Here is a 57671-nt window from a genome sequence, read left to right on the forward strand (position 1 = left end):
TTCTCGCGCGGCTTGACCGGCACGACGTGCGCCTTGGCAGCGGGGGAGCCTTTGGAAACGGACCCATCCGGCCGAGGCGGTGCGATCTTGACGTCCGCCAGCGCAGCCGGAGGCGAGAACAGCGCGAACCCGGGCGCATCGGTCTCATCAGCGGGCTTTGCCTCGACCGAGGAAAGTTCGGGCGCCGGCTTCGACGGTGCGGTTGCGCCAAGCTGCGCAGCCGGTGCTTGTGCTGGCTTCGTCGCCCGCTTGGCGTCCGCCTTCGCCGCCACCGCAGGCGGGACCTGGCTCTTCGCCTTCTCGGCCTCGGCTTTCTTTGCGGGAGGCGCTTTCTGATCGCGGCTCCAGATCGTGCGCACGGTCGGGCTCACGTCGGCGACGGCGATCGCTTTCCCTTGCGGCTCTTCTGCGCGCGCGCCATCGGGATTTGTCCACGGCAGGGACTCCTGCGCTTGCGGCGCGCTCCGCCCTTTGCAGGATTCCGTGCGGAAACGGTCCGCAACCCATTCGATGGAGCGGCCATACTTGGGATCAGCCGCCCAGCGCCGCGCCAGGTCTGAGAAGCGCACCGGCCGGTTGAGCTCGCGCGACTTCTCGAGGATGTGCTCTTGCTTGAGCTGCGTCCGTGGCGCCACCGGATTGGCGATCATCTCGCCCGAGTAGACGACGAGGTGCTGGATCTGACCCAGCACGCCGGTCGAGACATCGGGAAAGCTGTCGCCGGGCACACCGCCGCCGGTGGTGCCGATGCCGGCGAAATTGTTCTGCTTGGGATCCACATCCCCCATCCGCCCGTTCGGCGCGCGATAGGTGAGAAAATTCGTCTCGATAGCCATCTGGAAGAAGGCGTAGTCCCAGCGCACGCCCCAGGCTTCGCCGTGCCTCTTGTAGTAGCTCGCGATGTCGCGGAAGCGCGGATCGAGATTGCCGTTACGCCGCTTGAGGAACGCCATCAGGCGGTCGGGCGTCACGCAGGAAGGCACCGCGTTGCTCCCGGAAAGACGGATCTCGGGTAAGGACGGCGCAGCCTGCGCGGAAAACGAGGCGCCGGTTAAAACAGCCAGCGCCATCGCAATTACACGCCTCCGCGCGAGGAAGCGCCGGCCAAGATCATGCGTCATGCTGGGAAGAGCCACCGGCACCGGTCCCGATCAGCCTTCAGGGCAAAGCTCGAAGGCTTTCTCGAGCGCCTGCGTCTGGCTTGCGAACTCGCCGACCGACTCGCCGCCCTTGGCATAGGCGTTGATGTAGGCATCGGCTTCGCGCTTTTCGGTCCCCTCGTTGACGTCGAGCACCGTGTAGTTGACCGTCTTGTCGGAGACCGCCTTGATGATGATGGCCTTCGAGCCGCCATAGCTCGCCGTCCAAACGCGGCACTTGCCGCTGGCGGAGGCCGCATCCTTCTTGTCCGGCTTCTTTGCTTCCGGCTTTTGCTTCTCTGGCTTCGGCTCGGCTTTCTTGTCCGCGCTGCTGCCCGCACCGGCACCCGCAACCGCGCCGGGCAATGCCGCGACCTCGACCGATTTCCCGGTCGACTTGGCTGCTGCGGCCGCCTCGGCCTCGCTGGCGACCGCAGGCTGCGCCGGAGCATCCGACGCCGTCGTCTCGGGATTGAGCAGCTTGATGGGCGGCGCGGTGGAAGCTTTCTTCGGCGGCGCATCTGGCTTGGCGACAGACGCCGCGACGGCGGCCGCCCCCTTGGACGGCAGCACATCCGCGCTCGCAGCGGTGTCGTCTTGAGCTTTTGCTTTCGCCTTTGAAGGAACGTCGGCCTCGGGGGCAGGCGCGGCTTTGCTCACCGTATCGGCCTTCGCGATCACATCTGATTTTCGCGGCGCCTTGGGGATTTGGTCGACGGCCGCCACGACGGCGCCGTCCGGGTCGGGCTCCTTGCAGATCCCATCGAAGAACCGGTCAGCAATGGCCCCGATGTCGGTTGCGTACTTGCGGCTTCCGGGCGCCCACTTGGCTGCGAGCTGGGTGAACGTGATCGGACCCGTTACGGACTTCTGCCAGTCCGTGAGCACGCCCCACTCCTGGATATTGCGCGTGCGTTCGGCAACCGGGCTCTCCACCCGCTCACCCGAGTACATCACCAGATGCTCGATGTGGGCACGCGCACCCGTCGAGATATCCTTGAAACGCTCGCCCCGCGCCCCTTTACCTGTGGCGCCGAGACCCGCGAAGTTGTTCTGATCGGCCTTCACGTCGCCGCCGTACGTCAGGTAGCCTGTCTCGAGCAGCATCTGGAAGAACGCGTAGTCCCAGCGCACATGCAGCGCCTCGCCGTGGCGCATATATTCGCCGGCGAGCCCCTCGTAGCGAACATCGAATTTCGGATTGCGCTGCTTGACGTATTGGGTGAGCCGTCCCGGCGTCGCGCAGTCCGCCACGCGGTTGCTTTCGCTCGTCCTGATCGGAGGCAGCTCCGCGGCGCTCGCCGCCATGGGAGCAAGAGCGAGAAACGCGAAAGCAGAAACGCCGAAACGAGCAGACCTAGATCGGCAGGTCATGGGACACCCCAGTTTTCTACGCGGCGCCAAGAGCGTGAGCCATCACGTTCAACAGTCGAAAAACGTGGCCCAACGCCCCAGATCCCGGATGTGCTTGTCGCGGGTCGGCGCCCAACGGTCCGAACAAACGTTCCTAGACCCTTAAGCTTAAGAGCCCGTTTACACGCGAACCGTCTAACTCTCCCGCGACCTACCCGTGACCCAAGTTTGGGGCACGAGTTGGGGGACGAAAGGGAGGAATTGTGGCGCAGACCGCGGGTTTGGTTAGCGCCGGACGGCCCGGATTATCGGCATGGAGATCAGCCTTCGCCCCTGCCGAGCGCGATCAACTGTCCTGTGAGAGATGGCGCCTCGAGGATGAACCGCACCGCCTCCGCGATTGCTCCCGGCATTGGCACGGCGTCATCGGCCGGAGCCCCCGTTGCAGCCCCTGTCCCGTCTGGCGATAGCGCGATGGCATTGACGCGCACGCGCGGCGCCAGCGCCACCGCAAGCGCTTGCGTGGCGGCCCACAGACCATCCTGCGCCAGCGTGTAGGAGAGAAATTCAGACCTCTGTCCCCGCACACGCCGGTCGATGATGTTGATGACATTGCCGATCTCGCCCTCGGGCAGATCGAGAAACATGGCTCGGGCCAGAAAAACCGGCACCTTGAGATGGATATCGAAATTCGCGGCCCAGCTTTCGCCGGTCAGGGTCGCAACGCTGTCGGCGTGCGCCTCGCAGGTGGCATTGACGAGGCAGACTGGCGCACCGAGCGTCTCGCGGCATTGCGCGACGATCCGGGCCGCATCCACGGGCGAACCGGGATCGTCCGCCACTGCCACCGCAGGAGCGCCGAAACTCCGGATGTCCGCCGCAAGCTGCAACGCTTCTTCCACCGATCGGCTCCCATGCACGCAGACCTGCCACCCGGCGCGGCCGAGATCGAGCGCCACGGCCCGCGCGACGCATCGCGCGGCGCCCGTGATGCCCGTAATGAGAACGGTTGGTCGGGAGGAAGAGCCCGATGACGGCATGAGTTTTCAATCTGCGTTTTGCTGTCGGAGGCAGGACGGGGAACGCGCGAAACCATCCTCGCGCAGCGCCGGAATATACGGGTTCGTGTTGGTCTTGTCCGTCGGGCGCGAACCGCCCCTCCGGAATGGTCCGGATCGGCTGACACGCAGCTTCGCCTCAGCACTGTGCACCTGCGAGCTGATTATCTTGCACCGTCAGACGCCTGATGCCCATCTCGCAGGCGATTCATGAGCAACATCACGCCACTTAGCGTCATTCGTTGCCGTACCACGACACAACCAGGACGAGGACGCGGCTTTCCCGACTTAACGCTTGTTGTGTGCGCAGGTTTTTGAGTTTTATGACAGCCAAGTTGCACTGCACCAAACAAGTGGTGGTTTCGGACAGTCGCTCTGGGAGACGAGCACCATCGAAACTGTCGGGCGCAGGAAACTTTCTACCGTGTGGGTTCCATTGGGGGTTAGAGGTACGATGACAATGTCTTTCACAAAATCGGTCGGCGCGGCGGGCATCGCGCTACTGGCTCTGGCGGCGCCTGCGTCCGCCGGTAGCCTCAAGGACGACGGCGGCCGTGAGTTCTCCTGGTCCGTCAACGCCGCCGTGACGAGCGACTACATCTTCCGCGGCGTCTCGCAGACCGACAACGACCCGGCGATCTCGGCCGGCTTCGACGCCTCTTACGGCATTCTGTATGCGGGCTTCTGGGCCTCGAACGTCGATGAAGCGATTTCCCCGGACAACTTCGAAATCGACTACTACGCCGGCATCAAGCCGGTGGTCGGCCCGGCAACCTTCGATTTCGGCATCCTGTACTACACCTACCCCGGCAAGGACGTCCCCGCTGGCGAGCCCGAAACGGTCGAGCTCAAGGCCGGCGTGAGCGGCGAGATCATTCCGAAACTCAGCGCGGCCGCCGTCGCATACTGGAGCCCCGAGGCTGCAGGCAACGGCAGCGAATACTGGGTCTACGAAGGCACCCTCGCCTATGCCCTGCCCAAGTTCTTGGTTTTCGATCCGACGCTTAGCGGCCTCGTCGGCTTCTTTGACGACCAGGACGACAACTCGTTCGACTACACCTACTGGAACGCAGGCATCACGTTCGGTTGGGATAAATTCGCCTTCGACTTCCGCTATTGGGACACCGACGGCGAAGATGGCTTCGAGATCTTGAACGACGGTCTCGCCGACGAGCGCTTCGTCTTCACGGTCAAGCTGACCTATCCCTAAATCGAGCTGGCCTATCGCCAAATCGGGCATGGCGCGGACGCCTGCTCACCTCGGCAGACACACGGACGGGGTCCCTTGTGGGCCCCGTCTCACTTCAGAGTGGCGACCCCCGCCGCCCGGCCGCGGATATGCTCCGCCCAACATTTGCACAATCCCGAATTTACATTGTTCACAGACGTGTCGCGCACGGCAGAAAACTGCGCTAAATTTGAGCAATTACTGACGAAAACGCACGCAACGTTGCCCCAATGAGACACCGCCTGTGGGACGTGAGGATTTCCGGCTCTTAGAGCTTGTACTTACCCACGGGTCTGCGCCTTTATTGTCCCCAGCGCGCCACGGCATCTCGGACGGCGCACGCAGAATTCGTAAGTGTGGGATCTTTGGGGGTTGCAGGTACGATGTCGAAAGTAGCATCCATCATGAAAACGGCCGGCGCAGTGGGCCTGGCCTTCGCAGCCCTCTCGGGCGCAGCGGCAGCCGAAGACCGGGAGTTCACCTGGTCGGTCAACGCCGCTGGTACAAGCGACTACATTTTCCGCGGCATCTCGCAGTCGGATGAGAAGCCGGCAGCCTCGGCCGGCTTGGACGTCGGCTACGGCATCCTGTACGGCGGCATCTGGGCGTCGACCGTTGACTCGGATTTCGTCGGCGGCTCGCCCGCAGAGGTCGACTTCTACGCCGGCATCAAGCCGGTTCTCGGGCCCGCAACCTTCGACTTCGGCGTCCTCTACTACTGGTATCCGGGCGATGAGGTTGCCGGTGGCAATGAGCAGGACTACGTCGAGCTGAAGGCTGGCGTCAGCGGCACGCTCATCCCGAACCTGAGCACCGGCTTCAACATGTACTGGTCGGATGACGGCGCGCTCGAGTCGGGCGAGTACTTTGTCTACGAAGGCAACGCAGCCTACACGCTGCCCGCGATCGGCATCTTCACGCCCACCATCGGCGGCGTCCTCGGCTATCAAGACCATCAGGACGACAACACGCTCGATTACACCTACTGGAACGCAGGCCTCACCCTTGCGGTCGAGAAGTTCGCCTTCGACTTCCGCTACTGGGATACGGACATCGACAACAGCGGTATCGCTGACGAGCGCTTCGTCTTCACTGCAAAGGTCACGCTGCCTTAATCGGGCTGCCAAGGCTGGAATTGAAAAACGGGGCCCCAAAGGCCCCGTTTTTTTGTTTGCCGGCTGAGTGCTTTGGTAACCAATGAGAAAGAAATGGTGCTTCGATGCACAAGATTGCATCAGGCATGTTGCGAACAAGCTACACAATAGGGGAAACCCAAGGGGATATTGCGCTTCTGACTTGTTCGCGACTCTCCAACGGAGTTTCCTCTAATCAATAGATTCTCTGAGATTCTATAAGCCTCGCCTAGAGTTGTGCATCGTCCTGGGCCGTTCCTTGGGAGACTTCCTATGCACGACACTCTACGCAAGGCTCGCAGCCTAATCGCTGGCGGCGCCGCGTTGGCCTGCCTCGCGGCCCCCGCCCTCGCCGAGGATCGCGAGTTTTCCTGGTCGACGACCATGACCGGAACGAGCGACTACATGTTCCGCGGCCTCTCGCTGAACGACGAGGATCCCGCCTATCAGCAGTCGATCGACATGTCGTACGGCATCTTCTACGCCGGCGTCTGGGGTTCGATGGTTGCGGGCGACTATGAGCCGGTCGAACTCGACTGGTACGCTGGTTTCAAGCCGGTCCTGGGCCCGGTCACTTTCGACCTGGGCGTCGTCTATTACACCTATTTCTGGGCCGAAGATCCGGACGAGCTCGACTACGTCGAGTTCAAGGTCGGCGCCGAGTTCTCCCCGATCACCAACCTGACGCTGAAGCCCGTCTTCTGGTACGTGCCGGAACAGGCGAACTCCGACGCCGTCTACACCATCGAGGGCACGGCCGCCTACAAGTTCCACGACATCGGCATCTTTACGCCGACCCTGAGCGGCCTCATCGGTTATTCGGAAGCTGATAGCGACGGCACCTTCTTCGGCGACCGCGAGCCGACCGACGACTACACCTACTGGAACGTCGGTCTGGCACTCGCCGTCGAGAAGTTCACCTTCGATTTCCGCTACTGGGACACGAACATCGAGGGCGACGGCCTGGCCGACGAGCGCTTCGTGTTCACCACCAGCATCACGCTGCCCTGATTTCAGGCCGCAGCGACCGAAAGGCGAAACGGGACCCGCAAGGGTCCCGTTTTTGTTTGGTGCCGATTGCGAAACATCCGCCCGCTGAACCAGGAGCAACCGCACCGGATTGCAGTACATACGGTTGCAGCAACGCCACAAGTCAACGGAAACACCCGGCTCGAATCGAACTTAACTCTTGTCCGGATTGTGGCAGAGGGCTTTCCTAGAAGTTAGCAAGCCCGGCCATCGGTCAGGGCGAGTATTGGGGGATAGTCCTATGCGTCACTTCGGAAGCACCGCACGCAACCTCCTCGGCGCCGCGGCGTTCGCGTGCATCGCCGCCACACCGGTCCTCGCCGACGAGTTCGAGTGGTCCGTCACCGGCACCGGCACCAGCGACTACATCTTCCGCGGCTTGTCGCTCAGCGAGGAAAATCCGGTCTTCCAGGCCTCCGTGGACGGCTCCTACGGCATCTTCTACGCGGGCATCTGGGGCTCGATGGTCGAGGGCGATGGCTACGAGCCCGTCGAGCTCGACCTCTATGCCGGCATCAAGCCGGAGCTCGGCCCCGTGACGTTCGACTTCGGCGTGGTCTACTACGTCTATCCCTGGGCCGGCGCACCGGATTCCGAGTACGTCGAGTTCAAGGCTGGCGCCGAGTGGTCGCCCTTCACCAACTTCACGTTGAAGCCGGTCTTCTGGTACCAACCCGACCAGGAAAATGTGGGCGAGGTCTACACCATCGAGGGCACGGCGTCCTACGAGCTGCCCGCGGTCGGCATCTTCACGCCGACGGTGAGCGGCTTGATCGGATACGCGGAAGGCGATGAGCCGGACACGTTCGGCGAAATCATCCCGACCGACAACTACACCTATTGGAATGCAGGCCTGGCACTCTCGGTCGAAAAGTTCACCTTCGATTTCCGCTACTGGGATACGGACCTTGCCGATGCCAAGGAAGCGCTGGCTGACGAGCGCTTTGTCTTCACGGCCAGCGTCACGCTGCCCTGATCGCCGGATAGACTAGACTTGATCATTTGAAACGGGGCCTTTGCAGGCCCCGTTTGCGTTGCGTCGGAGACACAAGGCACACGTCACGTTGAGGACATCGGGCCTTTGCTCTTGTTTGCTTAACCCCTCTACGCTTTTCTTGTTTCGATTGGGGCACCGCCTCTCGCCAAGGGGTGAGCGCGTGAGTTTGGGGGAAGTCGTTCGATGCAAGGTTTGAAGCAGGCGGCGTATGCGATGCTCGTTGGTGGCTCCATGATCGCCCTGACCGGCGGAGCAGCCTTGGCCGACGAGCCGCGCTCGCTCGGCTATTCGGTGACGCTCGGCGGCACCAGCGACTATATCTTCCGCGGCATCTCGCAGACCTCCGAGAACCCGGCCGCCCAAGGCTCCGTCGATTTCACCTACGGGATTTTCTACGCCGGCGTGTGGGGCTCCAACGTCGACTTCGACGACGCCCCGCCGGCCACCGCCGAGGTGGACTTCTACGCAGGCATTAAACCCACCTTGGGCCCCGGCCCGTTGTGGGGTCCGGTCACGTTCGATTTCGGCGTCATCTACTACGCCTATCCCGGCGCCGATGACGATGGCGCGGAGCTGGACTACGTCGAGCTGAAGGCCGGCTACAGCATGGTCTCGCCCTGGATCAAGGGCCTGACCAGCGGCACGACCTTCTACTGGAGCGACGACTACGGCCTCGAGACCGGCGAGGTCTTTACGATCGAGAGCGCAGCGTCCTACGCGCTGCCGCAGGTCGGTATTTTCTCGCCGTCTATCAGCGGCGCCTGGGGCACTGTTTACGGCGATCGCGACGAAGGCTTCACCGCCGGCGGCGGCAGCAAGGACAAGTACGATTATTGGAACGCCGGCTTGACGCTCGGCGTCGAGAAATTCGCATTCGATTTCCGCTACTGGGATTCCAACATCGACGTTGTCAACGAAGGCGTAGGCGCCTGCGTGACGCAGGGCCTCTGCGACGAGCGCTTCGTCTTCACCGCCAAGGTGACGCTGCCCTAGTGGGGCTTATCCGAGGGCGCAACCGGAGCCCTCGACATTCTGATTGTAGTCCAAGACCTCGTGCACGAGGTCTTCGCGACCGGGACCGAAATGTCCCGGTCTTTTCGTTTGCGCGCGCCGGCCGTCGACATGCTGATACTTGCCCGTCGCAGAGTCTTCATTGGGTTGTCACTCAGCACCGCTAACTATCTCAGCGATTGATCTCGGGACTGATCCTCTCGCCCCACCACCCGCATCGGGGCGCGCGCTGCCACGCTCTGGCAGCCGCTGGAGAGGGCCAGGAGAGGGACGCGCATCGCCCTCGTCATCGCGTGTCCGTCTTGCGGCCGCCACGGCTGACCCTAAAGGGTCTATTGCGGCGGAAAGAGAGGCCAGCCTGCCCCGGTTGTCAGCCCCCCCGCGGCTGGCGATAGAGGCGGCTGGCCTCGTTTGCTCCACCGCTCCTCGATTGATTTTCCCCAGATCTTACGGCGCGGTTCTTGATCAGCCACCGGCCCGCCCCCTAGAAAACGCGTGCGCGGAGAGCATGCCGTGATTCTGACCGTTGCCATCATGGTTGCCCTGACAATTGCGATCGCGGCCTATGTGCTCGCGCCGCGCATGGCCGACGCGCGTATTGTCTACGAGCAGATCCCCGATCGGCCCACGGACTTCGGGTACCGCATGGCTTGGCTGGCGGTGAGAAGCCGCGACACACATGCCGTGCTCGAAGCGCTTGGCCTGATAGCCGCCGAACCGTGCAACTGGAAATCGGGGATCGGCACCGTCTACGACAACCACCTTGGTGCCGATCACGTTTTCATCTCGCCACCGGTCAACGGATGGACGTTCGTGGTCGGCCTGCCGCTCCCCCATCCGGTGGGTCGCGGCTTCGCCGACAAATGCATGCCGCTCCTCCACCACCTCGGCCGCCAGTTTATCGAGGTGCAGTACTTCTTCGCCTATCCCCCTATCGATATCTTTGCCTGGGCACGCCTCCTCGAGGGGCGCGTGGTCCGTGCGTTCGCCATTACGGAGTCCGGCGTCGTCTGGAACAAGGGCCGCACGACCAAGGAGGAGCGTGCACTCGGAATGAAGCTGTTCGATTTTCGCGGCGTCCGCGGCCGCAAAGGCGATGCCGGCGGCGAAATCATCCTCTATCCGACGGAAGAGCACGTGTTGCGCCTTGCCGGCCGTTGGAGCCTCGATCCGACAGAGCTCGACGGCACCGACGTTGTCGCGCCCGCTCTCGGCTACATCGCACTCACGCCAGCAGAATGGCGCACCACGCGTCTGCGCAAAGCGGGATAGCAGGTGCGATATCGGTGGTGAGGATCGAATCCGCGCTTCGACGGCTAAGCTGCGAGACGCTCGAGAACCAGGCCACGCCCGATCATGCGATGCGAACGGTCCACAAGCGCGACCACATTGGCCGCGCGGGAAGAGCTGCGGACATCGGCCTGTCTCCAGGGCGCCGTCGCCGGCACGCCTGATGAAGGCTTGCAGACCTTGAGCACATGCGGCCGCTTCTTCGGCACCGCCTTGCCCGCCGGGGCCGCCATCCTCGCCCGATGTCCCTTTCGCGCCTTGGGGACGTTCTCGCCCGCGACTGACTTGAGACGCGCCGCAAAGGACCATGCATAGGAGCGGGTGACCGGGAACGGTGCGATCGCCGGCACAGTGCGCTCCGGCACCGGAGGCGAACGGACGGCAAAAAGCATCGGTAGCTGGAAGGGTTCGTGTGTACGGGTCGGCGCCTGCTCCGAAGGAGAGCGCACGCCGAAAAGCCAGCCGAAAAGCCGTGTCACCAGCTCTGATTGTCGGAACGCCGTAAACATTCCCCACCGCCCATGCAGCCCGACTTCCCGGACGCGCAAATACGCGCACCGAACGGCCCAAAGCCGTTGGAATCAAAATCACATCGTTTAGTTAAGCGATGGATAACGTTAGCCGGACCGGCTAATGCACGTCTCAAGAATATTCAAGCAACCACATGATATATATTGCAAAAATAAATTCACGACGCCGCCGAGAGGCCGACGATATCAGCCATCTGGTGCGCGATGAGGTGATCCAGAAAGCCGTCGAACGGCACCGTGAATGCCGTCAGTCCCCTCGGATCGTTGCTCCATTCCGTGAGCTTCTCGACGAAGCCTTCCGGCAGCTCGGCGGGAGCCTCGTCGGCGGCCACCACACTGGCCTCGAATGCGGCCTGTGTCAGGGGAAGGAACGGGATGGTGACCATGTCGAGGTGCCCGTCCGCATGGCGCCGCGGCGCGTGCACGACGGCACAACAGACGATGGTGCGGTCCTGATCGAAAGTTGCAACGGCGCCGATCAAAAGCCGGGAGGCCTCGAAGCCTTGAGGGGCACGATAGCTCCAGCTCTGTCCAGCGGCAAAATTCATATCTGACCAACTCCACAAATCGTGATGATGCGAGGATCTCGCGAGAGCACCGAAGGGTGCGCCTGTTACGCCCGCTTGAGGGCAGCTTTCGGGCGAGAGAAAGTTCAAAACTGAGACTTCATCTTCGCCCGAGCGCGGAGGTCGTTGTTTTAGAAAGGCCTTGAACCTTTTGCCACACCGCAGCCGAAAACACGCCTCCCCCGAGTTTACAGCTTACGGACTGACCCTTCCATCCTTGTTCAGAGGAATCCACCCGTCTTGCACGGCGACATCGATGCGGTCCTGCCGCCCCTCATAGGAATCCGCCGGCAGCGCGGGAGCATTGTGTCCGCAGGGACGGGCCGTCGTGAAACCGGTTTTCCGGTCGCGGGACACAAGCGTGCACGCTGGGGCGCCCGCATCTGCGACAGGCTCGGAAGCAGATCGCGTCAAAGGGGCTGAAGCATAGACCGCCGCCACAGGCGCAACCGGCGGCCCTCCTGCCAGCACCACCTCGGCGACAAACCCCCAGAACCCGACAAAATGCCAGAACACCGCGCCGCCGACGAAGCCGATGATGCTCCAGCCGAGACCGCCGACACCGTCGAGCATGTCCCGCGCCGCGCGCAGGGCTCGGCGGAGAGGCGCGTCAGGCCGCACCGTGTCGATGCGGCCTGCCCCGCCGCCCTCTTTCGCGGAAACCGGGACGCCGCCCTCGAGAAGCGGCGCCAGGCGGCGTTGGTTGGCAAATCCTTGCATGCGTCCAGCTCCGCAATGCGAAAACCAAACGCAGTACGACTCGGAGCTTGCTGTTCGCTGCTCCCGCCAGCAAGTCTCAATGTGGCGACGAGAGGACCCGCATACAGTTATCCACAAACTGAGCGCTGTAAAAAAAGCACAAATCCGTCACCGAAAGGAGCGGCCTCAGCGAACCGGAGGCACATGCACACGGCTCCCTCGGCAAAGCTGCCTCTGATCCTCATTGTCGCCGCAGGACCGCGGCGCGCCAGACTTCGAGAAGCAGATACGGACCTCGCGCAGCCGGCTGCCCGGCCCGCGGCACGCCACCGCGATCATGTCGGGCTTGAGCTGAGCGTTCGCCGTCACGAACTCCCGCACGACATCGTCCGGATCCAGGAACTGCGCGTTCGTCGGACCACGGAACCGGTCCGGAATGCGGATGCTGTCGTAAAGCGTCCGTGCCACGCGATAATACGCGCTCGGCGAAAGCCCCGAGCACGTGCCGTGCTTCCGATATTCGTGGATGATCAGCCCCTTGCCCGGCATCACATCCAGCATGCCGTCGATCACGGGCTGCGGCACCCAGGTCGTCTCGGCGGGACAGCTTTCGGGATAGCCGCGCTCGTGCTGCGGCCACAGCCCATGCAGGATAAACGCATAACGCCGCCCGTTGCGCGGCGCGCACTGCGCATCGTCGTCCCTCCCCTCAGGACTTTCGCAGTGTGTGGGACTCCAGGAAAGCACGAGGGAATAGTAGTCGAACGCGCCCGGCGCATCGCCATTGACCCGCGCGGACGCGGTCGGCGACGGCGCCGAAGGCCCTCCGCTGCCGCTCTTCTCGAAATACATGAGGAGGCCGGCGACCACGATCAGCGCAATGAGCCCCGGAAGCGTGAGTTGAGGTGGCGTTCGCATCAGGTCAAGCCGCCTGCCGCGCCAGGGCATCCAGGATGCGCACCCAGCTCCTTGCCCCCTTCTTGAAGCTCTTCAGGTTGTATTTCTCATTGGGTGAATGGATGCGGTCGTCGTCGACGCCAAAGCCGATGAGCAGGCTATCCATGCCCAGCGCCGCTTTGAACGAGGTCACGATCGGAATCGACGCCCCGCATCCCATCAGTACCGTTTTCGCACCCCATTCCCGTTCGAGGGCGCCGGCGGCGGCCTGCATTGCCGGTGCCGATGTGTCGAAGCCGATGGCTGCGCTGCCGTGCCCGCCGATAAACTCCGCCTCGCAGTCGGCCGGCAGGTTGTCGACGACGAACTGGCGCACGGCCGCGAGCACGTGCTCGGGATCCTGCCCGGGAACAAGCCGGCAGGTGATCTTGACGGACGCCCGTGCCGGAATGACGGTCTTGGACCCTGCGCCTTGATAGCCGCCCGTGATGCCGTTGAATTCGATGGTAGGCCGGCTCCAGAGCTGCTCGATGACCGACACCGAAGTCTCGCCCGCCGGCACCGAGAGCCCGATCGGCCCGAGAAGCTGCTTCGCATCGAGGCCAAGTGCCTGCCACTGCTTGAGCTGCGCCTTGGTCGGCTTGACGACGCCGTCATAGAACCCCGGAATTCTGATGCGTCCTTTGGCGTCGTGCATTTTGCCGAGCACGCCCACGAGTGCGCGGATCGGGTTCATCGCCGGCCCGCCGTAGATTCCGGAATGCAGATCACGCGACGGCCCCTTGACGATCACCTCGATGCCCGCCAGCCCGCGCAGCATGGTGGTGATGGCAGGCGTATCCTTGTCCCATTGCCCGGTGTCGCACACGAGCACCAAATCGGCGGTGATCTCCTTGCCGCTTTTCTTGAGGAAGCCTGGCAGCGACGGCGATCCGCACTCCTCCTCGCCCTCGATCATCGCCGACACCGCGATCGGCAGCGATCCGACGACCTCCTTATAGGCGCGCGCCGCCTCGAGGAAGGTCATGAGCTGACCCTTGTTGTCCTCGGCCCCGCGCGCGACGATGACCTTGCCGTTGCTCTTGTCGGCAGCGATGCGCGGCTCGAACGGCGGCTTCGTCCACAGGTCGAGCGGATCCGGCGGCTGCACATCGTAGTGCCCATAGAAGAGAACGTGCGGCGTCCCCTTCGCGACCTTCTCCCGGTCATGTCCGACGACGATCGGATGCCCCGTGGTCTGCCGCACCGAAGCGGGAATGCCGACCTCGGTGAGTTGAGCCGCACACCAGTCGGCCGCCTTGCGGCATTCGGCCTTGTAGGCCGGATCCGTCGAGATGCTCTCGATGCGCAGGAGCGAGAAAAGCCGGTCGAGACCGGCATCGAAATTGCGGTCCAGCCGCTCGAGAACCTTGGCAACGTGATCCGTCATAGTAACCCTGTGTAAATCGAGACTGCGCAAGCATGGAGCGCCTGTCGGACTGTTAAAGGGAGTGTTGGCGCATGGCAACGCCTGTGCCACAGTCCCGCGTCCGGCACCGCCCCGGATTCCTGCGCATGACTTTGGTTTGAGAGAGGCCAAATGGCAGTGGCTGAGCCATCCCGCGACGCGGCTCCCAAATGGGTCTACTACTTTGCCGCCGGCGAAGCGGAAGGTAGCGCCGGTATGACCAATCTTCTTGGCGGCAAGGGGGCCAATCTGGCTGAGATGGCGAGCCTCGGCCTGCCTGTTCCGCCCGGCTTCACCATCACCACCGAGGTGTGCGGCATCTACTACAGCAACGGGCATCGCCTGCCGGAAGCGCTTGCTCTGCAAGTGGAGGATGCGCTCGCCAGGATCGGTCTCGAGACCGGCGCCGAGTTCGGCAGCGAGGAGAAACCGCTGCTCGTCGCAGTACGTTCCGGCTCCCGCGCCTCGATGCCCGGAATGATGGACACCATCCTCAACCTCGGCCTCAATGATCGCACCGTGCTCGGCCTCGCCCGCAACTCCGGCGACGACCGCTTCGCCTACGACAGCTACCGCCGCTTCATCCAGATGTACGGCGATGTGGTGCTGGGCGTCGATCACGCGGTGTTCGAGGACATCCTCGACAACTTCAAGAACCTGAACGGCATCTCTTTCGACACCGAGCTCGACGCTGACGCATGGCGCAAGATAATTGCGCTTTACAAGAGCGCCATCGAGGACGCCATCGGCAAGCCCTTCCCTCAGGACACGGGCCAGCAGCTCTGGGGCGCTATCGCCGCCGTCTTCGGCTCCTGGCAGAACGCGCGCGCCGTCACCTACCGCCGCCTGCACGCCATTCCGGACAATTGGGGCACTGCGGTGAACGTGCAGGCCATGGTGTTCGGCAACATGGGCAACACGTCTGCGACCGGCGTCGCCTTCACCCGCAACCCCTCGACCGGAGCCAACGAGATCTACGGCGAATATCTCGTCAACGCCCAGGGCGAGGACGTCGTGGCCGGCATACGCACGCCGCAGCCGCTGACCGAGAGGGCGCGCCGCGAGGCCGAGGATCCGAACCCCTCGCTTGAAGAGGAGATGCCGCGGGCCTTCGAGGAGCTGAAGCTGATCTTCACGGCCCTCGAAAGCCGTTATCGCGACATGCAGGACATCGAGTTCACGATTCAGAACGGCAAGGTGTGGATGCTGCAGACGCGCTCCGGCAAGCGCACCGCGGAAGCAGCCGTCAAGATCGCGGTCGATCTCGCCGATGAAGGCATCATCGGACGCGATCAGGCGGTGCTGCGCGTCGATCCGTCGAGCTTCACCCAGCTCCTGCATCCGACCATCGATCCGGACGCCGAAAAGGAGCTGCTCACCTCCGGCCTGCCCGCTTCACCCGGTGCCGCCGCGGGAGGCATCGTCTTCAACTCCGACGAGGCCGAGCGACAGAAGCAGCAGGGCCGCGATGTCATCCTCGTGCGCACCGAGACGAGCCCCGAGGATATTCACGGCATGCATGCGTCTGCCGGCATCCTGACCGCGCGCGGCGGCATGACGAGCCACGCCGCCGTCGTTGCGCGCGGCATGGGCGTGCCGTGCGTATCGGGTGCCGGCGCCATGCGCATCAACGAGAAAGCCGAGACGCTGACCATCGGCAAGAAAATGTTCAAGGCCGGCGACGTCATCACCATCGATGGCGCGACGGGCCGCGTCTATGCCGGCATCGTGCCCATGCGCCAGCCTCAGCTTTCCGGCGATTTTGCCAAGCTGGTCGCCTGGGCCGACGAAGCACGCACCCTCGCTGTGCGCGCCAACGCCGATACGCCCAAGGATGCCCGCCAGGCGCGCACGTTCGGGGCCCAGGGTATAGGGCTTTGCCGCACCGAGCATATGTTCTTCGACGCCGACCGCATCCTCGCCATGCGCGAGATGATCTGCGCCACCACCGAAGCCGGCCGCCGCGCAGCCCTCGCCAAGATCCTGCCCGTGCAACGCGCCGACTTCGTCGAGTTGTTCGAGATCATGGGCGAGCTGCCGGTGACGATCCGCCTCCTCGATCCGCCGCTGCACGAGTTCCTGCCGCGCCAGGAACGCGAGATCGAATCCGTCGCCACCGCCCTCGATATGCCGGTCGACAAGATCAAGTCCCGCATCGCCGAGCTCTCCGAGTTCAACCCCATGCTTGGCCTGCGCGGTTCGCGCCTCGCCATCCGCTATCCGGAGATTCCTGAGACGCAGGCGCGGGCCATCTTCGAAGCTGCCATCGAGGCTGAAAAGCGCCTGGGCGCTGCGGTCGAGCCTGAGATCATGATCCCGCTCGTGGCCTACCGTCGCGAGTTCGACATCCTGGCCGGCATCATTCGCAGCGTCGCCGAGGCCGTCGAAAGCGAGACCGGTGCGCGCCTCACCTACAAGATCGGCACCATGATCGAGCTGCCGCGCGCCTGCCTCAAGGGCGACGAGCTGTCGGCGGGCGACGACGGCGCGGATTTCTTCTCTTTCGGCACCAACGACCTGACCCAAACGGTCCTGGGCCTGTCCCGCGACGACGCCGCACCCATTCTCACGGCTTACGCGACGCAAGGTATCTACGAGGCCGACCCCTTCGTCTCCATCGATCAGGAGGGAGTGGGAGAGCTGGTGCGGTGGGGCGTCGAGCGCGGACGGCGGGCAAAGCCCGGACTAAAGATCGGCATCTGCGGCGAGCACGGCGGCGACCCGGCGTCCGTGGCGTTCTTCCATGCCGCGGGCTTCGACTACGTGTCCTGCTCTCCGTTCCGCGTACCGATCGCACGCCTTGCAGCCGCCCAGGCCGCCATTCGCACCAAGCTTAAGGCCTGAAACGCCGGACGAAGATTAGAGCGTGAGGTCGCGCTGCTCGATGCGATCGAGCTCGTCGAGGCTGGGCCGGCGAGGGCGGGAACCCTGCTTCTTCGGCATCAGAAACAGCCACAGGATCAGCGGCGGAAAGATGAAGCACCACGCCATCCAGAAGGAGTAGTCGCGGTTCTTCCAACCGGCGACGAATCCGGCCAACGCAGCGGCAACGATCGCCGCCAGGCCATAGATTACGATACCGGAAACCATCGATAGAGCCCTCCCGAAATGCCTCGATCCGAGGCATCCGACACATGGGCGACAACTGCGGCGAAATCAAGCGCGTACGAATACGTGCTGCCAATTCACGCATTTACCTGCGCCTGAGGTAAACGCGGGGACCGTCTTCTAGGAGATGAAATCGAGCCCGAGATCCAGGATTGGCGCCGAATGCGTGAGCGCGCCGACCGAGATGAGATCGACCCCCGTCTCCGCGATGGCGCGGACCGTATCCAGCGTCACACCACCGGAAGCTTCCGTAAGGACGCGACCCGCAACCATCGTTACGGCCTTTCGCAGGACCTTCACATCCATATTGTCGAGCAGCACGGCATCGATCGGATGCTTGAGAGCCTGCGCGAGCTCGTCAAGGTCGCCGACCTCGACCTCGATCTTGACCATATGACCGGCATGCGCGCGCGCAGAGGCAATCGCCGGCTCCACGCCGCCCGCGGCCACGATGTGATTGTCCTTGATCAGGATGGCGTCGTAGAGCCCCGAGCGATGGTTGGCCCCGCCGCCGCAGCGTACCGCATACTTCTCGAAGGCGCGCAGGCCCGGCGTCGTCTTGCGCGTGTCGACGATGCGCGCGTGCGTGCCTTGAACCGCATCCACATAGCGGCGCGTCAGCGTGGCGATGCCGCTCATGTGGCAAAGGAAGTTGAGCGCCACGCGCTCCCCCGTCAGCAGCGCCCGCGCCGGTCCCGATACGCGTGCAACCACGCCCCCCGCTTGAACACGGTCACCATCACGGCCCAGCGCTTCGAACACAACGCGCGTGTCGACAGCCTGAAACGCCGCCTCCGCCACGGCAACGCCCGAGATCACGCCTTCGCGCCGAGCACCGAACGTCGCCACCGCAGTCGCGTCGGCAGAAACGGTGGCGTCCGTCGTCAGATCGCCGCGCGAGCCAAGATCCTCGGCCAAAGCCTGCTCGACCGCGCGCGCAATCGACAATTGCGGAAGTCCACCATCGAACGCGGCACTCACGTCTGCAGCTCCTCGCAGCGCGGCTGCGGAGCGGAGCGGCCGATACGCGCACTCGTGGCCCGGATTTCGCCCAGCGTCACCGCGCTCCGATGCTGCAGTGCCGGATCCGGCTCGGGATAGTCCGACCGGAAATGCGCACCACGGCTTTCCGGTCTCATCAGAGCCGCACCCGTAATGATCTCGGCGGCGAGCGCCATGTTGACGACCACGCGATCGTCGCCCGCCTCCTCGCCGATCTCGGACAGGATCGCGAGCGCCTGCTCGAGCCCCGCGCCGTTGCGCACAACGCCCACATGCGCGCTCATGGTCTGCCGCAGACGCTGAGAGAGACGCGAGCGCCGGGCAGCATCCAAAGTCTCCTCCGCGCCCGTGCGATACGTCCGCGCGATCGGATGCGCCATGCCCGGCGAGACGAGACGGCCGATATCCTGGGCTGCACGCGCTCCGAGCACGACGGCTTCGAGCAGCGAGTTGGAGGCAAGCCTGTTGGCACCATGCAGCCCCGTCGACGCCACTTCGCCCACCGCCCACAGACCTTCGAGGGAGGTGCGCCCGGCAAGGTCTGTCGCCACGCCACCCATGTGATAGTGCGCGGCCGGCGCAACCGGAATCGGCTGCGTGACGGGATCGACGCCTGCCGCGCGGCAATGCGCATAGACGGTCGGAAACGCCTGCGGGAAAGCCGCTCCGATCGCCGCGCGGCAATCGAGAAACGCGCCGCGCCCGGCCGCGATCTCCGCGAACACGCCCCGCGCGACGACATCTCGCGCGGCGAGATCTCCGGCCGGATCGAGCGCCAGCATGAAGCGCTCGCCGGCACCGTTGATCAGCCTCGCCCCTTCGCCGCGCAGCGCTTCCGACGCAAGCGGGGCCGGATCGATACCGGCATCGATCGCGGTCGGATGGAACTGCACGAACTCCGCATCCGCAATCGCCGCGCCCGCACGCGCCGCAAAGGCAATCGCTTCGCCGCGGGCGTACATCGGATTTGTGGTCACGGAATAGAGTGCACCTGCGCCCCCCGTTGCCAGCACAACGGCGCTCGCCGGCATGAAATCGAAGGTGCCCGTGCGCTTGGCCTCGGTGCGCACCAGACGCACGCCGGTGATGCGGTCCGCGTTGCCGGAGCCGGCATCCGAAATGAGATCCAGCGCCTCATACCCGTCGAGCACGCGGATCGATGGCGTCGCCTTCACCGCTGCTATGAGCGACTGCATGATGGCCGCGCCCGCACGGTCGCCCGACACACGCACGACGCGGGCCTGCGAATGCGCAGCCTCGCGCGACAGCACGAAATGCCCCGCGAGATCGCGGTCGAACGGTACGCCGTAGCGCAGGAGATCGGCGATACGCGACGGCGCCTCCGCGGCCACCACCTCGGCGACATGCGCATCTACGATGCCGCCCCCGGCCGCGATCGTATCGGCCGCGTGCCGCTCCGGCGTGTCGCCCTCGCCCACGGCGGCCGCAATGCCGCCCTGTGCCCAAACGCTGGAGGCACCTTCGCCAAGCGGCGCAGCCGCAACCACCGTCACCGGCAGAGGGGCCAGCCTCAGCGCGGTAAAAAGTCCTGCAAGCCCGGCGCCGATCACGATGATATCGCCCGCTCCCAGCGCATGACGGGGATCGGCGAAACCGGGGCTCAGAAGCCGTGTGCGTTCGAAGTCCATGGGTCGATACTCCCACGTCTCGCGGGCGGGCGCGCTCGTCGCGCGCCCGACGTTGCTAGACCGAAGCCTCCACCATGCGCTCGACAGCGCGCCGGGCCTTCTCGGCGACGGTCGGATCGACCGTCACCTCGTAGCGGTTGTAAAGCAGCGCCTCGTAGATCTTCTCGAGGCTGATGCGTTTCATGTGCGGGCACAGGTTGCATGGCCGCACGAACTCCACGTCAGGCGTTTCCGCCGCAACGTTGGAAGCCATCGAGCATTCCGTGACCAGCACGACCTTGGGCGGGCGTTTGGTCTTCACCCAGTCGATCATCGCCGCCGTCGACCCGGTGAAGTCGGCCGCATTGATCACGTCCGGCGGGCACTCGGGATGCGCGATGATCTTGAGACCGGGCTCCGCGGCCCGCATCGCCTCCATCTCCTCGCCCGTGAAGCGCTCGTGCACCTCGCAATGACCCTTCCACGCGATGATCTCGACCTTGGTCTTGGTCTGCACGTACTTGGCGAGATACTCGTCGGGAATGAGCAGCACGCGCGGCGCGCCGAGGCTCTCGACGATCTTCACCGCGTTGGACGAGGTGCAGCAGATATCGCACTCGGCCTTCACCGCCGCGCTCGTGTTGACATAGGTGACGATCGGCACGCCGGGATAGGCGACGCGCAACGCGCGCACGTCCTCGGGCGTGATCGACGCCGCGAGCGAGCAGCCCGCCAGCGGATCGGGAATGAGGACCGTCTTGTCCGGATTGAGCAGCTTCGACGTCTCGGCCATGAAGTGCACGCCCGCCTGCACGATGACGCTGGCCTCGGTGCGCGCTGCTTCCTTCGCGAGCTGCAGGCTGTCGCCGCGAAAATCGCCCACGCAGTGGAAGATCTCCGGCGTCATGTAGTTGTGCGCCAGGATGACGGCATTGCGCTCCCGCTTGAGCTCGTTGATCGCCTTGATGATGGGGGCGTAGTGCACCCACTCCATCGGCGTCACGACGTGCTTCACGCGCTCGTAGAGCGGTTCCATTTCACGACGCAACGCGGGCGTGAACGCCAGCGGCGGGGTGATCCGATCCTCGCCCCGCGACCGCGGCGCGCAAGCGTCCCCGCGATCGAGCGTGAGAGCCGAATGGGCTGAACCGAGAGCCATTTTTCACCTCCAAGCTATCATATACTCCACTTGAGTATATGAGGGCCCTGAAAAATACCGGCCGCCTTAGGCCAGTCATTCCTACGCTCTTGGAACCCTAAGGTTCCTTATTATGCTCACAGAGAGCACTTAGCGCACACAACGAATCTAATTGAGCGGACGACGATTTTCTAGGCCGTTGCCGAAAATATTTGCAGCGCGGCAAACCCTCCCGCCGCGCTGCAAGCATCCTGCGATCATGTCCGCACGGCCTTCACGCGCACACCCGGTGCCGGCCGCTCGAGCACGACCTCGCGACGGAAGCGGAAAAGCTTCGCAGGCCGTCCGCCCGTTTGCGTTTTGACCTCGCCGGTCGGCTCGACAAGCCCTGCACTCTCGACAAGGCGGCGAAAGTTCTGCTTGTGCAGATGCGGACCGAGAATGGCCTCCACCGTCTTTTGCAACTCGAACAGCGTGAAGTCGTCGGGCATCAGCTCGAAGATCACCGGGCGATATTTGATTTTCGCACGCACGCGCCCGATGGCGGTTGCAAGAACGCGCCGGTGATCGAACTTCATCGGCGCACCGAGCCGCGGCAACCCGCTGCCCCACAACGCACCGGCATCGCGCCCATCACGACGCGCTTCCTCGATCAGCCCCGCCTCGTAAAGCAGCTCGAACCGGTCGAGCACTTTCTCCTCGTCCCAGGCACCGCCATCGATGCCGAAGCAGATGCGGATACGATCCTCTTTCGGCACCGGCCGCTGAGGCGCCGTGCGCGAAGCCGGACTCTGCGCCCACTGCTTGAGACGCGGCTCGATTTCAGCCGCGAGAATCTCGGGCCTGCCCCTGCGCCAGTCCTCCCACGGAAAATACTGGTACCAGCTCCGCCAGGACCCATGCGCGAGATCGTGCGCGTGCCCGGTTTCCGTCAGCGCCAGATAGCCGATCGAGACCACATGCGGCGACGCATCGCCAGGCTCGGCGTGACGCCCGCGGTCACCGAACGTGTAGAGCTGCTCCACGTAGCCGAGCCCGAGCCCCGTCTGCTCCTCCACCCAGGCGCGAAGCCCGCTTTCGAGCGTACGGTGCGCGACGGGTGAGAACGGCCCGAACGGAAGGCCATCGACCCCGACAGGCTCCGCCTCGCTGCGGATCACGAGCACCACCGGCTCATCGTCGATGACCGCGACGATCGCGGCGTTGAGGCCGATTTCGACGCCCGCTGGCTCGCTGCGCGTTGCCACGTGATGAGTAGCCTCCACGTCGGAATCCACTTCGCGAATTCGACGCTTGAAGTTCATATCTGCGACCATGGCACAAGCTCCTTTAAGCCTTTGCCCGCTAAAACCTGATCATGGCGATTTTCGGGAGCCAATCGAGCGCGATTTTATTCCCGCGATCAGGAATAAATTCGCAATCTCAAAATGTTCTCCCAATCCATGCGTCAACGCGCATGCGTGAGCGCCGCAAAACGTTCGAGAAACAGCCGCTGCGCGTCGGCCGTGGTCAAAGGTGCAAGCGCCGAAAGACGTTGCGTGAGTGTGAAATTCGTTTCTTCCGGCTTACCAAAAAAAACAAGGGCTTCGGCCCGGGAAAAGCCTGCCAGCAGCGTCGCTTCATAAAATGCCGCGATTCGGTCGGCGCGCTTGATCTCGGAGGCAATGCGATCCGGTAGGCGTGGAGGCACCCCAAACCGCACATGAATGGCTTCGAGAAGTTTCATCTCGAAGGCCTTGTAATCGAGCCCGATCGCCGTCTTGAAGGGGCTTATCAAATCTCCAATCACATATTCGGGAGCGTCATGCAGCAGCGCGGCAAGACGCCATTCGGCGGACCACTCGGGATTGAGCGCAGCGCAAATGTCTTCCACCACCAAGACGTGCTGCGCGACCGAAAATGCGTGCGCTCCGTGCGTCTGGCCGTTCCAGCGCGCGACGCGCGCGAGCCCGTGGGCGATGTCCTCGATCTCGATGTCGCCCGGAGCCGGATTGAGCAGATCGAGGCGACGCCCTGACAGCATCCGCTGCCACGCGCGCGCTTCGGCTTTGCCATTGGAGGTATCGATCGGCTCGCCCATGGCATCAGACCAGCGGCGGCACGAACGTGCGCTGCAGCTTCGCGCACGCGGCGTGACGAGGACAGCCGACAAGGTGATCGTTGACCATGCCCGTCGCCTGCATGAAGGCATAGACCGTGGTCGGCCCCACGAAACGGAAGCCCTCCTTCTTGAGCGCCTTGGAGAGGCCGAGCGAGACGTCCGTCGTGGCAGGCACGTCGCCAAAACTCTCGGCCCTGTTGATCGTCGGTTTGCCGCCCGCGTGCTGCCACAGGAACGAACCTAGCGTCTGCCGCTTCCGAAGCGCGAGATACGCCTTTGCGTTGTCGATCGTCGCCTCGACCTTGAGCCGGTTGCGCACGATCCCCGCGTCCGCCATCAGCCTCGCCACGTCCTTCTGCGTGTAGCGCGCGATACGGGCGGGATCGAAATCGTGAAACGCCCGCCGGAACGCCTCGCGCTTCCTGAGGATGGTGATCCACGACAGCCCCGCCTGGAAGCCTTCGAGCATAAGTTTCTCGAACAGGAGGTGCTCATCGGCATGCGGCACACCCCACTCCTCGTCGTGGTAGCGCGCATAAAGAGGATCTTCGATGCCCGCCCAGGGACATCGCACGAGCTTCTCGGACTTGGACGATGTCATGCCGGAGCCCCAATCTCGAAAGTTGCGAACGGCGGCGCCTCGACGGAGAGCGCTACGCCATCGGCCGTCACCGGCACGCCGGCCTGCTGCGCTTCGAAGACCCGGTCGAGCCGCAAGAGGGCAAGCCCCCGCGCACCGGCGACCGAACCCAGCCGGCCGATCTCCACCGCGCCGGCCAGCACCGGCTGCGGTCCGGCGGGCAAGGGAACCTCGGCCACCACCGGAACGACGCGCTTGCGCACCGTCGCCCGGTGCTGCATGCGCGACACCACCTCCTGGCCCACGAAGCAACCCTTCGTGAAGGACACTCCGTTGAGCTGATCGAGCAGCGCCTCGTGCGGGAACGTGTCGCCGAGCACGAAGTCTCGCCCGCTTTCCGGCACGCCGAGCCCGACGCGATAGGCATGGTAGGCCTCGGCAGGGACTAGCCCGGCCTTGGTCTGAGCGACCACATCGCCCGCCTGATCCTTCGCGGCAAGGATGCGGATGCCGAGCGGCGCGAAACGCGGATCGGCAAACGCGTGCGCGCCCACAGCCTCCCCGAACGAGACCGCCGATGCGCCCCACAAAGCCGCAACCGAATAATCCTCCGATACGTCGCGGATTTCGACCGACGCGCGGAGCTTGTACATGGAGAGCCGCTTCACGAGCCCTTCCGCCTTCTCGCGAGCCGTCTCGAGCAGAAAGCCTTCGGCCGTGCGCACGACGAAGAAGTCGAACAGCACCTTGCCCTGCGGCGAAAGCAGTGCCGCGTAGAGGGCGGGCGTTTCGGCGAGCCGGGCCATATCGTTGGTGATCAGCCCGCCAAGCAGCTTCTCGGCGTCCGCGCCCACAACGGCCACGGCACCCCGATCGTCGAGTATCGCCACGTGAGGTGCTGTTGCGGCCGTCATTCCCATGGCACTCGGATACGAAAAGCCGCAACCTTTGGACTATCGTGCTGCCGGGCAAAGGCCTGCGTCGAAAACCTAACGCCCGCGGCGCCCGCCGGCCGCCCGCTTCTTGGCAGTCTCCTTCTCGCCAGTCCCGGCCGCGGCCGGCGCCAGCTGCGCCACCGGCTTGGCCTTGCCTGGAAGCTTGGCCGCGATCGGCTTCTGGCAGGCCCATTCCGCCACCGCGTCGATATCGTAGAACCGCGTGCTCTCCATCAGCATCCGGCACTCGGTCCAGATGTCGCCGTCCACCATCGGCATGAAGAGATCGTGCACGTTGTCGACGCCAAGATAGCAGCGCACGCCAGCCTCCCGGAGCTTTACGTAGGGGGCGATCGAGTTGTGCAACGGCGCCGTCATCGGCAGCTGCTTCATGCTGAGCGCGGCCGACGGACAGATGATGATGCCCATGTCGGCTTCGCGGACCTTCTCGATGATGCGGTCCTGCTCCCGATCGTCCTTGGCCGAGAGCGAGATCGCATGCACGCCGAACACGCGCCCCTGCATGCCGTGCTCGATCGTTTTCTCGGCCAAGAGCTCCGTCTCGTTCTCGAGCGGATTGTTCTCCTGGTCGATATGCACGTCCACCGGCTTGCCGAGCTTCTTGGCCAGCGAGAGAATGACGTCGAGATGCTTTTCGGGCTTCGGCCGGTCGCGCGAGGGAAGGCCGCCGCAATAGTCGGCAAGTTCGCAGGCCTCGGCGTACTGGGCGAAGGATGCGGGGTCGAGCACGCCCTGCAGCGGCTGCACGCCGACCTCGAACAGGATGCGATCCGCATAGCGCCTCTTCACCTCCAGCGCCGCCTTGATCGGCAGGAGACCGACTGTGCTGTCGGCATCCACCATCGTCCGGCAGTAGGTCGCCCCCTGCTGGATCATGGTTTCGAGGCCGCGGCTGATCCGCTCGACGAGATCGTCGTGCGTATAGTTCTCCTTGAGGTAGCGATAGAGCTCCCACTTTTTCTGCATGTCGACCTGGCTCAAGCGCAGGTTCTCATGCGTGATCAGATAGGCCTTGTCGAAGTGCGCATGATGATTGGCGAGGCCGCCGTGACGCTCGGCAGCCGCCAGGAACCGCAGCCGCAGATTCCACGGCTCGCTGTCGTCCGCAAGCCGGTAGCGATAGGTGCCGCGCTCCGCATCGATGATGATCTGCTCGAGTGTGGCGATGCCGACGTCGGCGTCCGTGATCAACGGAATGCCGTTCTCGATCGAAAGCTTGCGGATGAGCTTCGCATCCGAGCCTTCGTCGTAATCCTCGTCGCCGGTCAAGACGTTGATGACGAGATCGAAGCGGTTGGCCTTGAGGAACGAAAGAATGTTGGGCGAGCGCCCGTCGGTGATCTTGTGGATCTCGGTGCTGTTGATGCCGTGCTGAGCGAAGAAGCGGTAGGTCCCGGGCGTCGCGTAGAGTTCGACGTCGAGTGTGAGAATGCGCCGGATGGCGGGAAGCATGCGCTTCTTGTCTTCGGGGCGGCCCGCGCTGATCAACAGGCTCTTGCGGCGCTGGCGACCGAGGAGCTTCAGGTTGAAGGCCAGAAGCTCGAGTGAGATGGCGTTGCTCATATCCTGACCTCGTTTGCTCCGATAAGCGCACTTTGCGCGTCTTAACCTCGCGGGACAGGCCCGCGTGGTGGTCAGAATCGCATCCTATTCGAGTTGGCGCCTCGGCACCACCGGATTGCGCCGCTCATCCACGGGCGCACGCCGGAACCCGTGCCGAGTGCCGTCTATACGCGACACTAGGCGCCCGAGAAATGCCCCCGGCGCGCCTCAAACGTCGCAGCCAAGCCCACCTTGCTAGATGCCCTGGCTCGTTCCTGACGGCTGCTCAGCCGGCGGAGCGGCCTGCCCGGATGGCGGCGATGCGGCCTCTGGAGCCTGAGGTTGCGCCGGCTGTGCGGCCGGAGCGTCCGGCTGAGCGGGAGCGGCCTGCTGCTTGACCTCTTGCGCGCCGCCGCCAGGGGGCATGATCACGCCCGATTTCGGCAACCGCCGCATGACGTAGACGACCGTCCCGGCATTGATGTGCTCGGCCAGATGCACAACGTGAGCGTTATGCATACGGAAGCAGCCCGACGACGATGCCGATCCGATGGAGCCCGCGTCGTTCGTGCCGTGAATGCGATAGAGCGTGCTGCCGAGATAGATCGCCTTGGCTCCGAGCGGATTGTTGAGACCGCCCGTCATGCGCAGCGGCAGGCCGCGCTTGCGCTGGTGCATCTCCTTGGGCGGGATCCAGTCCGGCCAATCCTCGATCCGCGAAACCTGCTCGACGCCGCTCCAAGCGAAACCCTGCTTGCCGACAGCGATCGGGTACATATAGGCGCTGCCGTTCGACAGCGTGTAGTAAAGCTTGCGCCCCGCCGTATCGATCACGATTGAGCCCTGCCGGAAGCCATTCTGGAAGGCCACGGTCTGCGGCGTCTTGGGCGAGATCGAGGGCCGCGCGCCGCCCGACGCCAGATCCACAGGCTTGGCGATTGCCGGACCCGCGCCGAGATACGAGGGCTTTGCCGAGCGCTCAGGTGCCTCACCCCAACTGCCGAACTGAGAGAGCCCCTGTGCCGACGCATCCGAGCCAGCGCCGAAACCCACGAACGCAGCGCTGAAAGCGAGCGCGCAAAACCTGAAACGCAACATGCCACCAACCTTCTGAAAACCTTGAAACCTATGCCTCACCGCAAAGCGGGAGCCATGCACATGGGCGCACTATACTCATCCTTCCAGTCCCGTACAGCAGTCGCGCCGAACATATTGAAAGGCATGGTTCTTCATCAGGCAACGTAGCCAAGCGCCGCGGCGGCATCCCCGCGCCCAGCCGCCAGAGCCCGCGCATCAATCGTATTTCCGGAACGTGTGCCACGTCCCGTCGGCGCCGATCGCGAGCCGCCACCAGGGCCATTTTTTTGCGGTCTTCGCCGCTTTTGCGGCCTCCGCCGGCAGCAGGCGATAGAGGTCGACCTCCTCCCCAGGCATCAAGCTGCCGGGCGGCAATTCCGCGAGATAAGGCCACACGTAGACCGTGGTGTTTTCCGGATCATTGCCGATCGCGAGCCGCGCCGGCGGCAGCGCCAGAACATTGGCGAGGACAGCCAGCACTTCGCGGCCCTCCCCGTCGGTAGAAATCCGCTTCCAGTAACCGATCGGATCGTCGTTCGCCGCCGGGCCGAAATCGGGCTTGATCTCGTTCCACTCGATGGCGCCCTTGAGCTCCGCCACGTCGCCGGCATGAACCGCGGCGAGAATCTGCTCGCGCATGTCGATGACGCTTTGCGGCAGCGCGCCGTGATAGGCCCGTTCCTGGGGCTGCACGCGATCGGGAGTGGCCTTATCCCCGGCCACGGCCTGAAAGCCCGGCCAATCGCCATAGACAAGAAAGACCACCGCCGTTACCAATAGAACCGTGCCGAGGCCGACTGTGCCCATCGGCCGCCGAGCGCGCATGGTGAGGGTCCGTTTCCGCTCCGCGCATTTTGAGCCGCGAGCGCGCCGCTTCCCATCGGTAGCGAGTGAAAGCACCCTTTGTCCGTATCCCATGAATCTCGCTGATCCTTCTTCGAACCCGGTGTGGCCAGGCCCCATTCGAGGTGCAATGCCGCAGTTTCCTAAAGCGCGGTCGCCGCGGTGGCGCGCATGCAGCTAGTTCCCAACCTGCTCATCATTCCCGTTGGAATTCTGATCGGAATTCTTGTCGCGGCTCCGGTTGGCCCCGTCAATGTGCTGTGCATCCAGCGAGCGATCGAGCGCGGCTTCTGGGGCGGCCTCGCCGCAGGCATCGGCGCCATGCTCGGCGACGGCTTCATCGCCCTCTTCGCGAGTCTCGGTGTCGGCGCCATTTCGGGTGCCATCGAATACCATCGCCAAGCCATCCAGATCGTCGGCGGTCTGGCTCTGATCGCGTTCGGCGTCAGAATGTATGTCGCGCCCCCGCGGCTTGCGAACATTGAGGCCGAGACGGCGGACGGAGCCTCCTTGCGCGACTATGCTTGGGACATTCCGAAAACGTTCTTCCTCACCATCACCAATCCCGGCGCCGTGCTCGGCTTGTTTGCCATTTTTGGCGGCGTCTCGACGTTCGTCGAGGTGCACAGCTATGTCGACGCGCTGACGATGGTGGCGTCGATCATGGGCGGCAGCTTCCTGTGGTGGCTCGGCCTGTCACACCTGATCGGCCGCCTGCGCCATCGCTTCAGCGCTGCGCACCTAGCCTACACGAACCGCATCGCGGGTGTGCTGCTGATCGGGTTCGGCGCGCTGCTGGTCGGCGAGATGATGCTGAAAATGCTCGACTGAGCGCCCGCCCGAGGCGCGGGCCCGGGTCGCATGACGACACCTCAGTTTCGAGCATTGATTGGCGAACGCCTCCTGGGCGCTCAACTTCAAGGACTACTGAACGTTGCGGTCCAGCGTGAACTCACCCATTTCGATCCGGCGCTCGAGGCCGCCCGCGAGCTTCTTGACGGCGTCCTCGCCGTAAAGCGACACCAGATCCGTCAGCGCCGTAAACAGAGCCGCATAAGCCATCTGCTCCGGCGCCACGCCACTCTCGGCACCCTCGTCCCAAGCCGCAAGTATGAGGCTCAGTGCCCGAAAACTGAGATCCTCGGACGTGTTCAGATCGAATTGCGTGTCCATCTCGGTCCTTCCCCCAGGAAGCCAAATTGAAATCGCTGGCGAAACCCCCGCGCCCGACGACTCTCAAGCCTTGAGACGCTACACCTAACACGTGCGTCCCGCTCGACTAGATGCTGCGGCAATTCACAGTAAACTGCTGGCTACTGGGCGTACCGACCGGCAGACGGCCGACCATTCGAGGATCCGGCCGACTTCCATTCAGATTCAGGGCGATCGCGCAGCCAGGCCGTCACCGATCTGGATGCCCTCGGCAAGAAAACGCTCGATGGAGGATTGGGCCGTCGGCGTGCACGTGACGTAGGTGCGCCGGTAGCTGCGGTAGCCCTGATTGAAGCTGCGCGTCAGTCGCGCGCGGCGAATCGCCGTGCCGCCTTCGGTGTCCAAAAGCTCTTTCATTTTCTCGCGCCAGAGCTGCCCGTCGTTGGCGCTGCAGAGTTCGCGCAGGTAGTGGACCGCACCCAGGATCTCCGCCAGCCGCATCAGCTTGTCGTCATAGGGCTTGGCATCCCCAGGCGCCGCCAGCACCGGCGAAAAGCCGCCCGACTGCAGCATTAGGCAGACGACCGCCAGCACCCCTGCGCCCGAGGCACGACGCGCTGTCCTGCTGGGGCGGCGGCGAGCGTTGGGCTCGGACATCGGCCTTTCTCCTGGTTCGACTGCCTTCTTGCGCCGGAATCCGACCTCGTCAAGGCGAACCGGCAGGGCAAGTCACCCCGGGAACCCGAGACGAATCCTGCCGAGCGTTATTTACCAAATTCGCGAGCCTATGGCGCCGCCACTCGAACGCTGTAAGGTAGGAGGGTATGGTTTTCCGCCTGGGAGCCGGAAAAAGGGGACAAGAGCCCCGCCGCGTCGCGTAAGGGGAGTAAGGGATGGGGTATCGTGGCGACGATCTGGACCTGAGGACGCCTCAGGCTACTCCGGGGGATTTCGCCGTTTCCCAGCAGTCGGAGCCGTTTGTCACATCGTCGCGCGCCCGCGCCAGTGCCTCGCGCGCCGCTCCCATCTGGGTCGACGAGACGCTGCTCGACTGCTGCAACCACGCCTATGACGTCGCCTCTGCCCACCGCGCCGACGAGGTGCGTCTCGAGCATTTGATCTATGCCCTGACCCGCATCGACGAGGCGGCTGACGCGCTCGAGCACCGTGGCGTCCGCATCGCGAGCCTGCGCCGGGAAGCCGCCACCGTGATCGCGACGGAGATCCCGGCCGCTCACGGCAACGGCAAGACCAATCCGCGCCGCGCCGAAGCTGTTGAGGATGCCCTGCGTCTGGCGGCAGCCCACGCAGACCGGCGTCAGGCGCCCGCCGGAGTTCCGGACCTCGTCTACGTCCTCCTCGACAGCGGCATCGAGTTTACGACCCTGCTCAGGGGACTGCCCGCAACCGCCCGGCCGGTCGAGTCAGGGCCGGACGGCGATGGCTTCCGCGAGCGTCCCCGCAATGGGCCGTCCGCAAACCAGTCCACCCGCGGCGTCGCCGCCGACTTCACCGTCACCACCCAGCATTCGCGGATCGACGCCATCGAGCACTCGCTCCGCGCCCTCACCATCGAACTTGCGAACGAGAGAAAGATCTTATCGGGAGTGCTGCAAGACCTGCAGCGAGAGCTCATGGCACAACGCGAAGACACGACCCGCCTCGGCGGCATCGCTCAAGAGAGAACCGTGTTCGGAGATCGTCTGCACAGTCTGGAGCAGGCTTTTCTCGCGGGCCGCAGCCCAGGTTTGGACTCGGGCGTCCTTCAGGATCGCCTCGGGCTTCTCGAGCGGGCCTTGCAAGGGGAGATCTCCGTCACCCGCGCCGCCGTCGAGGCCCTGGCCGAAAAGCCGGCCGTAGACATCGGCCCGCTTCTCATTCGCCTAGAAACGATCGAGGCGGCAGCGAGCGCCGAGCGCGAAACCGGCCGGGCAGCCGTCCAGGCTCTCTCGGACGGCATCAAATCCATCGGCGCCGCGGTCGAGCAGCAGCCGGCTCTCGTCTCCCAGCCCATCGTCGAGCACTTGAACGCGCTGACGGTGACGCGCGACGCCCAGCACGCGGCCGCGACCGACGCACAATCCGAGACCAACAGGCGCCTCGAGACGTTGGAGCAGGCATTCAACGCCTTCGTGACGCGCGCCGAGAGTGCGTCCGCGTCCGCAGCGCAGGAACGCGCCGAACTGCGCGATCTTTTGGAGCGCCTGACCGAGCGCAACCAGGACGGCTTCGCAACGCTGGGCGAGAACATCACCCAGGATCTGAGCGAGGTGCACGACGGCCTGACCCGCGTGCATTCCGACCACACCGCACTCGCGACGACGCTCGACCGCGAGGCCGAGGGTGCCACCGCTGCGTTTGCCACGCTCACGACCCGCATCGAGACACTCGAGAAAGCGGCCGGCAGACCGATCGAGATGCTGGAGTCGCTGTCGGCCACGGTCGACAAGATGCACAGGGTCACCGTCGAGAAATACTATCGCCGCAACCGCTTCTGGTACTGGCTCTTCGGCACCGACGATTGGTTGGCCGCGAGCTGGCCGTCGCAATCGGCCCGCATTACCGAGGAGCTGCGCGCCATCAAGCGCTAGGATTGCAACGGGCCTACTGCCTACTGCCCCCGCTTCGCCTTCTGCACGGCCAGTTCCAGCGCCTCGAGGAAGCGCGAGCGATCCTGCCGGGTGAACGACGCGTTGAAGCCGCGGCTCTCTCCCGTCTCGCGCAGGTGCTGATTGAGCTCGCGCATCGCCAGCGCCATGCCGATGCTCGCATCCGTAAACGGCTTGCCCTGGGGCCCGATGGCCTGCGCGCCGGCTTTGATGCACCGTGCCGCAAGCGGAATGTCGGCCGTCACCGCGATGTCCCCCTTGCCGATCCGCTCCGCAATCCAATCGTCGGCGGCGTCGGGGCCTTCCGCAACGACCACACGCTCGACCAGCAGGCCCTCCGGCAGCCGCATCCAGGTATTCGACACATAGACGATCTTGAGGCCATGCCGGTCCGCAACCCGCAACGCCTCCTCCTTCACCGGACAGGCATCGGCATCGACATAAATGACTGTCACCTTCTCAACCCCCTGGTCTCGGCCGCCTGCCTGTTGCCCGCTGCCCGCAGCGTCCGAATAAGCTACACTGCCCTGCATGACCTGGCACAAGGACCGCGGCCCCGGCGCACGCCGCGGCTACCATCATGGAAACCTGCGTGAGGCCCTGATCGAGGCCGCGCTGAACCTCATTCGCGAGAAGGGGCCGGGCGGCTTCACTTTTGCCGAGGCCGCACGCGCTGCAGGCGTATCGCCGGCCGCACCTTATCGCCATTTCCGCGATCGCGACGCCTTGATCGCCGACGTCGCCAAGCGCGGCTTCGAGGCCTTTACGCGCGCGCTCGCCCTCGCCTGGGACAGCGGACGACCGACACCGCTCAAGGCCTTCAACAGGCTCGGCGGCGCCTATCTCGCTTTCGCCAGCCAGGAACCCGCCTACTTCTCCGCCATGTTCGAATCCGGTTTGTCCCTCTCCGACTATCCCGAGGTGCAGGCCGAAGGCGACCGCGCGTTCGGCGTCCTGCGCGAAGCCTGCGAGGCGATCATCGCCACGTTACCCAAGGACCGCCGCCCGCCGCCGCTGATGATGGCGCTGCATATCTGGTCGCTCTCGCACGGCATGGCCGCGCTCTTCGCCCGCGGCGACCAGGCCCGCCGCCCGATCCCGATGCGTGCGGAGGAGCTGCTCGAAGCCGCCGTGCTGATCTACCTCGACGGCCTCGGCATCGGCGGCCGCTGATTTTACTTCTTCTCCGGCGCCACGACGCGGATGGAGAGCTCGCGCAGCTGCTTCGGAGACACCTCGCTCGGCGCACCCATGAGCAGATCGTTGGCCTGCTGGTTCATCGGGAACAGCGCCACGTCGCGCACCGTGGTGCAGCCCGTGAGCAGCATCACCATGCGCTCGATACCGGCCGCCATGCCGCCATGCGGCGGGGCGCCATACTGGAACGCGCGGTACATGCCGCCGAAGCGCGCCTCGACCTCGGCGCGGCCGAGCCCGGTGATCTCGAACGCCTTCACCATCGTCTCGGGGCTGTGGTTGCGCACCGAGCCGGACGCGATCTCGTAGCCGTTGCAGACGATGTCGTACTGGTTGGCCTTGAGGGCGAGCAGCGCCTCGCGCCCCTCCTTTTCGGCCGCCTCGAGCGCCTCGCGGCCGCCTTTCGGCATGGAGAACGGATTGTGCGAGAAATCGATCTTCTTCTCGTCCTCGTTCCACTCGTAGAACGGGAAGTCGACGATCCACGCAAACGCGAAGCGGCCCTGATCGACGAGCTTGAGCTCGCGCCCGACCTCGTCGCGGGCAAGACCCGCGAACTTGTAGAAGCGTGCCGGATCGCCCGCCGTGAAGAAGCACGCGTCGCCCGTCTTGAGCCCCATCTGCGCCTGGATAGCCGCGGCCCGCTCGGCGCCGATGTTCTTGGCGATCGGCCCGGCGCCCGCCGCGCCCTCGTCCTCGCGCCAGAAAATGTAGCCGAGACCCGGCTGGCCTTCCTTCTGCGCCCAGGCGTTCATGCGATCGCAGAACGCACGGCTCCCGCCGGCCGGTGCGGGGATCGCCCACACCCGCACTTTCGGGTCCTTCTCGATCATGCCCGCGAAGACCTTGAAACCCGAGCCGCGGAAATGCTCCGTCACGTCGGCCATCTCGATCGGGTTTCTGAGATCCGGCTTGTCGCTGCCGTACTTCGCGATCGCCGTGTCATAGGGAATGCGCGCCCAACCGCGGTCGACCGCTTTGCCGTCCGCGAACTCCTCGTAGAGATCCGTGAGGATCGGCTCCATGGTCCGGAAGATGTCTTCCTGCTCGACGAAGCTCATTTCGAGGTCGAGCTGGTAGAATTCGCCGGGCAGCCGGTCCGCGCGCGGATCTTCGTCGCGGAAGCACGGTGCGATCTGGAAATACCGGTCGAAGCCGGAGACCATCAGCAGCTGCTTGTACTGCTGCGGCGCCTGCGGAAGCGCGTAGAACTTCCCGGCATGGATGCGCGACGGAACGAGGAAGTCGCGCGCGCCTTCGGGCGACGAGGCCGTCAGGATGGGCGTCGGAAACTCGTTGAAGCCCGCGTCGTGCATCCGCTGCCGGATCGAGCGCGTGATCGCGAGCCGCTTCATGATAATGGCGTGCAGCGTCTCGCGACGCAGGTCGAGGAAGCGATAAGTGAGCCGCAGGTCCTCGGGATAGTCCGGCTCGCCGAACACCGGCACCGGAAGCTCCTTGGCCTCCGAGAGCACCTCGATCTCGGTCGCATAGACCTCGACCTCACCCGTCGGCAGCTCGGCATTGGTCGTGCCGTCCGGACGCTTGCGCACGAGGCCGTCGACACGGATCACCCATTCCGAACGAACGGCTTCCGCGCCCTTGAAGGCCGCACTGTCCGGGTCGGCCACGACCTGGGTCAACCCGTAATGGTCCCGAAGATCGATGAACAGCACGCCGCCATGGTCGCGGACGCGATGCACCCAGCCCGAAAGACGCGCCGAGGTACCGATATCCGAGCTTCTGAGCGCCCCGCAGGTGTGCGAGCGATAGCGATGTAGCTTGCCGCCGCCCGCACCCGCCTGGCTTTCACCTGCCGCTGCTTTCTTACCCGCTGCCATGTGCCGAGAGTTCCGCCTGAGACCGCTTTGAAGTGGCGGAAAAGCGCATGCCGCCCCCCCAAAGTCAAGCTTTGGAGGCCACCGGCCAGAGGCGGATTGAACAGCGTTGATTGTGAGCCGCCTTTGGCCCGTCGCACGGCTGCCGGAGCAATCCCGCGCAATCTCCTGAAACCGGAGATGATCAGCCCATGGCCAACATCGCGAACCAAACCATCAAGGACGCGGCGAACAGGCCGACACTTAGCTTGAGCTTCCAGGACACGTCCCGGAAATCCCTTTCAAGCGTGCCGAGTTCGGTCAAACGACGGCTGACCGCTTCAAAATTCTGAAAAGCGTGATAATCGCCCTTTGAATTTCCGTCGATTGTATCAAACCGGGATTTCAAATAGTCAAATCGGCGCGACAATTCCTCGACCTTGGCTGTGCGTGTTTTATGCTCGCGATCGAGAAATTCCGAAAACCAATACCCGCGCGAGGCCTCGTCTCGAAGTTCGGCAATATCGCCCTTCATGAGTTCCAGATCGCGCCCCAGAGACTTCATCTCGAGACTCATCTGGTCGAGCTTGACGGCTGTCTCGGCGACGAATGCATCGCGCGCGATAAGCTGCACGGCGGCACCGCTGGCCGCCCTCTCGAAGGCTTGCCCTTCAAAGAGATAGCGTTGGATCGCGGAAGGTCGGGTACCGACCGGCCTATTCCTGCCCAGCTCTTGCACAACAAACTCCTACGCCACGCGACAACGATCGCAGCACTCGCAAAAGACCGCGCACGCACAAATCGCAAGCGCGCCTTTCTTTGGACTTTGGAGCTTCGCGAAATCGACCGCCGACAAATCGGGCCGGAATTGACGTTAAAATTAGCGCCAAATTCCAGATAACTTCGCCTCTTGCGAAGAACGCTCGAAATCAACCCGCATCTTGCAGATTTTATACATCAGACGCGATTTCTTGACCAGACGTTGGTCGCGCGGAATTTACGGTTTTGAAGAATTTTTATTGGGACAAAGCCACGGCATCCGACGCTCAGCGCACCGCGCAACAAGCGATCGGATCCGCGCCGCCAAGCGCGTTGCCCGCGGCATGTCTGCGCCCCCAAGCGAAGAAAATGCATTCTCCACCGAACGAACTAGCGACAGTGGCACCGACCGTGTCTATAACCGTCGCGCAATGCGTGTAATTTCCACCACTTCTGCCCTTTCCGAAACCTGCTCCAGACTCGCGGCCGGCGAATACGTCGCCGTCGATACCGAGTTCATGCGCGAGCAAACGTTCTGGCCCGATCTCTGCCTGGTCCAGCTTGCGGGGCCGCAGGAGGAGGTGATCGTCGACCCGCTCGCTGCGGACATCGACTTGAAGCCCTTCTACGATCTGATGGCGGATCGACGCGTCGTGAAGGTGTTCCACGCCGCCCGCCAGGATATCGAGATCGTCTATTCGGAAGCCGGCCTCATCCCCACGCCCATCTTCGACACCCAGATCGCCGCCATGGTCTGCGGCTTCGGCGAAAGCGTGAGCTACGTAAATCTCGTCAAGAAGGTCACCGGCCGCGATCTCGACAAGAGCTCGCGCTTCACGGATTGGAGCCGGCGGCCGCTCTCCGAAAAGCAGCTCACCTACGCCATCGGCGACGTCACGCACCTGCGGGACATCTACGTCCACCTCAAATCCGAGCTCGAGGTCACGAACCGGGAATCCTGGCTCGACGAGGAGATGGCTGAATTGACGGCCCCGTCCACATACGAGAGCCATCCCGAAAACGCGTGGCAGCGCCTCAAGATGCGGGTGAAGAACCGCAAGGCGCTCGCCGTCCTGATCGAGCTGGCCGCCTGGCGGGAGCGCCTCGCGCAGGCGCAAGACGTCCCGCGCGGACGCATCTTGAGGGACGAAGCGCTTTACGACATTGCCAACCAGCAGCCGACCAGCCCGGACAAGCTTTCGGAGCTGCGGACCTTGAGCGACGGCTTCGCGCGCTCGCAGCGGGCGCGCGAGATCGTGGAGGTCGTCCAGCGCGGCCTAGAGCGCGACCCCAAGACGCTCCCGCCGATCCCGCACAGCCAGCCCATGTCGGCGGAGGCGAACGCCACCATCGAGCTGTTGAGAGTGCTTCTCAAGGCATCGGCAGCCCGCCACCGCGTCGCGCCGCGCCTGATTGCCGATTCCGACGATCTCGAGCGCATCGCCAGCGAGGCCGATCCGGATGTCGCGGCGTTGAAGGGATGGCGGCGCCAGTTGTTCGGTGAGGACGCTCTGAAATTGAAGCGCGGCGAGCTGGCCCTGACCCTCGCCAAGGGCGAGGTCCTCGCCATCGGCCTCCCCGAACACTGACGCGGAGAACGGGCAGCAGACGCGGACAGCCTCGTTGCCCGCAACGGTTGCGGCCTGACCGTTGTGTCTATCTACTTCCGCGGATCGTATTTGTGCTTCTGCCGCCACTCGGACAGGAAGTACGACAGCCCCTCGTCGATCTCGTCCGGCAGCACGATCCGCACCGTCACCAGCTCGTCGCCGGTCGCCCCCGTCGTCGCATTGCGCACGCCCTTGCCCTTGAGGCGCAGCACCTGAGCTGAACTCGTGCCCTTGGGTATCGTGAGCTGAACCCGCCCGCCGACGGTCGGCACTTCGACCTTCCCGCCAAGCACGGCCTCGTCGATCGTGATCGGCACCTCGACCAGAATGTCGTCGCCTTGACGTCTGAAATCGCGGTGCCCGCGCACCCGGATTTCGACCAGCGCATCACCGGCTTCACCACCTGCGGCACCGGGTTCGCCTCTCCCGCGAAGCCGCAGCACCTGCCCGTCGGTGACACCTTCCGGAACGGTGAGGTCGAGAACGCCGTTGTCGGGCAGCGTCACCCGCTTTTTCGCGCCCTGCACGGCCTCGAGAAAGTCCACCTCGAGCGTGTAGCGCACATCGCGTCCCGGCACGGAGAAACCGCCCCGCGGACCGCCTCGCCCGCCACCCGAAAAGATATCCGAGAACATGTCGCCGAAATCTTCGAAGATCGGCCCGCCTCGACCGCGCGCACCGGCACCGGCTCCCGCGCCTTGAGGCCGCCAGGTCGAGCGCCGCGGCTCGCCCGACGCGTCGATCTCGCCGGTGTCGTATTGCCGCCGGCGTTCGGGATCGCCGACGATGTCGTGCGCGGCCGTCACCTTCTTGAAGCGCTCTTCTGCCACCTTCGACGGGTTGACGTCCGGGTGCAGCTCCTTGACGAGCTTGAGATAGGCCTTGCGGATCTGATCGTCCGTGGCGGTGTGCGTCACACCCAGGACTTGATAGGGATCGTCGGCCATAGTGGAGCTATATCCTGGAGCGCGTGAGACCGAGAAAGTTGATATTGGGACCGGCAGGACTTCGATAGATACGGGATATCGCCATCCCGAAGCCAGATCAAAACGCGTCGCGGAAGCCACACCCCCGTCAGGTCGAAAGCCGGATCTCCGGCTCGTGGGCAAGCAGCTCCGCCAGCACCGCGAAGCGGCGCCTCAATCGCTCCCCGTCGAGGGCGCTGTAAGCCTTGGGAATGCTGAGGACCAGCTTGGTTCCTTCATAGAAAAGTTTGGTTTCGTCGATAACGCCCGGCATACCGATCGAGAGCATATGGGCCGCCCGGATGGCCGCGCCGATGATTTTGGCGCGCTTTTGCGCCCGTTTGCTGACCACGAGCTTGAGACGGGCCGAAAAGTCGTCCGGTTTGCCCTCGTCCGCGCCCACATGGCGATAGTAGACGGCGAGCGCGAGAAAGATACGTCCTGAATGATCGATGCCGGACAGCCCCGCATGCGCAATCACATTAAGGCTCTGTTCGCCACGATAGTCGGGATGCGCCCGCCAGCCGATATCGGATAAGAGGCAGGCCGCGTGCCTGAGGCGCCGGTCCTCGTCCGTCTCCTTGGGTCCACCCTCCTCGAACAGCGCATCCGTCCACGTGCAAAGCTCTTGCGCATGGAGCAGGGAGCGCGATTTCTGGCGCGCATAGTCCTCGCAGAACGAGAGCAGCGGATCCCTTTCCTGTTCGTGCGGCGGCATCAGGCTGAACAGCAATCCCTCGCGGATGCCGAACACCGAGAACACGACCTCCGACGGCGCAAGCGCTTCGAGCAGGCGCTCGAGCACGAGCGCGCCGAACGGCACCACGTCGCGCCGCGCCCGCGCCACGTCGTCCATGCCCGGCAGCGCCGAGACCTTTTTGGCGCGCCGCACGAACTGACAGAACTCGATGGCCTCCCGCGTCGGGATCGCATAGCCGTGCATGACCCGCAGCGGATAGTTGGTCTGCTCCATGTGCAGCTTGGCAAGCGCCCGCCACGTACCGCCGACGGCGTAGAACGGCCGCCCCCGCCCGTTCGTGAGCCATTTGATCTGCGCGATCTGCTCGTCGACGACCGGCAAGGCGCGCTCGATCTTGTTTCCGGTCTGGTCGATGAGACGCAGGCCCCCGAGCGGCAACGTCGCCGCGTCGTTGAGCCGGTCTTTGTAGATGTCGATAACCTCGAGGCTGCCGCCGCCGAGATCGCCGGCAAGTCCGTCCGCACCCATGAAACCCATGCGGATTCCAAACGCGGCAAGCTGCGCCTCCTTGGCGCCGGAAAGCACCTCGATGGGCACGCCGACCACCGCCTGAGCCCGCTGGATGAAGCCTTGCCCGTCCACGGCATCCCGCACCGCGGCCGTTGCCAACACGCGCAGGTTCTTGACCTTGAGAACGCGCGCAATGGCGCGAAACCGGCGCAACGCCTCGAGGGCTCGCTCGACGCTTTCCTCGCCGAGATGCCCGGTGGACGCGATCGATTTGCCGAGCCCTGCCAGGACTTTTTCGTTGAAGAGCGGCAGCGCGGCCCGCACCGCACCCTCGTACACCACGAGCCGCACCGAGTTCGACCCGATGTCGATCACGCCGAGCGGCTCGAGCTCCGTTGCCTTACCGCGCCCGCTGAACACCTGCGTCAAGCTCACCGCGACCTGCCTGAAATGCGAGCGTATCCGATTGCAGAGGACGAACCGCAAATCGCGCTCTGAATCATGCGTTTAGAACGTTACTCACGCGACACCCTGATAGGGTGTGACGGGCCGCGGGTCTAGTGCGAACGTGGAGAAAATCTACCGCGAGTTGCGGCTCGGCACCGAGCCGTTCCGCTCTTGCGAAAGGCCCTGACAAGCCCATGATACCATGGCTCTTTTTACGATGGCGGGCCGGCTAGTCCTTTTGCAGGAAATCGAACCGCGGCGGAAAATGCTCTTTCAGCGCCTGCCCGCGCCCCGAGAGCGACGGGTTTGTCATGAAGTATTTGTGCGCATTGAAAGGCTCTTCGCCGGGCCCCGGCACGATCCGCGCCGACGACCCGTCCGCCTTGATCTCCCAGCTCTGCTGGTTGTCCTTGAGATTGGCCACCATGATCTGATCGAGCACCTGCTCGAGCACCGTCGCATTCTTGATCGGCACCATGGCCTCGACACGCCGGTCGAGATTGCGGGGCATCATGTCCGCCGAGCTGATGTAGACGGCCGCCTTCGGCGAAGGCAGCCCCTCTCCCTGGCCGAAGCAGTACATGCGCGCATGCTCCAGGAAGCGCCCGATGATGCTTTTCACTCGAATGTTCTCCGAAAGCCCCGGAATCCCGGGCCGGAGACAGCACACGCCGCGCACCACGAGATCGATCTCGACGCCTGCTTGGCTTGCCTCGTAGAGCGCACAGATGATCTGGCTGTCCACGAGCGAGTTCATTTTCATCCAGATGGCACCGGGACGGCCAGCCTTCACGTGCGCGACCTCCTGGTGAATATGATCCAGAATCCGCTGCCGGATGCCGCGCGGGCTCGCCGCCATGCTTTCGAGCTCCGCCGGCTCGCCGTATCCGGTGACGAAGTTCAAGACTCGCGTCACGTCGCGCGCGATCGCCGGATCCGTCGTGAAGAGCGAGAGGTCCGTATAGATACGCGCAGTCTGCACATGATAGTTGCCCGTCCCGATGTGGCAGTAGGTGACGAGCTCCGAGTTTTCGCGCCGTACGATCTGGCCGAGCTTGGCATGCGTCTTGAGCTCGATGAATCCATAGACGACGTGCACGCCCGACTTTTCGAGGTCGCGCGCCCAACGGATATTGGCCGCCTCGTCGAAGCGCGCCTTGAGTTCCACCACCGCCGTCACCGACTTGCCGGCTTCCACCGCTTCCTTGAGGGCTTGCACGATCGGGCTATCGCGTCCGGTGCGGTAGAGCGTCCACTTGATGGCCATGACGTTGGGATCCGCCACCGCCTGGCGCAGGAACTGCACCACCACGTCGAAGCTCTCGTAAGGATGGTGGACGATGATGTCCTTCTTGCTGATGGCCGCGAAGCAGTCGCCGTTGAATTCCCTGATGCGTTCCGGAAAACGCGGATTGTAGGTCTTGAACACGAGATCCGGTCGATCGGCGACGATCAGCTGGGCGGTATCGGCGAGACCCAGCAGGCCTTCCTTGAGAAAGACGGACTCCTCCCCGACCTCGAGTTCGTCGATGACGAACTTTCTGAGCCGGTCGGGCATGCGTGCGTCGAGTTCGAGCCGGATCACATGCCCGCGGCGGCGGCGCTTGAGAAGCGTCTCGAACGAGCGCACCAGATCCTCGGCTTCCTCCTGCAGCTCGACGTCGCTGTCGCGCAGCACGCGGAACGCACCTTGGCTCTCGACGTCGAAGCCCGGAAACAACTCGGAGATGAACATGCCGATCATCTCTTCGAGCTGAATGAAGCGTAACCGGCTGGCCTTGGCGGCGTCATCCGTCCTGAGGCGAATGAAGCGCTCGAGCTGACTCGGAATAGGTATGAGCCCGCTCATCGCCTTTGCATCGCTCTTGCGTTGCATCCAGACGACCATCGTCAGACCGAGATTCGGGATGAACGGAAACGGGTGCGCCGGATCGACGGCGATCGGCGTCAGGATGGGAAACACGTGGCTCATGAAAAGCTGCTCGAGCCAAGCCGTTTCCAGTTTGGAGAGCATCTCCGGCTCGACGATCTCGATGCCCGCGGCCGCCATGTCGGCTTTAACGTCGTTCCAGCACTCCTGCTTGTCGGCAACCAGCTTGGCGGCAAAGCGGTTGATCTCGACCAGCTGCTGTTTGGGCGTCAGCCCGTCCTGGGTGAGTGTCGTCACGCCCGCTGCGATCTGCCCATAGATGCCGGCCGCACGCACCATGTAGAACTCGTCGAGGTTCGACGCCGAGATGGATAGAAACCGCAGGCGCTCCAGGACCGGGTGGTTCTTGTTCTGGGCTTCCTCGAGCACGCGCCGGTTGAACTGCAACCACGAAAGCTCACGGTTGTAGAAGCGGGCCGCGCCTTCCGGAACCGGCGTGGCAGGCGCCGACGCGCGAGCATCCGTCTTCAGCTTTCCCTTTGCGGAAACCATCTTCTCTGTCCTGCGGTCTGTTCTTGTTCTCGAAAAGAGCCCACGTATCACAACACTATGATGACAGTTTAGTTCGTATCCCCAGCCTCGGTCGCACTTCCGTCTTCCGGTTCGGCGACGGCCCCCAACGCGGCTGCCGCAATCGTGCGCGTGACCTTGCGTTGCATGGCCAGCGACAGCCGGTCGCAGACGGCGACCACCTTGAGCGCCGCATCCATCGAGCGGTCCATATGCAGAGCAAGGTAGGCGATGACGTGCGGCTCGACCGCGAGCTGGCGGTCGGAAAACAGCTTCACCAGCACCGAGCGGATGAGCGCTTCGTCCGGCGCCTCGATCATCACCGGCGGGATGGCCCTGAGGCGCGATCTCAGATCCGGCAATGCGATCTCGATCTCGCCGGGCGCCGCGCGGGACGTGAGCAGGATCGAGCCTGCCTTCTCGCGCGCAAGATTGAGGAGATGAAATAACACTTGCTCGCTGCCGATACCGCGATCGACATCCTCGACCACGAGCGTCCGCCGCTCCTCGAACAGTCGAACCGCCGACTCGTCGAGACGCTGCGCCGCCACGAGAAGGGCCTGCGAGCGCAGACGCCAAACGTTGGCCAAGTGGCTTTTCCCCGCGCCCGCCGGCCCAACGACCAATGCCGCTGGGAGCGGCCAGCCGGGCCATCCATCGACAAGATCCACCGCCGCCGCATTGGATCGGCTGACCAGAAAGTCTTCGGCCTCCTGCGCCTGTCGGTGCGGCAACGCGAGCACCAGCTGCTCGGGCTCTGCTTTGGCTCGGAGCGTCATGACTGCGCTCCCGGCGCGGCCGGCGCACCCCGATACACCGGGCTCTTGAGATAGACGTCGAGCGCAAAGCGGATGACCACGCCAAGCGCGGCCGCGAGCGGAACGGCCACCAGCGTGCCGACGATCCCGAAAAGATAGCTGAAGACGAACAGTGCAAAGATCAGCCACACCGGGTGCAGTCCGATCTTGGAGCCGACAATGGTGGGGCTGAGAAACCCGGCATCGAGCGCCTGCGCACTGAGAAACACGCCGACGACGAGCATGATCGGCACCATCTCGGGCCAGAACTGGATTACCGCAACCGCAGTGGCGGTCATGAAACCCAACGCCCAGCCGACGAACGGAACGAACGCCAGAAGCCCCGTCACGACACCGATCAGAAGCCCGTAGTTGAGTCCGATCGCCGACAGCGTCACCGCGTAGTAGATGCCGAGAATGATACACACCGTTCCCTGGCCGCGCACGAAGGCCGCGACCGCGTCGTTCATATCGGATGCCAGCGTGCGGATCGAATCCGCATGGTCTCTCGGCAACCACCCGTCGACCTTCTCGAGCATCGGATGCCAATCCACCAGCAGATAGAAAACGACCAGCGGCGTAACCAGGACCAAAGCAAAAAAGTTGACGATCGCGAGACTGCGATCCCAGATCGAGCTCGCCGCCCACCCGGCCAGACTCGCCCAGTTGGCCGCAAGCGCATCCGACGCACGGGCGATCTGCGCATCGAGGCTCCCGACCCCCGGACCCAGCCGCTCGTGCGCCCAGGCGTCGATCGCGGTGCGCAGCCTCGTGAGCTCGCCGGGAAGCGCCGCCGCCAGATCCTGAGCCTGCGCGAGGATAACCGGCACGATGAGCACCAGGGCTGCCACAACGATCACGGCCAGTGAAACGACGATCAAAAGCGATGCCACGATCCGGTTGAGACCGAGCGCCACGAGCCTATCCGCAAGCGGACTCAGAAAGTAAGCGATAGCGACGCCGGCGACGAACGGCAGCAGGATATCCTTCAGCACCGCGATCATGAGGATCAGCAGCAACGACGCCGTCACCCAGAACAGAACCTGCCGCTCGGCGCGCATGGCCTTCCTCGTCTCCGCTCGTCGGCAGACTTCGCGTCGCCGCCCGGGGGGACTTTACCCAGACATATGCCGAAGCCAAGCACGCAGATACGCCGCAAGCGAGGCGATCGTAAGTACGCCCGCAATCCACACCAGCGCGATGCGCGGCGTCTCGAGGCCGAGGCCAAACCCATCGTCTGCAAGCACCGTTGCCGCGAGCACGATCTGCGCCACCGTATTGGCCTTGCTGACGACGAGCGGCGCGATCCGCACCGGATGATCGAGCAGCCAAGCCAGCATGACGCCGAGAACGATAAGGATATCACGTGAGACCACGGCGATGACGAGCCACGACGGCAGCGCGTCCAAGACACCGAGCGCGACGAAAATCGAGACGATGAGAAGCTTGTCGGCCAAAGGATCGAGATAGGCGCCGAGCTCTGTCGCAAGGCCGAAACGCTTGGCGATGAAGCCGTCCACGGCGTCCGACACGCCGGCGAGCACGAAGGCGAAAAAGGCAAGCTGCGTCTGCCCGGAAACCAGGAGCCAGAACACGACGGGCACCAGAATGACCCGTCCGAGCGTAATGAGGTTCGGGATGTTCAAGTGTCGGGGGCCTGAGACGCGAAGCACAACCATAGTTCAGTTTATCCCGGCTGGCCTTGTAACGAACAGACCCAATTTACGCCGGAAGCTCCCCTCGAATATTGAGATTAAAGGCTTTTTTATAGAGACGACGTCGTAACACTAGTATCCGGAGCGCAGAGTCCAGTATCCGCCTTCGCCCGTCAGGGTGAGGCCCTGCCGCGAAAATGCCGCGGAAAGCGCTTCGCCACCGCCTGGATAGCGGACCGAGACATCCGCCGTGCGGGCTGAAACGACGCCGATCCTGACGTCATCTACACCCGGAAGATCGAGGATCCGGCCGCGCAGATCGTTCCACTCGTCGGGGCTCGTGAAGGCAACCGACATGTGCACCTCGCCACCACCGCCGGCGAACCCGCCGCCCGTTCCGTGGCCGAAATTGCCGCCCTGCGCCTCCTCCAACTTGGCGACCTTCCAGCGCCCCTCGAGCACGCCCTGCGTGATCACCGCCGCAAGCTCCATGGTATAGCCGACGTCGCCGTCCGCCACCTTGTAGGCGCGCCGCCAGGAGACGAGCCCGGCCGCATCGATGCCCGCCAGCGTCACATTGAGTTCCTTACCGCCCTCCTGTACCTCCGCAATGGCAAACAGGACGTAATCGGCCTTGTATTCGCCGGTCAGGACCCGCTCCACGCTATCGTCGCCGTTGAGCGCAGCCACGATGGTATCCTCGTGAATGACGGGAAGCAGCGACTCAACCTTGACCGGCGTCAGCGTGTTCTCGAGGTCGAGCCCCTTCCACACCTGCGCCCAGCTCCCGCTCGCCGCGCGGTAGTGCAGGCTGCCCTCCTTGCCTTCCGCCGTTACCGGCACCAGCACCATGCGCGGCGCTTGGTCCTCGACGAACGGCACCCCCTCGCGCGAAAGCAGATCGCGGATCGCATCCGCTTGGAATGAGAAGTCGAGGCTTGCGATGTAGCGCGTGCTCGAATTCTGCTCCGAGCGCACGGCGACGCCATCGATGTAGTTGGCGGCCTGGACCGCCTTCAGATGGTCGAGCCGGTTGTATGCCGTCACCGGCACGAGCCGCTTGAGCAACGCCCCGAGCGCCGCCTGCTGGCCGTCGGCAAGGGCCTTCTCCTTGGCCGCCACGGCGTCCTTGGCCGTCGCCTCCACGGGATAGTTGGCGACCGTGAAAACCTTGCTCGCGGCTGCGGCAGCCTGTTGCGGCATACCCGGCGCGAGCACCCAAAGGGCACCTGCGATCACAAGAGAAATCCGGGGAAGTGCCGTCACATCGATCCTCCAGCGTCCTTGTCCCGTTGCCGACCCGCCTGCGAGCTGGTAGGAGGCCCCATCACCCGTTCACATTCGGGCGAAAGTAGGGATCCACCCCTTCCGAGGTCCAATGAGCCAGCCAGCGGACGGCCCAGCCAGGCCGATCACTTATCGCGATTCAGGCGTAGACATAGACGCCGGCAATGCCCTCGTCGAGGCAATCAAGGGTATCGCGCGGTCGACGTCGCGCGCCGGCGCCGACGCCGCTCTCGGCGGGTTCGGCGGCCTGTTCGACCTCAAGCGTGCCGGCTTCCGCGATCCGATCCTGGTCGCGGCCAATGACGGCGTCGGCACCAAGCTCAGGATCGCCATCGACACCGGCCGCCACGCCACCATCGGCATCGACCTCGTCGCCATGTGCGTCAACGACCTCGTGGTGCAGGGAGCCGAGCCGCTCTTCTTTCTCGACTACTTTGCCGTCGGCAAGCTCGACGTGGAGACCGCACGCGCCGTCGTCGCCGGCATCGGCGATGGCTGCAAGCAGGCCGGCTGCGCTCTGATCGGCGGCGAGACGGCCGAGATGCCGGGCCACTACCAAGGCGGCGACTACGACCTCGCGGGTTTTGCGGTCGGCGCCGTCGAGCGCGGCGAGATCTTGCCTCGCCCGGACATCGTGATCGGCGACGTCATCATCGGCTTGCCGTCATCGGGCGTGCACTCGAACGGTTATTCGCTTGTGCGCCGCCTTGCTGCCGAGGAGAAGCTAGGCTGGGACGCACCCGCCCCGTTCGCACCCGAGTTGAGCCTCGCCGACGCGCTGCTGACACCGACCCGCATCTACGTGAAGCCGGTCCTTGCGGCACTGGAGGCGACCGGCGGCGCCATGGACGGACCGATCAAGGCGCTGGCCCACATCACGGGCGGCGGCCTTTCCGAGAACCTGCCGCGCGTGCTTCCGCCGACCGTCGCCGCTGCCGTCGATCTGACCAGCTGGCGCGCACCGTCCGTATTCGGCTGGCTGGCCAAAGCCGGACACCTGCCCGAGACCGAGATGCTGCGCACGTTCAACTGCGGCATCGGCATGATTGCCGTCGTCGCCAAAAATGAAGCCGACGGCCTCGTGCGCCTCCTGCACGAATGGGGCGAGGCGCCTGTTGTCATCGGCGAGATCACGGCACCCACGGGCGAGCGAAGCTCCGCCAAGGGCAAGGGCGACGCCTGGGCCGTCACCTACGAGGGCGCGCTGAAGTACACGGGCTAGACTCGCGGCCAAGCGCAAGCCCGGATATACCGGCTCCGAGGCACCCACAGCGGATAACGCCCATGGCCCCCGAGCCGGACGCAACAGGCGCAAGCAACGAGACCGGCGCCGAGCACGCAGGCGGAGGCTTGCAACGTCGCTCCGTCATCGAGCCCGAAGCCGGGCCGCCTTCGCCGTTCCGCATCCTGTTCGCCATCGTGCCGCTCATGATCATTGTCGTCGTCGGCGCACATCTCGTGTGGACGGGAGCCGTTCGGGAGGCGGCGCGAGAGAAGGCCCTGAGCGAACCTCATCTTGCGGAGAAATCAGCCGACGCACCGGCTGAGAACGCGACGGCGCCCGTCGAGCCCTCCTTCAATGCTGCCGCCGTCGTTGCGCGGCTCGCCAACGCCGATCCCACGGCAGGCGCCGCCGCATTTCGCATGTGCGCCCCGTGTCACTCCGGCGAAAAGAACGCGCCGCCGAAGCTCGCGCCGAACCTTTGGGGAATAGTCGGCCGCGCCAAGGCCGCGACGCCTGGATACGCCTATTCGTCCGCCCTCAAGAGCAAGGGCGGCACATGGACGTATGAGGAGCTGGCTGAGTTCCTGCACAATCCGAGGCAATTCGCGCCCGGCACCAGCATGGCGTTCGCGGGCATCCGGACCCCTACGCGAATGGCCGATCTCATTGCCCACCTCCGCGCGCTTTCGGACGCGCCTGCCCCTCTTCCCGGCCAGAGGCGCGAGCCGTAGAGACCCGCCACGCCTCACACCGCCGCTCACCACGTCCTCGAAACACGGATCGCGTCGCTCGAGTTGGGACGCACCGTCCCGCTCGGACGCGAAAGCTGGCGAGGCGCATCGCGGCCAAAAAATGGATGAGGCCCGGGGACTGCGAATTTCAGCCGGCCTCGACCTGCACGCCGGGCCGTCGCCGTGCTACACACCCCGCCATGACCACACCCGCCAAACCTCGCGTCGCGATCCTCATCTCCGGCCGCGGCTCTAACATGCAGGCCCTCGTCGATGCAGCGCGCGGGCCCGATTATCCGGCCGAGATCGCGCTCGTCATCTCGAACAGACCCGACGCCCCCGGCCTCGCGTGGGCCAAGAGCCAAGGCCTCCCGACCCTTGCGCTCGACCACAAGCTCTACGAGGGCCGCGAGCATTTCGAAGGCCAGCTCCAGAGCATGCTCGAGCTGTCGAAGATCGATCTCGTCGCCCTCGCAGGCTTCATGCGCCTCATGACCGCGCCCTTCGTCGGGCGCTGGAGCGGCCGCATGATCAACATCCATCCTTCCCTGCTGCCTGCCTTCAAAGGGCTGCATACCCACGAGCAGGCGCTCGCTGCCGGCGTCCGCATCTCAGGTTGCACAGTCCACTTCGTAAGCCCTGAGATGGACGGCGGCCCCATCATCGCCCAGGCCGCAGTGCCGGTTCTTACGTCCGACACCGCTGACGCTCTCGCAGCCAGAGTCCTGGCGGCGGAGCACAAGCTCTATCCCCTCGCGCTGGCCCGGGTCGCGCGCGGTGAGATCGTCTTGAATGCCGGCATAGTCCAGATCCAACCCGTTGTTAATTCTGGGATTAACCAGGAACCCGCCCTGTTCTCGCCTTAGCCCTGGACGACGGCTACTGAACCGAGGCAGCGCCCCTTTGTTGACCCCAAACGTCACAGAGCGACGCTGACGCATGGACAGTCGGAAAACTGAGGCCGTAAACTGAGTTATTCAAACATCACCCCAGCGTAACCCACGGAACACCAAGACCCCGGTGTTCGCGTGTTAGAAGTAACCCTGAAGTACGGATCCCCAGTCTGGCCCAAGCCACCCGTCGGTTAGACCGGAGGGATTCGACGCCGAGCGAAGCGCGCCCGCCCGATTTGCGGCACATCAATTCGCCTTCGCACGGCCCATGTTGAGATCGGTCCGGCCCCCTGATCGGATCGACCCGGAGACAAGCTTCGTATGACCGCAGAATCGACTGAGCAACATTCCGCACTTGGCCTCGGCGACGAGAGCAGCATCTGGTTCAACCTGTCCCCGCTGCTCAAGGACCCGGAAAACCCGATGCGCCTCCTCATGCAAATGGCGGAGCGCTATGGGCCCGTGATCCCCGTCAACATGGCCAACCAGCGCGTGGTGCTCGTAACCGATCCCGAGTACTTCAAACACGTGCTCGTCACCAAGGTCGACAACTACGTGAAATACTTCGACGGGCTGAAGCCGATCTTCGGCAAGTCCATGATCACGCATGACGGCGCGCTCTGGCAGAAGATCCGCATGCCGCAGCAGCCCGCCTTCCACCCCGACGCCTTCGGCGACTACATCCCGTATTTCATCGACGCCATCAAAACCAAGATGGCCAACTGGGGCGAGCTCGCCAAGACCGGCGAGACCTTCGAGATGGTCGAGCAGACCTGGACCCTCGCCGCCGACATGATCTGCAAGGCCCTGTTCGATCGCGACATGCCGTTCAATCCGCACTTCGTCTTCAAGTGCGTGAAGACGTATACCGACGTATCGAACCACAAGGACATTCGCCTCAAGCGCCAGGCCGACGCCCTGTTCGAGGTCGGCGAAGAGGACACCGCCAAGGCCGTCGAAGCGTGGTGGAGCGTGCCGCCGGCCGTCTTCGCCGCCGATCCGCGCGAGGAGCGCGAGAAGACGCTCTTGAAGATGATCGAGGCCGCCGTCGCCGATCCCAACATTCCGGAGTTCGACCAGCAGCAGGCCGTCGACGAGATCAAGCAGTATCTCTGGGCCGGCACCGAGACCACGGCCTTGACGCTCGCCTGGGCCATGTACCTCACCTCGACGCATCCGGAGGCCGCCGAGCGCATCCGCCGCGAAGGCGAGGCCGTATGCGGCGACCGCGAGCCGACGGCAGCCGACTATTCCGCGCTCCAATATACCCGTTCGGTGATTCAGGAGACCATGCGCCTCTATCCGCCGGTCTGGAGCCTGATCCGCGTTGCGGCCGAGCACGACGTCATTGCCGGCAAGGAGATCAACCCCGGCGACCGTATCGTGCTGTTCGGCTACGGCGCCCATCACAATCCGAAGTTCTGGAAGGACCCGGAGGCGTTCATGCCCGAGCGCTGGATGGACAAGACGCAGAAGCAGGTGAAGTACAGCTACATCCCGTTCGGCGCCGGCAAGCGCTCGTGCATCGGCGGCGCCATGAGCCAGGTTGAAAACACGCTGGCTCTGTCGATCCTACTGCGCCGCTTCCGCCCGGAGTACGTCGGCCTGGAGCCGCCGGGCATCAATGCTACCGTGACGCTGACACCGCGCGGCGGCCTCCTCTTCCGCGTCCGCGAGCTGAGCTGATCGCCGGGAAAAAATCCTCGAACAAAAAAACGGGCCCCGAGGGGGGCCCGTTTTCTTTTCGCTCGCGGCGATGGAAATCCGGCCTCAGCCGACGATCTCCTTGGCCGTGAAGTTGAGCTTGATCTCGCGCGAGGCCGACTTCGGGCTGTCCGAGCCGTGCACCGAGTTCTCACCCTTGGAAAGGGCGAAACGCTTGCGGATGGTGCCGCGCTTGGCGGCTTCGGGATCCGTGGCTCCCATGATTTCGCGGTACTTCACGACCGCGTCCTCGCCCTCGAGCACCTGCAGCACGATGGGCTCCGAGGTCATGAAGGACACGAGTTCCTTGAAGAACGGCCGCTCTTTGTGCTCGGCGTAGAACTCCTGTGCCTGCGCCTTCGACCACTTGACGCGCTTCTGTGCAACGATGCGCAGTCCGGCCTTCTCGATCACGGAATTGATCTCGCCGGTGAGATTGCGCCTGGTCGCGTCAGGCTTGATGATTGAGAATGTGCGCTCGATCGCCATCATAAGTCTCTTCAGTCCTTGTAAATCGTTCGAATCTAGTTGGCAGCGGAGCGGCTTATAGGACGCTCACGCCCGCACCAGAAGGCGGCGCCTTAACGCAGGGCACGGGTTTGGCCCGCAAACTGCCTAAAATGCCCTGCAAAAGCCCGGATTCAATGTTGATCAGACCTCGAAGTGCGCAAATTGCATGGCACAATCCCCCGTGTCCATGACGAACGTTTGAAACCGGCCGGACGGGCAAGCACCAACTTGTGGATTGCACGTCGAACAACGAGGACCGGGGAGGGGGGAACGGGGATCATGATTGCGCAGGCTCAACCTGCGTTAAAGCGGTTCGGGACGGGGTGAAAGCAGACCGGCTTTCTCACTTCATGGTATGAGCGGGCATGAGCGGATCAGAGACAGACATTCAGTGGTTCATTGCCCGGGACGGTAAACAGCACGGCCCGGTGTCGGACCTGGAGCTGAAAAAGATCGCCGAGCTCGCCCACCTGAAGCCGACCGACTTGGTCTGGCGTCAGGGTTTTACGGACTGGCGCGCAGCCTCCTCGGTCTTCCCGGAGCTGGCAGCCTCGGCGACATCTGTCGCACCGTCCGCGCCTGCTGCCTCATCTCCGTCGCCCGCAGCCTCGCCGACACCGGCGGCCAAGCCGGCGAGCGCAGGCCCCACCACCACCCAGTCACAGCCCGCATCATCGAGCCCCGCGTCGCCAGCCCAGGTATCGCCGACACTGGGATCCGCCCAACGAGACAGCTGGCGGCCGCAGCAGGGCGAGACCACCGGGCGTCCCGCCGAGCCGGCGACGGCTTCGCGCACACTCGGCGGACCGGCGCAACGCACGGCAGGACCATTACCCGCCAAACCCGCGAGCCCCACGCCGACGTTCGGCACCGCCGCTCGCACGACCACCGACAGCCGCAAGCCTTCGGAGCTGGCGGCGCAGCCCCGCCAACAGGTGAAAGAGCCGTCACGGGCCCGCAAACTCGCCCTTGTCGCCGGCGGCCTGATCGCCATGACCGGGCTCGGCGCGTGGATCTCGAGCCGCTATACGGACGATATGTTCACCTACCTGCAAACGGACGAGACCTCGGACCTCGAGACAGGAGCGGCAGCCGGCACACCCACCGTGAAGGCAGCGGCCGAGACCAAGACGGCTGCCGCCATCCCCGCCGCCGTGACCACCACGACCACGGCCCCGGCGGCGACCGGCTCAGCCACCGCCGAGGACGTCGACCGCGGCCTGCAGGGCCGCGGCATGTGGGTGACCATCAAGCAGGAGTTCCCGGACTGGTATCAGGCCCGCGTCGCCGACATCGCGCGCCTTTCGTCCGAGCAGAAGAGCCAGCTGGAGATCGATCGCTATCTCGCCAATTCTTTGGTGACCCTTCGCCGGGAAAACGCGAAATACGCGCTCGCCGCCAGCACCACGCGTCACAAGGAGCTCGCTCAGGCCTTCCTCGCCAATTTGAACCGGCTCTCCCAGGAGAGCGGTGACGAATGCTATGACTTCATTTCGAAAGGCGAGCAGAGCAGCGCCATTGTCGAGCGCCTCGGCGACCCGGCGAAGAGTACCGAAATCGACGCTCAGATCCTGGCCACCGTCGGCGCCATCGTCGAAGGCAAGAAGCAGCCGGCCGATCACTCCGCTCCCGTGAAGACCGACTATGACGTGCTCGCCGGAGAGTTGGGGCGCCTTGGCTGGACGCAGGCCGACATGCAGCTCTTCGCCAACCCCAAGGCCCTGGCTCAAGCCCCCCGCGCCCGCGTCTGCAACATGCTGAAGGACTGGTTCACGGCCCATTTGGCCATTCAGGATCCGAGCACGCAGGAACGGCTGCTGTTCGAAACCTTGAAACCGGTCATTTCCGGCTAGCTCAGGCCCTCGCGAAGGCAATTCGGCGCCCCTTAAACCAGCCGCGTGACAAGCCGCGCCTGAACGGCTATCGGCTTCGCCAGCCATGCTGCACATCAACGACCTCACCTATCGCATCGAAGGCAAGCCGATCCTCGAGGACGCGACCGCGGCCATCCCCGAGGGGCACAAGGTCGGCCTCGTCGGCCGCAATGGTGCCGGCAAGTCGACGCTGTTGAAACTGATTGCAGGCGACCTCCATGCCGATCAGGGCAGCATCACCATTCCACGCGGCGCACGCATTGGCCGCATCGCCCAGGAGGCACCGGGCGGCGAGGAGAGTCTGATCGACTGGGTGCTCTCGACCGATACCGAGCGCGCTTCCCTGCTGGCCGAGGCGGAAACCGCCACCGACCCGCACCGCATCGCCGAGATCCAGATCCGCCTTGCCGACATGCGTGCCCACGCCGCGCCGGCCCGCGCCGCGAGCATTCTTGCCGGCCTCGGCTTCGACGAGGAGGCGCAAAGGCGACCCTGCCGTGCCTTCTCCGGCGGCTGGCGCATGCGCGTCGCGCTCGGCTCCGTGCTGTTCCTTGAGCCCGACATCCTGCTGCTCGACGAGCCGACCAACTATCTCGACCTCGAAGGCACGCTCTGGCTCGAAAGCTATCTCAAGAGCTACCCGCATACGGTACTGATCGTGAGCCACGATCGCGACCTGCTCAATCGCGCGGCCGCCGCCATCCTGCACCTCGACCGAGGCAAGCTCACGCTTTACGCCGGCGGCTACGACGACTTCGAGGAGACGCGCCGCGCCAAGCAGCGCCTGGAGCTGAAGCTTAAGAAAAAACAGGACGACGAGCGCCGCCGCATCCAGGCCTTCATCGACCGCTTCAAGGCCAAAGCCACCAAGGCCAAGCAGGCCCAGAGCCGCGTCAAGTACCTCGCCAAGATGCAGCCCATCGCCGATCAGGTGGAGGACCGCGTCGCGCCCTTCGCGCTGCCGAGCCCCGAGAAGCCGCTCGCGAGCCCGCTGATCCGTATCGAGAGAGCAACGGCCGGATACACACCGGGCCACCCGATCCTCACCGGCCTCGACCTCAGGATCGACCAGGACGACCGCATCGCCCTGCTCGGCGCCAACGGCAATGGCAAATCGACCTTCGCCAAGCTCGTCGCCGGCAAGCTGGCGCCGCTTTCGGGAGACGTGTTCGGCATGAGCCGCGTCACCGTCGGCTACTTCGCCCAACACCAGCTCGACGAGCTGAACCCGCTTTCAACGCCCTTCGACTACGTCGTCAAGCTGATGCCGGAGGCGACGGAAGCGCAACGCCGCACGCGGCTCGGCACCTGGGGTTTCGGCGCCGACAAAGCGGATACGAAGTGCGGCAACCTCTCGGGCGGCGAGAAGGCACGCCTGCTGTTGGCGCTCACGGCCTTCCACGCGCCGCATCTCCTGATCCTCGACGAGCCGACCAACCATCTCGACGTCGACAGCCGAGAGGCTCTGATCCACGCCATCGCCGAGTACGAAGGCGCGGTCATCCTGATCAGCCACGACCGCCATCTCGTCGAGGCGACGGCCGACCGCCTCTGGCTCGTGGCCGACGGCACCGTCCGATCCTACGACGGCGACATGGAGAGCTACCGCGCCGAGCTGCTGCAGGCGCGCGCGCCCCGCGCGGACCGGCGTAACGGAACCGACGCATCCGCCGAAAACCGCACCAGCCGCGCCGACCAGCGCAAAGCCGCCGCCGACCGCCGCGCCGAGCTCGCGCCGTTGAAGAAGACGATGCAGGCGGCAGAAAAAGCCGTCGAGCGTCTGACCGGCGAGCTTGCCAAGCTCGACGAGGCGTTGGCCTCGCCGGATCTTTATGCAGATGCCGCCAAGGCGAGCCGCGTCTCGCTCGAGCGCGGCCAGACGGCCAAGCGCCTCGCGGAGGCCGAGGAGGCCTGGCTCACAGCCACTTCCGCCTACGAGGACGCCGAAGCCCAGGCCACGACGGCCTAGTTGCCTCCGGTATCAGCACCGGAACCTCCCGCGTACCGAAACGTTTCTGAGCCGCGGAGACGTGCGGCATCCCATCGAGGTGCCGCCAGCGCGCGAAGTGCATTCCGACCGGAAGCACGTCAACGGTAAGTCGCCGTCTCCAACCCGTTTGAGGAGGAAACACCATGATCAAGCACGGCTTAGCTTTATCGGCCGCACTGCTTGTGGGCACGATGGCCGCACGCGCCGAAAGCACGATCGCCGCCGATAGCATCAAGGCGTCGGCGAGCACCGTCACCGTCGGCTCCGTGACGGCGGAGAAGGACGGCTATCTCGTCGTGCACAGGACGGACTTCACCGGCACGCTTCCCGGCAGCGTCGTTGGTCATGCCCCCGTGAAGGCCGGCCAGAACGCCGATGTCGCAATCACGCTCGATAAACCGGCCGAGGTCGGCTCGAAGCTGATCGTCATGCTGCACGAGGAAGGCAATAACGACACCAGCTTCGACAGCGCCGATAAGCCGGCCAAGGCCGCGGGCGGCATCGTCCAACAGGTCGTGACCGTGCAGTAGAAAAAGCGTGATCAACAACGCTCGCACCATTGAGTGCGAGCGGCGGCACGGATCATGAGCAAGGCGGTGGCTCCAGGGGCCGCCGGCTTTTCACGATCGTAAGGTCAACGGATCACGAGAATTGACTGGGCTGCGCATCGATCATCTGGCTCAGGAGCTGGCAAGCGGTCTGCTCTGGTCGATCCACGTCCTCCGCCTGAGCGGCTTGGCGGGTGACCCCATCTGAACCCCAGTAGATAACGGACACCACGTCACCGTCGACGCTGTAAGTCGCGTCGTGATACTTGCCATCCTTCGCGATACTGAAGGAATTCACGGGCTTGGCGCTTTCCATCTTCGATCCCCCGAAAGAAGACGTTCAACTTAGTTCACCCCAAGAACTACCATGAATCTCTCTCCCGACACGTACGGACGACTACCTAGCTCCGGCAAAAAAGCTCCGGCGCCGGACGAGTTGCAACCGCACTCAGCGCAAGCGAGGCCGCTTTTCCTCGCCCGCGCACCTGACAGGGGGTCACGATCCTCTAGCCGGCGATCTTCGAGAAGTCCGCGACCGTCAGCGTTGCTGCACGGATCTCGGAGAGCAGGCGCAGCCGATTCTCGCGCAGCGCCGCATCGGCATCGTTCACCGTCACCTTGTCGAAGAAGGCGTCGACTGGCGCGCGCAGCTCGGCGAGCGCGTTCATCGCCCCCTTGAAGTTCTCGACGTTGATCGCCGCCACCGTGTCCTGCTTCACGCTCTCGATGGCCGCCGCCAGTGCCAGCTCCTCCTTGTCCTTGAGGAGCTTCAGGTCGTAGCTGCCGGCGTAGCTCGTTTTGTCCTTCTTCTCCTCGATGGCGAGGATGTTGGACGCCCGCTTCACGCCCGCGAGCAGGTTCGCCCCGTCGTCGGTCTTGAGGAACGCACCGAGCGCTTCGACACGCTTCACGATCAGCGCCAGGTCGTCCTGCCCGCCGAGCGAGAACACGGCGTCGATGAGGTCGTGCCGCGCCCCCTTGTCCTTCAGATAGACCTTGAGCCGGTCTGCAAAGAACGACAGCAGATCGGCAACCGTCGCGCCGACGCGCTGGCGAACAGCGCCGCTCTTGTCCTCGGTCAGCGGCCCGAAGTGATCGCTCACGGCCAGGCTCTCGATTTCCGCAAGCTGCTGATCGGAGAAACCGAGGCTCTTGAGCGCGACAGCCTTCGCTGCGCCCTTGATGTCGGATCCGCCGCGGTCGATCTGCGCCAGCAAACGCGCCATGTGCCGGCCAAGCTTCCGCACCAATGGCACGCGCAGATCGTTCTCGATCACGATGCGGATCACGCCCAGCGCCGCACGGCGGAGCTGATACGGGTCGCCGCTCCCCGTCGGCTTCTCGTCGATGGCCCAGAAGCCGACCAGCGTGTCGAGCTTGTCCGCGAGCGCCACCGCGATCGCCACCGCGTCGCCCTCCTCCTCCTTCGGCACCACGTCCGTCGGACCCTTGGGCTTGTAGTGCAGCTCGATGGCACGCGCGATCTCGGGCTTGGCTCCCGCGCGCTCCGCATAGTAGCGGCCCATCAGCCCCTGCAGCTCCGGGAACTCGCCGACCATGTCGGACACGAGATCCGCCTTGCAGAGCTCCGCCGCCCGCCGCGCATCCTGCGGATCCGCGTCCACCGCGCCCGCGATCTGGAACGCCAGCTCCTTGATGCGCTCCACGCGCTCCTTCTGCGTGCCGAGCTTCTCATGGAACGTAATGCCTTCGAGCGCGATGGCCATCTCGTCGAGCGGCCGCTTGAGGTCCTGATCCCAGAAGAACTTCGCATCCGAGAGCCGCGCCCGGATCACCTTCTCGTTGCCGGCGACGATCTGCGCCCCGCCGTCCGTCGCCGTGAGGTTCGAGACCAGGATGAAATGATTTGAGAGCTTCTTGGTCTTGGGATCGCGCACC

At 64.3% G+C, this 57671-nt stretch carries 52 protein-coding genes (1 of these 52 running past the window's edge); 18 read left to right on the forward strand and 34 right to left on the reverse strand.

Going from position 1 to position 57671, the window contains the following annotated elements; all coding sequences use genetic code 11:
* The 3 genes from QZV93_RS04245 to QZV93_RS04255 all read right to left on the reverse strand — a co-directional run.
* On the reverse strand, window positions 1-983 hold a 983-nt coding region (locus tag QZV93_RS04245), incomplete at its 3' end, for a glucosaminidase domain-containing protein (RefSeq protein WP_295556251.1).
* Window positions 984-1151: 168 nt separating this feature from the next.
* The gene (locus QZV93_RS04250) at window positions 1152-2447 is read right to left on the reverse strand and encodes a glucosaminidase domain-containing protein (RefSeq protein ID WP_295556253.1); all 1296 of its coding nucleotides are present in this window, start codon (window positions 2445-2447) and stop codon (window positions 1152-1154) included.
* Between the two features lie 365 nt (window positions 2448-2812).
* Entirely contained in the window at window positions 2813-3532 is a 720-nt protein-coding gene (locus tag QZV93_RS04255) for an SDR family NAD(P)-dependent oxidoreductase (RefSeq protein WP_295556254.1), read from the reverse strand.
* Between the two features lie 478 nt (window positions 3533-4010).
* On the opposite strand from QZV93_RS04255, the gene QZV93_RS04260 reads away from it, so the two are divergent.
* The 6 genes from QZV93_RS04260 to QZV93_RS04285 all read left to right on the forward strand — a co-directional run bounded on the left by QZV93_RS04260 (window position 4011) and on the right by QZV93_RS04285 (window position 10220).
* Window positions 4011-4760: a TorF family putative porin gene (locus tag QZV93_RS04260; RefSeq protein WP_295556256.1), complete on the forward strand. Its 750-nt coding sequence runs from the start codon at window positions 4011-4013 to the stop codon at window positions 4758-4760.
* Window positions 4761-5161: 401 nt separating this feature from the next.
* Complete coding sequence (locus QZV93_RS04265) at window positions 5162-5893, forward strand: TorF family putative porin (RefSeq protein ID WP_295556257.1); 732 nt, start codon at window positions 5162-5164, stop codon at window positions 5891-5893.
* Window positions 5894-6184: 291 nt separating this feature from the next.
* On the forward strand, window positions 6185-6922 hold the full coding sequence (locus tag QZV93_RS04270) for a TorF family putative porin (protein ID WP_295556259.1): 738 nt from the start codon (window positions 6185-6187) through the stop codon (window positions 6920-6922).
* Window positions 6923-7181: 259 nt separating this feature from the next.
* Window positions 7182-7916: a TorF family putative porin gene (locus QZV93_RS04275; protein WP_295556260.1), complete on the forward strand. Its 735-nt coding sequence runs from the start codon at window positions 7182-7184 to the stop codon at window positions 7914-7916.
* Between the two features lie 204 nt (window positions 7917-8120).
* Complete coding sequence (locus tag QZV93_RS04280) at window positions 8121-8930, forward strand: TorF family putative porin (RefSeq protein ID WP_295556262.1); 810 nt, start codon at window positions 8121-8123, stop codon at window positions 8928-8930.
* Window positions 8931-9461: 531 nt separating this feature from the next.
* Window positions 9462-10220, forward strand: a complete 759-nt coding sequence (locus QZV93_RS04285; protein ID WP_295556264.1) for a hypothetical protein — start codon at window positions 9462-9464, stop codon at window positions 10218-10220.
* A 44-nt stretch (window positions 10221-10264) separates the two neighbouring features.
* On the opposite strand, the gene QZV93_RS04290 is transcribed toward QZV93_RS04285, so the two are convergent.
* The 5 genes from QZV93_RS04290 to QZV93_RS04310 all read right to left on the reverse strand — a co-directional run bounded on the left by QZV93_RS04290 (window position 10265) and on the right by QZV93_RS04310 (window position 14359).
* A complete protein-coding gene (locus QZV93_RS04290; RefSeq protein ID WP_295556265.1) occupies window positions 10265-10717 on the reverse strand; it encodes a hypothetical protein in 453 nt (150 codons plus the stop codon).
* A 209-nt stretch (window positions 10718-10926) separates the two neighbouring features.
* Window positions 10927-11316, reverse strand: coding sequence for a hypothetical protein (locus tag QZV93_RS04295; protein WP_295556266.1), 390 nt, complete (start codon window positions 11314-11316; stop codon window positions 10927-10929).
* Window positions 11317-11529: 213 nt separating this feature from the next.
* On the reverse strand, window positions 11530-12054 hold the full coding sequence (locus QZV93_RS04300) for a hypothetical protein (RefSeq protein ID WP_295556267.1): 525 nt from the start codon (window positions 12052-12054) through the stop codon (window positions 11530-11532).
* Between the two features lie 165 nt (window positions 12055-12219).
* Complete coding sequence (locus QZV93_RS04305; protein ID WP_295556268.1) at window positions 12220-12951, reverse strand: ribonuclease T; 732 nt, start codon at window positions 12949-12951, stop codon at window positions 12220-12222.
* 4 nt (window positions 12952-12955) lie between these two features.
* A complete protein-coding gene (locus QZV93_RS04310) occupies window positions 12956-14359 on the reverse strand; it encodes a M20/M25/M40 family metallo-hydrolase (RefSeq protein WP_295556270.1) in 1404 nt (467 codons plus the stop codon).
* Between the two features lie 150 nt (window positions 14360-14509).
* Here QZV93_RS04310 and ppdK point away from each other — a divergent pair, with 150 nt between their 5' ends.
* The gene (gene ppdK, locus QZV93_RS04315) at window positions 14510-17221 is read left to right on the forward strand and encodes a pyruvate, phosphate dikinase (RefSeq protein WP_295556272.1); all 2712 of its coding nucleotides are present in this window, start codon (window positions 14510-14512) and stop codon (window positions 17219-17221) included.
* A 15-nt stretch (window positions 17222-17236) separates the two neighbouring features.
* Here the strand turns inward: ppdK and QZV93_RS04320 are convergent, their stop codons facing one another.
* The 11 genes from QZV93_RS04320 to QZV93_RS04370 form a co-directional block, all read right to left on the reverse strand.
* Window positions 17237-17467: a hypothetical protein gene (locus tag QZV93_RS04320; RefSeq protein WP_295556274.1), complete on the reverse strand. Its 231-nt coding sequence runs from the start codon at window positions 17465-17467 to the stop codon at window positions 17237-17239.
* 138 nt (window positions 17468-17605) lie between these two features.
* The gene (nadC, locus tag QZV93_RS04325; RefSeq protein WP_295556276.1) at window positions 17606-18466 is read right to left on the reverse strand and encodes a carboxylating nicotinate-nucleotide diphosphorylase; all 861 of its coding nucleotides are present in this window, start codon (window positions 18464-18466) and stop codon (window positions 17606-17608) included.
* Window positions 18463-20136, reverse strand: coding sequence for an L-aspartate oxidase (locus QZV93_RS04330; protein WP_295556278.1), 1674 nt, complete (start codon window positions 20134-20136; stop codon window positions 18463-18465). Before QZV93_RS04330 ends, nadC begins: the two co-directional genes overlap by 4 nt.
* Window positions 20137-20191: 55 nt before the next feature.
* Complete coding sequence (gene nadA / locus QZV93_RS04335; RefSeq protein WP_295556279.1) at window positions 20192-21274, reverse strand: quinolinate synthase NadA; 1083 nt, start codon at window positions 21272-21274, stop codon at window positions 20192-20194.
* A gap of 236 nt (window positions 21275-21510) precedes the next feature.
* Window positions 21511-22569 (reverse strand): NAD regulator, encoded by a 1059-nt coding sequence (locus tag QZV93_RS04340; protein ID WP_295556281.1) that lies wholly within the window; start codon window positions 22567-22569, stop codon window positions 21511-21513.
* A gap of 131 nt (window positions 22570-22700) precedes the next feature.
* Window positions 22701-23132, reverse strand: coding sequence for a hypothetical protein (locus tag QZV93_RS04345; protein WP_363156549.1), 432 nt, complete (start codon window positions 23130-23132; stop codon window positions 22701-22703).
* Window positions 23133-23337: 205 nt separating this feature from the next.
* Window positions 23338-23955, reverse strand: a complete 618-nt coding sequence (locus QZV93_RS04350; protein ID WP_295556286.1) for a DNA-3-methyladenine glycosylase I — start codon at window positions 23953-23955, stop codon at window positions 23338-23340.
* Window positions 23952-24848, reverse strand: coding sequence for a folate-binding protein (locus tag QZV93_RS04355; protein ID WP_295556288.1), 897 nt, complete (start codon window positions 24846-24848; stop codon window positions 23952-23954). The genes QZV93_RS04350 and QZV93_RS04355 overlap by 4 nt, the downstream gene beginning before the upstream one ends.
* Window positions 24849-24923: 75 nt before the next feature.
* Complete coding sequence (locus QZV93_RS04360) at window positions 24924-26453, reverse strand: amidohydrolase family protein (protein ID WP_295556290.1); 1530 nt, start codon at window positions 26451-26453, stop codon at window positions 24924-24926.
* Between the two features lie 234 nt (window positions 26454-26687).
* Window positions 26688-27530, reverse strand: a complete 843-nt coding sequence (locus tag QZV93_RS04365; RefSeq protein ID WP_295556292.1) for a L,D-transpeptidase — start codon at window positions 27528-27530, stop codon at window positions 26688-26690.
* 195 nt (window positions 27531-27725) lie between these two features.
* Entirely contained in the window at window positions 27726-28334 is a 609-nt protein-coding gene (locus tag QZV93_RS04370) for a hypothetical protein (RefSeq protein ID WP_295556294.1), read from the reverse strand.
* A gap of 189 nt (window positions 28335-28523) precedes the next feature.
* Between QZV93_RS04370 and QZV93_RS04375 the strand changes: the two genes are divergently transcribed.
* Entirely contained in the window at window positions 28524-29183 is a 660-nt protein-coding gene (locus QZV93_RS04375) for a LysE family transporter (protein WP_295556295.1), read from the forward strand.
* A 93-nt stretch (window positions 29184-29276) separates the two neighbouring features.
* Here QZV93_RS04375 and QZV93_RS04380 read toward each other — a convergent pair whose 3' ends face one another.
* Both QZV93_RS04380 and QZV93_RS04385 read right to left on the reverse strand, forming a co-directional pair.
* On the reverse strand, window positions 29277-29525 hold the full coding sequence (locus QZV93_RS04380; RefSeq protein ID WP_295556297.1) for a hypothetical protein: 249 nt from the start codon (window positions 29523-29525) through the stop codon (window positions 29277-29279).
* Between the two features lie 204 nt (window positions 29526-29729).
* Window positions 29730-30161, reverse strand: coding sequence for a TIGR02301 family protein (locus tag QZV93_RS04385; RefSeq protein WP_295556299.1), 432 nt, complete (start codon window positions 30159-30161; stop codon window positions 29730-29732).
* A 236-nt stretch (window positions 30162-30397) separates the two neighbouring features.
* Between QZV93_RS04385 and QZV93_RS04390 the strand changes: the two genes are divergently transcribed.
* A complete protein-coding gene (locus QZV93_RS04390; RefSeq protein WP_295556300.1) occupies window positions 30398-32095 on the forward strand; it encodes a hypothetical protein in 1698 nt (565 codons plus the stop codon).
* Between the two features lie 20 nt (window positions 32096-32115).
* Here QZV93_RS04390 and QZV93_RS04395 read toward each other — a convergent pair whose 3' ends face one another.
* Window positions 32116-32568 carry a YaiI/YqxD family protein gene (locus QZV93_RS04395; protein ID WP_295556302.1) on the reverse strand — a complete coding sequence of 151 codons (453 nt, stop codon included), beginning with the start codon at window positions 32566-32568 and terminating at the stop codon, window positions 32116-32118.
* A 76-nt stretch (window positions 32569-32644) separates the two neighbouring features.
* Here QZV93_RS04395 and QZV93_RS04400 point away from each other — a divergent pair, with 76 nt between their 5' ends.
* Window positions 32645-33286 carry a TetR/AcrR family transcriptional regulator gene (locus QZV93_RS04400; protein ID WP_295556303.1) on the forward strand — a complete coding sequence of 214 codons (642 nt, stop codon included), beginning with the start codon at window positions 32645-32647 and terminating at the stop codon, window positions 33284-33286.
* A gap of 2 nt (window positions 33287-33288) precedes the next feature.
* Here the strand turns inward: QZV93_RS04400 and aspS are convergent, their stop codons facing one another.
* The gene (aspS, locus tag QZV93_RS04405) at window positions 33289-35151 is read right to left on the reverse strand and encodes an aspartate--tRNA ligase (RefSeq protein WP_295556305.1); all 1863 of its coding nucleotides are present in this window, start codon (window positions 35149-35151) and stop codon (window positions 33289-33291) included.
* 181 nt (window positions 35152-35332) lie between these two features.
* A complete protein-coding gene (locus QZV93_RS04410; protein WP_295556307.1) occupies window positions 35333-35866 on the reverse strand; it encodes a hypothetical protein in 534 nt (177 codons plus the stop codon).
* A 451-nt stretch (window positions 35867-36317) separates the two neighbouring features.
* On the opposite strand from QZV93_RS04410, the gene rnd reads away from it, so the two are divergent.
* Window positions 36318-37475: a ribonuclease D gene (gene rnd, locus QZV93_RS04415; protein ID WP_295556309.1), complete on the forward strand. Its 1158-nt coding sequence runs from the start codon at window positions 36318-36320 to the stop codon at window positions 37473-37475.
* Between the two features lie 71 nt (window positions 37476-37546).
* Here rnd and QZV93_RS04420 read toward each other — a convergent pair whose 3' ends face one another.
* The 7 genes from QZV93_RS04420 to QZV93_RS04450 all read right to left on the reverse strand — a co-directional run bounded on the left by QZV93_RS04420 (window position 37547) and on the right by QZV93_RS04450 (window position 46276).
* Window positions 37547-38443, reverse strand: a complete 897-nt coding sequence (locus QZV93_RS04420) for a DnaJ C-terminal domain-containing protein (RefSeq protein ID WP_295556311.1) — start codon at window positions 38441-38443, stop codon at window positions 37547-37549.
* Between the two features lie 127 nt (window positions 38444-38570).
* The gene (locus QZV93_RS04425; RefSeq protein WP_295556313.1) at window positions 38571-40106 is read right to left on the reverse strand and encodes a Ppx/GppA phosphatase family protein; all 1536 of its coding nucleotides are present in this window, start codon (window positions 40104-40106) and stop codon (window positions 38571-38573) included.
* A 241-nt stretch (window positions 40107-40347) separates the two neighbouring features.
* Window positions 40348-42540 carry an RNA degradosome polyphosphate kinase gene (locus QZV93_RS04430; RefSeq protein WP_295556315.1) on the reverse strand — a complete coding sequence of 731 codons (2193 nt, stop codon included), beginning with the start codon at window positions 42538-42540 and terminating at the stop codon, window positions 40348-40350.
* Between the two features lie 68 nt (window positions 42541-42608).
* Window positions 42609-43337, reverse strand: a complete 729-nt coding sequence (locus tag QZV93_RS04435) for a DnaA/Hda family protein (protein ID WP_295556316.1) — start codon at window positions 43335-43337, stop codon at window positions 42609-42611.
* The gene (locus tag QZV93_RS04440; protein ID WP_295556318.1) at window positions 43334-44416 is read right to left on the reverse strand and encodes an AI-2E family transporter; all 1083 of its coding nucleotides are present in this window, start codon (window positions 44414-44416) and stop codon (window positions 43334-43336) included. The genes QZV93_RS04435 and QZV93_RS04440 overlap by 4 nt, the downstream gene beginning before the upstream one ends.
* A gap of 54 nt (window positions 44417-44470) precedes the next feature.
* Entirely contained in the window at window positions 44471-45001 is a 531-nt protein-coding gene (locus QZV93_RS04445; protein ID WP_295556358.1) for a CDP-alcohol phosphatidyltransferase family protein, read from the reverse strand.
* A 141-nt stretch (window positions 45002-45142) separates the two neighbouring features.
* Window positions 45143-46276 (reverse strand): DUF2066 domain-containing protein, encoded by a 1134-nt coding sequence (locus QZV93_RS04450; RefSeq protein WP_295556319.1) that lies wholly within the window; start codon window positions 46274-46276, stop codon window positions 45143-45145.
* 112 nt (window positions 46277-46388) lie between these two features.
* Between QZV93_RS04450 and purM the strand changes: the two genes are divergently transcribed.
* The 4 genes from purM (at window position 46389) to QZV93_RS04470 (ending at window position 50832) form a co-directional block, all read left to right on the forward strand.
* Window positions 46389-47519, forward strand: coding sequence for a phosphoribosylformylglycinamidine cyclo-ligase (gene purM / locus QZV93_RS04455; RefSeq protein WP_295556321.1), 1131 nt, complete (start codon window positions 46389-46391; stop codon window positions 47517-47519).
* A gap of 62 nt (window positions 47520-47581) precedes the next feature.
* Window positions 47582-48253: a cytochrome c family protein gene (locus tag QZV93_RS04460; protein WP_295556322.1), complete on the forward strand. Its 672-nt coding sequence runs from the start codon at window positions 47582-47584 to the stop codon at window positions 48251-48253.
* Between the two features lie 200 nt (window positions 48254-48453).
* Window positions 48454-49119 carry a phosphoribosylglycinamide formyltransferase gene (gene purN, locus QZV93_RS04465; RefSeq protein ID WP_295556324.1) on the forward strand — a complete coding sequence of 222 codons (666 nt, stop codon included), beginning with the start codon at window positions 48454-48456 and terminating at the stop codon, window positions 49117-49119.
* Window positions 49120-49467: 348 nt separating this feature from the next.
* Window positions 49468-50832: a cytochrome P450 gene (locus tag QZV93_RS04470; RefSeq protein ID WP_295556325.1), complete on the forward strand. Its 1365-nt coding sequence runs from the start codon at window positions 49468-49470 to the stop codon at window positions 50830-50832.
* Between the two features lie 84 nt (window positions 50833-50916).
* Here the strand turns inward: QZV93_RS04470 and ndk are convergent, their stop codons facing one another.
* Window positions 50917-51339, reverse strand: coding sequence for a nucleoside-diphosphate kinase (gene ndk, locus QZV93_RS04475; RefSeq protein WP_295556360.1), 423 nt, complete (start codon window positions 51337-51339; stop codon window positions 50917-50919).
* Between the two features lie 386 nt (window positions 51340-51725).
* On the opposite strand from ndk, the gene QZV93_RS04480 reads away from it, so the two are divergent.
* The 3 genes from QZV93_RS04480 to QZV93_RS04490 all read left to right on the forward strand — a co-directional run bounded on the left by QZV93_RS04480 (window position 51726) and on the right by QZV93_RS04490 (window position 55754).
* A complete protein-coding gene (locus tag QZV93_RS04480) occupies window positions 51726-53213 on the forward strand; it encodes a DUF4339 domain-containing protein (RefSeq protein ID WP_295556326.1) in 1488 nt (495 codons plus the stop codon).
* A gap of 85 nt (window positions 53214-53298) precedes the next feature.
* A complete protein-coding gene (gene abc-f / locus QZV93_RS04485) occupies window positions 53299-55203 on the forward strand; it encodes a ribosomal protection-like ABC-F family protein (protein ID WP_295556328.1) in 1905 nt (634 codons plus the stop codon).
* 164 nt (window positions 55204-55367) lie between these two features.
* A complete protein-coding gene (locus tag QZV93_RS04490; RefSeq protein ID WP_295556329.1) occupies window positions 55368-55754 on the forward strand; it encodes a hypothetical protein in 387 nt (128 codons plus the stop codon).
* 112 nt (window positions 55755-55866) lie between these two features.
* Here the strand turns inward: QZV93_RS04490 and QZV93_RS04495 are convergent, their stop codons facing one another.
* Together QZV93_RS04495 and glyS are read right to left on the reverse strand one after the other, a co-directional pair.
* Window positions 55867-56088 (reverse strand): hypothetical protein, encoded by a 222-nt coding sequence (locus QZV93_RS04495; RefSeq protein WP_295556331.1) that lies wholly within the window; start codon window positions 56086-56088, stop codon window positions 55867-55869.
* A 190-nt stretch (window positions 56089-56278) separates the two neighbouring features.
* On the reverse strand, window positions 56279-57671 hold the 3' portion of the coding sequence (glyS, locus tag QZV93_RS04500) for a glycine--tRNA ligase subunit beta (RefSeq protein WP_295556332.1). The gene runs 842 nt beyond the window's last position; 1393 of the gene's 2235 nt are visible here — the last part of the coding sequence; its start codon lies beyond the right edge, outside the window; it ends in the stop codon at window positions 56279-56281.

The sequence above is a fragment of the uncultured Hyphomicrobium sp. genome (genome assembly GCF_902826555.1).
In the GTDB taxonomy this organism is placed as follows: domain Bacteria; phylum Pseudomonadota; class Alphaproteobacteria; order Rhizobiales; family Hyphomicrobiaceae; genus Hyphomicrobium_C.

Excerpts from the sequence above, each read along its gene's own strand:
- QZV93_RS04250 (WP_295556253.1), bottom strand. The coding sequence starts at position 2,447 with ATGGCGGCGAGCGCCGCGGAGCTGCCTCCGATCAGGACGAGCGAAAGC.
- QZV93_RS04255 (WP_295556254.1), bottom strand. The coding sequence starts at position 3,532 with ATGCCGTCATCGGGCTCTTCCTCCCGACCAACCGTTCTCATTACGGGC.
- QZV93_RS04260 (WP_295556256.1), top strand. The coding sequence starts at position 4,011 with ATGTCTTTCACAAAATCGGTCGGCGCGGCGGGCATCGCGCTACTGGCT.
- QZV93_RS04265 (WP_295556257.1), top strand. The coding sequence starts at position 5,162 with ATGTCGAAAGTAGCATCCATCATGAAAACGGCCGGCGCAGTGGGCCTG.
- QZV93_RS04270 (WP_295556259.1), top strand. The coding sequence starts at position 6,185 with ATGCACGACACTCTACGCAAGGCTCGCAGCCTAATCGCTGGCGGCGCC.
- QZV93_RS04275 (WP_295556260.1), top strand. The coding sequence starts at position 7,182 with ATGCGTCACTTCGGAAGCACCGCACGCAACCTCCTCGGCGCCGCGGCG.
- QZV93_RS04280 (WP_295556262.1), top strand. The coding sequence starts at position 8,121 with ATGCAAGGTTTGAAGCAGGCGGCGTATGCGATGCTCGTTGGTGGCTCC.
- QZV93_RS04295 (WP_295556266.1), bottom strand. The coding sequence starts at position 11,316 with ATGAATTTTGCCGCTGGACAGAGCTGGAGCTATCGTGCCCCTCAAGGC.
- QZV93_RS04300 (WP_295556267.1), bottom strand. The coding sequence starts at position 12,054 with ATGCAAGGATTTGCCAACCAACGCCGCCTGGCGCCGCTTCTCGAGGGC.
- QZV93_RS04305 (WP_295556268.1), bottom strand. The coding sequence starts at position 12,951 with ATGCGAACGCCACCTCAACTCACGCTTCCGGGGCTCATTGCGCTGATC.
- QZV93_RS04310 (WP_295556270.1), bottom strand. The coding sequence starts at position 14,359 with ATGACGGATCACGTTGCCAAGGTTCTCGAGCGGCTGGACCGCAATTTC.
- ppdK (WP_295556272.1), top strand. The coding sequence starts at position 14,510 with ATGGCAGTGGCTGAGCCATCCCGCGACGCGGCTCCCAAATGGGTCTAC.
- QZV93_RS04320 (WP_295556274.1), bottom strand. The coding sequence starts at position 17,467 with ATGGTTTCCGGTATCGTAATCTATGGCCTGGCGGCGATCGTTGCCGCT.
- QZV93_RS04330 (WP_295556278.1), bottom strand. The coding sequence starts at position 20,136 with ATGGACTTCGAACGCACACGGCTTCTGAGCCCCGGTTTCGCCGATCCC.
- nadA (WP_295556279.1), bottom strand. The coding sequence starts at position 21,274 with ATGGCTCTCGGTTCAGCCCATTCGGCTCTCACGCTCGATCGCGGGGAC.
- QZV93_RS04340 (WP_295556281.1), bottom strand. The coding sequence starts at position 22,569 with ATGGTCGCAGATATGAACTTCAAGCGTCGAATTCGCGAAGTGGATTCC.
- QZV93_RS04350 (WP_295556286.1), bottom strand. The coding sequence starts at position 23,955 with ATGACATCGTCCAAGTCCGAGAAGCTCGTGCGATGTCCCTGGGCGGGC.
- QZV93_RS04355 (WP_295556288.1), bottom strand. The coding sequence starts at position 24,848 with ATGACGGCCGCAACAGCACCTCACGTGGCGATACTCGACGATCGGGGT.
- QZV93_RS04360 (WP_295556290.1), bottom strand. The coding sequence starts at position 26,453 with ATGAGCAACGCCATCTCACTCGAGCTTCTGGCCTTCAACCTGAAGCTC.
- QZV93_RS04365 (WP_295556292.1), bottom strand. The coding sequence starts at position 27,530 with ATGTTGCGTTTCAGGTTTTGCGCGCTCGCTTTCAGCGCTGCGTTCGTG.
- QZV93_RS04370 (WP_295556294.1), bottom strand. The coding sequence starts at position 28,334 with ATGCGCGCTCGGCGGCCGATGGGCACAGTCGGCCTCGGCACGGTTCTA.
- QZV93_RS04375 (WP_295556295.1), top strand. The coding sequence starts at position 28,524 with ATGCAGCTAGTTCCCAACCTGCTCATCATTCCCGTTGGAATTCTGATC.
- QZV93_RS04380 (WP_295556297.1), bottom strand. The coding sequence starts at position 29,525 with ATGGACACGCAATTCGATCTGAACACGTCCGAGGATCTCAGTTTTCGG.
- QZV93_RS04385 (WP_295556299.1), bottom strand. The coding sequence starts at position 30,161 with ATGTCCGAGCCCAACGCTCGCCGCCGCCCCAGCAGGACAGCGCGTCGT.
- QZV93_RS04390 (WP_295556300.1), top strand. The coding sequence starts at position 30,398 with ATGGGGTATCGTGGCGACGATCTGGACCTGAGGACGCCTCAGGCTACT.
- QZV93_RS04400 (WP_295556303.1), top strand. The coding sequence starts at position 32,645 with ATGACCTGGCACAAGGACCGCGGCCCCGGCGCACGCCGCGGCTACCAT.
- aspS (WP_295556305.1), bottom strand. The coding sequence starts at position 35,151 with ATGGCAGCGGGTAAGAAAGCAGCGGCAGGTGAAAGCCAGGCGGGTGCG.
- rnd (WP_295556309.1), top strand. The coding sequence starts at position 36,318 with ATGCGTGTAATTTCCACCACTTCTGCCCTTTCCGAAACCTGCTCCAGA.
- QZV93_RS04420 (WP_295556311.1), bottom strand. The coding sequence starts at position 38,443 with ATGGCCGACGATCCCTATCAAGTCCTGGGTGTGACGCACACCGCCACG.
- QZV93_RS04430 (WP_295556315.1), bottom strand. The coding sequence starts at position 42,540 with ATGGTTTCCGCAAAGGGAAAGCTGAAGACGGATGCTCGCGCGTCGGCG.
- QZV93_RS04435 (WP_295556316.1), bottom strand. The coding sequence starts at position 43,337 with ATGACGCTCCGAGCCAAAGCAGAGCCCGAGCAGCTGGTGCTCGCGTTG.
- QZV93_RS04440 (WP_295556318.1), bottom strand. The coding sequence starts at position 44,416 with ATGCGCGCCGAGCGGCAGGTTCTGTTCTGGGTGACGGCGTCGTTGCTG.
- purM (WP_295556321.1), top strand. The coding sequence starts at position 46,389 with ATGAGCCAGCCAGCGGACGGCCCAGCCAGGCCGATCACTTATCGCGAT.
- QZV93_RS04460 (WP_295556322.1), top strand. The coding sequence starts at position 47,582 with ATGGCCCCCGAGCCGGACGCAACAGGCGCAAGCAACGAGACCGGCGCC.
- purN (WP_295556324.1), top strand. The coding sequence starts at position 48,454 with ATGACCACACCCGCCAAACCTCGCGTCGCGATCCTCATCTCCGGCCGC.
- QZV93_RS04470 (WP_295556325.1), top strand. The coding sequence starts at position 49,468 with ATGACCGCAGAATCGACTGAGCAACATTCCGCACTTGGCCTCGGCGAC.
- ndk (WP_295556360.1), bottom strand. The coding sequence starts at position 51,339 with ATGGCGATCGAGCGCACATTCTCAATCATCAAGCCTGACGCGACCAGG.
- QZV93_RS04480 (WP_295556326.1), top strand. The coding sequence starts at position 51,726 with ATGAGCGGATCAGAGACAGACATTCAGTGGTTCATTGCCCGGGACGGT.
- abc-f (WP_295556328.1), top strand. The coding sequence starts at position 53,299 with ATGCTGCACATCAACGACCTCACCTATCGCATCGAAGGCAAGCCGATC.
- QZV93_RS04490 (WP_295556329.1), top strand. The coding sequence starts at position 55,368 with ATGATCAAGCACGGCTTAGCTTTATCGGCCGCACTGCTTGTGGGCACG.
- QZV93_RS04495 (WP_295556331.1), bottom strand. The coding sequence starts at position 56,088 with ATGGAAAGCGCCAAGCCCGTGAATTCCTTCAGTATCGCGAAGGATGGC.